The organism is Enterococcus sp. DIV2384 (assembly GCF_050534975.1).
GTDB lineage: Bacteria > Bacillota > Bacilli > Lactobacillales > Enterococcaceae > Enterococcus > Enterococcus faecalis.
Genome location: NZ_CP172905.1, coordinates 2,618,356 through 2,676,026, shown reverse-complemented (window position 1 = coordinate 2,676,026; position 57,671 = coordinate 2,618,356). Strand labels below are relative to the sequence as shown.

Sequence of the window (57,671 nt, the reverse complement as noted above, 5' to 3'; positions counted from 1 at the left end):
TCCCGCGACAGGCAAACAATTACAAGACTATGGGATTCACAACATCGTGACATTATCAGAAGAAATTGGCAAAGTGATTCGAGGTACCTATGCAGATGAACAAGAAAAACGCCAAGCATTAGTAGAAGTTACGGATGGCTTTGAATTGTTCCAAGGAAAAATTCTAGATGTGGAACGAGAAGTAAAAGGTGGCTTCAATTTGGGACGTGTCAAATTGAGTGGCTTAAACAGTGACGCTGGTTCAGAAGCAGTCGTCCATTTTCAAAATGAAAATTTAATTGCCGAGAAAGATGGTCAGGTGATTGCGATGACGCCTGATTTGATTTGTATGGTAGATTTAGAAACTTTAACGCCTGTGACAACAGAAAGCTTGAAATACGGCAAACGTGTCCAAGTAATGGGCTTGAAAGCGAATGCCGCTTGGCGAACGAAAAAAGGTATCGAAACAGTGGGTCCTCGGTATTTCGGCTACGAAATGGATTATCAACCACTAGAAAACTTAGTAGCAAAGGAGGACAAATAAATGTATAAAATCGGTATCGATGTCGGCGGCACAAATACAGATGCTGTTATTTTAGATCATCAATTAAACTTGATTCATTCAGTGAAAGTTCCAACAACCGATGATATTCAAACAGGGATTGCCGGTGCCTTAAATAAAGTCTTGGCAGAATCAGCAGTGGACCCAACCAAAGTCACACATGCAATGTTGGGCACGACCCAATGTACGAATGCCATTGTTGAACGAAAAAAATTAGCAAAAGTTGGGGTCCTTCGTTTGGGCTATCCAGCAACCGCTTCGGTCTTGCCTTACACAGCTTGGCCCAAGGATTTAGTGGCCACTCTTTCAGAAACGTATGCTTTAGCACATGGCGGCTACGAATATGATGGACAACCATTGACTGCACTGGACGAAGAAGAATTACGTGGGATTTTGGCCTCTTGGCGAGGAGAAGTAGAGGCAATCGCAGTAATTGGCGTTTTTTCTTCTTTAAAAAATGACCAAGAATTGTTTGTTCAAGCACTTGCGAAGGAAGTGTTAGGGGCAGATGTTCCTGTATCTTGCTCCTCAATGATTGGGTCTGTCGGTTTAATTGAACGGGAAAATGCGACAATTTTGAATGCTGCGTTGCACAAAGTAATTAAAGTGACCAGCGAAGGCTTTGAACAAGCCTTAGAACAAGAAAAAATTCATCACGCCCAAGTGTACTTATGTCAAAATGATGGTACGTTAATGTCGTTAACGTATGCCAAACAGTTTCCTATTTTAACCATTGCTTGTGGACCAACCAATAGTATTCGTGGCGCTTCATACTTAGCTGGCTTGAAAGATGCGGTTGTTTTAGATGTTGGTGGCACAACGTCCGACATTGGCGTGTTAGTGGATGGCTTTCCAAGAGAATCTTCACTGGCCGTTGATGTTGGCGGGGTACGGACCAATTTTAGAATGCCAGATATCGTGTCAATCGGTGTCGGCGGCGGCAGTCTAGTGCGTGAACAACCAGATGGTTCTGTGACAGTTGGCCCCGATAGTGTCGGCTACCGTATTACACAAGAGGCCCTTGTTTTTGGCGGCACACAATTAACGACCACTGATATCGCGGTTCGCTTAGGCCATGCCCAAGTCGGTGATCCTAGCAAAGTGGCTCATTTAGACCAAGCGTTTGCGGAAAAAGTGTACCAAAAAATTGGCGAATTGGTCAGTGAAGCGATTGATCGCATGAAGACCAGTTCCGCAGACGTGACGGTCGTTTTAGTTGGTGGTGGGAGTATTATCATCCCCGAAGAATTGACAGGCGTTAAAGCGCTAATTCGCAACAAAAACGGAGCAGTGGCGAATGCCATCGGTGCCTCTATCGCTCAGATTAGCGGACAATACGAACAAATTTATGTTTATTCAAAAATCCAACGAGACGCGGCGTTGACTGATGCCCAAGAAAAAGCCGTCCAACAAGCTGAACTTGCGGGTGCAGTCCCTGGCACAATCGAGTTAGTCGAGGTGGAAGAAACACCACTCGCCTATCATCCAGAAAATGCAACCCGCTTACGAGTAAAAGTGGTTGGGAATATGTATTAAAAGAAAGGAAATCCTCTGGCATATGAGGGTTTCCTTTTTGTGCTATAGTAAAAGAAAAAGAAGGAGGAATAACTATGGCTAAATTATTCGCCTACCAAATTGGTCAAAACCCTCGTATTCAAACGGACCTTTTGGTAGATCCTCAGCTGTTTGAAGATGAGCATGGCTGTATGGGTGCAGTGGGCTTCGGGTTAGCAGATTGTGTTCAAACCGGAATGTTTACAGATATTGAAGTGATAAAACGGTATCTTCACGAAGCAACCTACGTTTTTATTAATGGTGACTTTGACCGACTAAGTTATTTAGAAATTGGGATTGCACTTTCCTTAGGCAAAACACTTTACGTCATTACAATGAATCCAAACGTAACGAAAGAAGATTTAGGAATTCCCTTCGACAATGCTACGGTTGAATTCCTTTCCCCCAGTGCTTTTACGGAACGAATCCATGAAACAGAAGCAGCAGAAAACTAAACAAAAGTAAGTAATACGACTGTCTTTTTTTGCTATTTTTTGCGATAATAAGAGAGAAAGTTCAAATTGAAAGGGAGCCAGAATAAATGAAAACCTATGATTATATTGTTATTGGTGGCGGTAGTGGCGGGATTGCTTCTGCTAACCGCGCAGGAATGCACGGAGCCAACGTCCTTTTAATTGAGGGCAACGAAATTGGTGGGACCTGTGTCAACGTTGGTTGTGTGCCTAAAAAAGTCATGTGGCAAGCCAGCAGCATGATGGAAATGATGGAAAGAGACACAGCAGGCTACGGGTTTGATGTTGAAATCAAAAATTTTAGCTTTAAACAATTAGTTGAAAATCGTGAAAAATATATCAACTTCTTACATGGTGCGTATAATCGTGGTTTAGACAGTAACAACATTGAACGTATCCATGGTTACGCTACGTTTACTGGGGAGCAAACAATTGAAGTCAATGGGACAGAATATACGGCGCCGCACATTTTAATCGCGACAGGTGGTCGTCCGAAAAAACTAGGTATTCCAGGAGAAGAATATGCCTTAGATTCAAACGGCTTCTTTGCGTTAGAAGAAATGCCAAAACGTGTGGTCTTTGTCGGTGCAGGTTACATCGCAGCCGAATTAGCAGGAACCTTACATGGCTTAGGCGCAGAAACACATTGGGCCTTCCGTCATGAACGACCATTACGAAGCTTTGATGACATGCTTTCTGAAAAAGTCGTAGAACGCTATCAAGAAATGGGCATGCAAATTCATCCGAATGCAACACCAGCTAAAATTGAAAAAACGGCGCAGAATGAGTATGTTATTACATTTGAAAATGGTGAATCAATCACGACAGATGCCGTGATTTTCGGGACAGGCCGTCAGCCGAACACGGATCAATTAGGCTTAGAAAATACGAAAGTAGCCCTTGATGAAAAAGGCTACGTCAAAGTAGATAAATTCCAAAATACCACGCAAAATGGTATCTACGCAGTCGGCGATGTTATTGGGAAAATCGACTTAACGCCAGTCGCGATTGCCGCTGGTCGGCGCCTGTCTGAACGCTTATTTAACGGACAAACCGATTTATATTTGGATTATAACTTGGTACCAACGGTGGTCTTTACCCATCCACCAGTTGCGACAATTGGTTTGACGGAAAAAGCAGCGCTTGAAGAATATGGCGAAGACCAAGTGAAAATCTATCGCTCTAGCTTTACGCCAATGTACTTCGCTTTAGGAGAATACCGTCAAAAATGCGACATGAAATTAATCTGTGTTGGCAAAGAAGAAAAAATTGTCGGTTTGCATGGCATCGGCATCGGTGTTGACGAAATGCTACAAGGCTTTGCAGTCGCTATTAAAATGGGCGCAACCAAAGCAGATTTTGATAATACTGTTGCGATTCATCCAACAGGCTCAGAAGAATTTGTAACAATGCGATAAAAGGCGAATAGACCCCAAAAAAGAGCGTTGCTGATGCAACGCCCTTTTTTGAATACACGAGTTATACTATTGGATTCGTAAAAAGTAATTTTTTATATCATACCAATAACCACTTTTCCATCTTTTAACTACTGACTTTTCCAAGAAATATGCTATGATTAAAAAAATCAGCAAAACAGAGGGTAGGGAGTTAGAGGATGGATAAAATTAGAATCAACAACTTGAAATTTTTCACAAAAAATGGTGTTTTGGCAGAAGAAAAACGTCTAGGACAGCAAGTAGAAATCGACCTTGAAATGCAGTTGTCGCTAGCCGAGGCAGGGCGAACAGATGATGTCACCCAAACAGTCAATTATGCCGAAGTGAATGAATTGATTGCCCAACGAGTAAACAATCACTCGTACGATTTAATCGAAGGTTTAGCGAGTGCTATTTTAGATGATATTTCCGCAGATTATCAAGAACAATTGAACAAAATTATCATTAAAATTAGAAAATATAGTGTGCCGATGCCCGGCCTTTTTGACAATATTGAAATTGAAATGGAGCGAGAAGTATAGATGATTGGCTATGTAGCATTAGGTAGTAACGTCGGCGATCCATACGCAAATTTAGTGAAAGCCCGCAATTATTTAAACGAAGACCCGCAGATTCAGGTCGTGGCTTCTTCAAAACTTTATGAAACGGATCCTTACGGCTATACAGACCAAGATGATTTTTTGAACGCCGTATTGAAAATTGATACTAGCTATACCGCTGAAGAGTTATTGGCTGTTACCCAAGGGATTGAGCAAGCAATGAAACGTAAAAAATTAATTCACTGGGGTCCGCGGATTATTGATATTGATATTTTATTATTAGGGGAACAGTCAGTCGCGTTGCCCCACTTACAAGTTCCTCATCAAGAATTAACAAAACGGTCATTTGTTTTGATTCCCTTAAGTGATGTTTACGCAGAGGAACAACTATTGGGCGCGCCAATAGCTACGTGGATTCAGCGCAGTGGCAATCAAGAAGAAGTGCGAGTAAGCGAAAAGGAATGGTAGAGATGGAGCAGGAAAAACAAGCGCAAATTGAGCAGGCAGTTACCACAATCTTAGAAGCAGTGGGGGAAGATACTCAACGGGCAGGACTCATTGATACACCCAAACGCGTAGCTAAAATGTATGCAGAAGTTTTTAGTGGATTAACCGAACCTGAATTTGATGATTATAAATTATTTGATAGCTTAAATGAAGGCGAAATGGTTTTAGTAAAAGATATTGCCTTTTATTCAATGTGTGAACACCATTTATTGCCATTTTATGGAAAAGTACATGTCGCTTATCTGCCAGAAGGTGGCAAAGTATTGGGACTAAGCAAGTTACCAAGATTAGTAGAACATTGTGCCAAACGTCCCACAGTTCAAGAAGATTTAACAGTGACAATTGCCCGCAAACTCCAAGAAAATATTCCCGTCAAAGGCATTGCAGTAGCCATTGAAGCGGAACATATGTGTATGACGATGCGCGGCGTGAAAACACCACAAAGTAGCACCAAAACATTTCAATTTACCGGACTATTTAAAGAACAAGAGTGGAAAAATCAATTTTTAATGGAGATACGTTAGAAAATGGAAATCATTGTTGGCACGAATAACCAAGGTAAGTTAAAAGAAATGCAATCAGGACTTAAGGACCCCGCTATTCAACTTGTCTCTTATCGAAAGTATACCACCAGTCAAGAACAACCTGCAGAAACTGGTACTACGTATGCTGAAAATGCTTATCTAAAAGCTCGCTTTTTCCAACAATTAATTGGCCGCCCAGTGTTAGGTGATGATGGCGGCTTAACGTTAACTGCTTTTCCTGATTTATTAGGTATTCATACAAGCCGCTTTTTCCATTCAGCCAATCCGGAAGAACAGAACCGCGAACTGTTGCACTTATTTGAAGGGCAACAGTCGATTCGCGAGTTAACCTTATCAGCCACGTTGGTCTATGTACTCGATGACGACAAACTGTTGCAAACGGAAGCCACTTTGACTGGTGAATTAGTTGAACCGCGCGGTACAGGCGGTTATGGTTTTGATCCGATTATTTATTTACCAGACCGAGGCAAAACCTTAGCGGAGTTGTCCACGAGTGAACGAATGAAGATAAGTCCTAGAATGCGGGCTTTACGAAAGATGATTCAGCAGATAAAGGAGCAATGTGACAATGATTGATTTAAAAAAGAATTACCAAATTATGGGGATTGTCAACACGACCCCCGACTCTTTTTCTGATGGCGGTAGCTACACAACGGTCGACGTGGCCTATCAACATGCGCTTCATTTACTAGAAGCGGGGGCCGATATTTTAGACATTGGCGGCCAATCCACACGTCCTGGCTACGAAGAAGTTTCTCCACAAGTTGAGGCAGACCGAGTATTACCGTTAATAAAAAAAATACGTGAGACTTCTCTAGCGCCGATTTCTGTGGACACCTACTATCCCGAAGTAGCGGAAGCCGCGATCCAAGCTGGCGCCACAATGATTAATGACATCAAAGGATTAGACACTCCGGGGATGGCAGAAGTCCTCGCGCAATATCCTGAAATCCAAGTTGTGATTATGCATTCTAGAAAACGCCAATCTCTTTCTTTAAAAGAAGAGTTACACCAATTTTATACAGAAAAAATTGAACAATGCCAAAAATATGGGCTTTCCTTAGAAAAAATTTGTTTCGATCCAGGGATCGGCTTTCATAAAACTGTCGCAGAAAACCTTCAATTGTTAAAAGATCCTAACGCCTTTCGCTACCAAGATTATCCGTTACTATACGGCGTTTCTCGCAAACGAACCATTGGCGCTTTAACGAACGAACCAGAACCAGCCAACCGTGATTTTGGTTCAGCCGCTGCTTCCTTGTATGCAGCACAACAAGGCGTAGAAATTTTACGTGTTCATAATGTCCAAGGCTTAAAACAAACATTTGATGTCTGGCGAGCATTGTCGGAGAAGGAGTAAAGGCGGAGCAATAGACTAAATAGACCGACCATCTTTTTTGATGGTCGGTCTGTTTAGTCTAAAAAATTTTAGTTGGCTGAATCGTTTTATCCCAGTAAACGGTGCGCGATTTTTATTACAAAAGAAAGCGGCTGTTGAATAATCAGGAAAGTAAGCGTATTCTAGGAAGGTACAAATGTGTTATACTACACAAGTAGGAAGTTTATGACGGTGGCAATTTCTCAAAAAAAGGGGGACTGCCAATGTTTTTGCTTGTTTGCTCTTTCCCTAGAAAGGAATAGTAGTGACTGTCTTTGAAGCATTGATGCTTGCGATTGCTTTCGCAACGTTAATTGTCAAAATCAGTAATAAAAACGACAAAAAATAAACCCGTCATAACCTTTAGCGAAGATTGACGGGTTTATTTCCGTATTAAAATCAAGCTACCGTCTTAAACGGTCTACCCGAGAGCGTATGTCTAGTACGCTCTCTTCGTGTTTATTATACCAAGGTATCACCTAAAAAGCTAGCCGCTAAATCCTCAATAGGATCCAGCGGCTTTTTTAATTTTCTCTTGTCAAAATCGTTTGTGTAATTTCATACAATTGTTCTTTCGCTTGGGCCTTTGTTTCAGGAAGTTTGCTGATTTCTTTCAGCGCTTTTTCTGTGTAATGAGTGGCTAATTGTTGGGCCTTTTCTACGCCACCTAGTTCATGGACAAGACGATAAATTTCCTGTGTTTCTTCATCGGTCAAGGCTTCTTTTTTCATTAAAAGTGGCAACAAGACTTCACGATTGGCTTCAAGTGCATAAATCAAGGGCAAAGAATACACGCCTTGACGTACGTCTTCTAAGACGGGTTTGCCGATAGCATCGGCAGTTTGTGTATAGTCCAAAATATCATCAATAATTTGAAAAGCCAGTCCGATATTTTCGCCGATTTCACCACAACGTTTGGCAAAACGTTGGGAGGTGCCACTTTCATAGGCACCGACAAAACAACTTAGCGCAAACAATTCCGCTGTTTTCCCGGAAATATTTTTTAAATATTGGTCAATCGTTACCTCGAAATTATAGCGATTGTCCATTTGACCAAGCTCACCAGTCAGGACTTTTTCCATACTGCGCGAATTTAATTGAATGCTTTTTAATGAAGAAGAATAATCAGATAAGAGCTTGAAGCAGCAAACAAAAAGATAATCGCCTGTATACACGGCTGTGCTATTTCCAAAGCGCGAACGCAATGTTGGCAAGCCACGACGCGTATCGGCTTCGTCGACAATATCGTCGTGAACTAACGTGGCGGTATGCAGTAATTCAATGGAAGCCGCTAACGCTGTCGCCTTTTTAGGGTCCCGCTGTTCACCAAAATAAGAGAACAACAGTTGGTAGGCTGGACGTAGCAATTTGCCGCCAGAATGAATCATGTCATGGACAGCAGCTTGAATCTCTTGATTATCGATTTGAACCGCTTGTTCCATCAAGCGAAGAGTAGTTGTTAATTCTTTTGATAACGTAGGATAGGTATTCCACATAGGATGTATATTCATAAGATGACTCCTTTAATTGTGGCGGACAGGTTTTCAATTAGAAAAATTGACTCCACTTATGTTTCGTTGTTTGTTCATAATTCAGTTGGAATTTTCGTAACGTCTGGACATGTTGTAGTAAATAATTAGCGGCAATCCCAATGGCAATCCCCGAGAGTAACCCAAACAGAGATAAAAATGGTAAGTACAGCATCGGCGCCCACGAATGAGCAAAGAAAGAGGTCGTTAGCAACTGACCAACGTTGTGTAAGAAACCACCAACGGCACTAATCCCAATAATGCTGACCCGTTTTGGCCCCAGCTGCTTGACAAGCAACATGCCGAAATAACTTAATAAGGCACCACTGGCACTATAGAAAAAGGTCGAAAGTGTGCCGCCCAGTAATGTCGTTAAAATCAAACGTAAACAGACCAGGAAAAAACTATCACGCTTACGCATGGTGAAAATCGCAATAATGGTAATTAAATTTGCTAGACCGAGCTTTGCCCCAGGAGCAAATGCGAAAGGGTAAGGAATCATATTTTCGATTAAACCAATAATGACCCCTTGGGCAACGAGCATAGCAATATAAATATTCTTGTGTAATTTGCTCATAGTTGTCGTGCTTAATAAATTAAGCTACCGTCTTCACTCCCATCAGAAGCTTCCACGGTGATAAACAAATTGTGGGGCAGACAGGCAATCGGGGTTTCACCAGGTTTGGAAATCCAGCCTCGTCGAACATCCACTAAGTCAGCACAGTTGGCTTCCTTCACGCGGATACGATCACCATCTACTTCAATCAGGTTGTAATCACCGTCTTTTGCTTCGTATTTATATGTATAATGCGGGCCGTCCTTTTTTAAGTCAAAGACTTTGATTACTTTGTTGTCTACTTTCAAGACTGCTTGATACGTAGCCGCTTCTTGACCACGGTTTTGCATGGCAAAAACAACAAGGGGCAGAAAAGAACCAAGAACTAAAATAGCAATAATAATAACGTCCCATGTTTTCAAGCGACTTTTCTTAATGAATTCTTTGATCGTCATTTTCTTCTCTCTCCTTTGGTGTTTTTTTCTTGTCTATCATAACACAGTGAACGGAAAAGAAGTATTCTTTTCCAGTTGAGCCACCATATTATATAAAAGAAAATATGTGGGACAAAAGTCATGCTTGACTGCTGTCCCACATACTAAATCCTATGATAGTCAGCTGGAGACATGTGTCTCAGCTTTTGCTCGTAGTTGTCAATCGATTATCGATTGCTTACTTACCGCCGTATCTAGCTTTCGGGGTACCATACCACGCTTTACCAAGTTTGCGTTGAATCCATGGAATTACCCAGCGGTCTAAACCGACAGCACGGCCTGAACCGTTCATCAAAGCAAAAGCGACAAAGATAAACCAGATATTTACCCAATAGAACATGCCAGATAAACAGAAGGCAATTGTTAAACCAATTGTAGCAGCACTTGATAACCAAGTGAATAAACCAGCAATCAATGCTAAAGCAATACATACTTCAACGATTGTCATGAATTTTTGCATGAACAAAGCAACTTCTTGGTTTGGCATCATAAATTTCATTACGCTTTCGAACCATTTAGGCATGTGATCAAACACTTGCATTGGTGTTTCGCCGTAAGCGTAGCTTAAACCAAAGTGCGCTGCTTGTGTTGCCGCATCGGCACCACCGCTTGCCGCCGCATCCGCCGCACCACTTGCAGCAGTTGTTGCTGTTTCAGTTGCTTGAGAAGCACCTGTTGTTACTTGTTCTTGTAACCAAGGGAATGGGAAAACGACTTTATCTGTGAACCAAGAACCATCACCAAACCAAGTGCTTGGTTTCAAGTAATCGCCGTTGCCGACAATTTTCTTCATTGATTCGACTAACCAAACCATACCATAGAAGACACGTAGCGGAACACTCCACAAGACATTGCCGTAACGAGACGTATGTCCGCGAGCAACAGAACGATCATCTTTAATATGGAAGATTTCGTGCATAATGTATTGGAACATATAGTAACCAGAACGAATATCAAAGAAGTATTTCAAGTTAACGATATGTTTCATAATGATGGCTAAGAAACCACTCAAATGAATTTTATCGAATAAGTTGGCAACGCCCCATTTCGCGCCGATGGAAACCATGAATCCTTGGTAGTTTCCTTTAAAGGCGTGTTTTTCGCCGCCTTTAATATCTGCAACGATGTTGGCAGCCGCAGTATGACCTGTTTGTTCAGCTGCTTGAACGATTTGAGGAGTTGGTGTATTTGGTGTTTCTTCATAATAAACCAAGTCACCAATGATATAAATGTTTTTGTCTTCGTAGCCTTTTGCTTGCATGTATTCATTCGCAACTAAACGACTACCACGTGCTGCTTCTAAACCAAAGTCAGCGGCATCAGAAGTTGCTTTCACACCAGCTGTCCAGATTAATGTATGCGTTGGTACTTCAGAACCATCTTTTAATTTAATGTGATCTGCTGCAACTTCAACGATTGGTGAGTTCAATAATAATTGAACATTTTTCTTTTCTAGATAACGTTCTGCTTTGGCAGCATCGTTACGAGATAACATGTTTAAGATGGTTGGCATTGCTTCAACAACCATTAATGTAATTTCGTCTGGATCAATTTTGGCATCTTTCGCTAAACGATCTTTCCAGTCGATTAATTCGCCGACCATTTCGATCCCAGTAAAACCAGAACCACAGACAACGAATGTTAACATTGCTTTGCGTACTTCAGCATCTGGTTCGATGGCTGCTTTAGCAACGGTTGCTTCAATGTGATGACGAATTTTCACTGCATCATCAAATGACCATAAGGTGAAACCATTTTCTTTCACGCCTGGTGTTCCAAAGTCGTTTGGTTCGCCACCCATACCCAGAATTAACTGGTCAAATGGATAAGAACCTGCTAAAGTTTTCACAACTTTGTTTTCTTTGTCGATCCCAGTAACAGTATCTGTTACCAATTTTACGTTTTTCTTGCGTGAGAACAAACGTTGTAAGTCGTATTGAATTGCTTCTGGTTCAACACGTCCGCCTGCTACTTCATGCAATTCGGTCATCATAGTGTGGTAAGAATGGCGATCAATCAATGTGATTGTTACGTCCGTATCTTTTTTAAATTTCTTTGCTAGAAATTTAGTAGCTGAAACGCCAGCATACCCAGCACCTACAACGACAATATTTTGCTTTGTCATTGACAATCCGCTCCTTAATATTGTAAGTAGTAAAATAGTGATAATGATTAATAAGTACACAATCGACTAACATTATATAAGTATTTCACGAATTTGTCTAATATAAATTTTAATTGTCAACAAATTTACTCCAACGATGAGTTTTTGATGAAAAAAAGACCGAAATGTAAATATTTTTAGGGGATGGTCTTGACAACGTTTTTAAAACCATTATAATGTGTAATGTATCACAAACTTTTAATGTTTGTGAAAATCATGAAAGAAAAGGTGACTATCAATGAAAGTGAATAAATTTGTTAAAGGTTTTGCGGCAATTGCATTATTTAGTTTAGTATTAGCAGGCTGTGGCGCAGACAAGAAAGACAACACAACGAACTCTTCTAGCGCAGCATCTTCAGAAACGAAAAAATCAACTGAATCATCAGCACCAGCGAAAAAAGTTGCCGGTGGCGATTTAAAAGATGGTACGTATAAATTAGAAGAAAAAAATGAAAAAAATGGTTACCGTGCAGTCTTTGAAATGACTGTAAAAGACGGCAAAATCACTGAATCTAAATATGACAACATCAATGCTGACGGCAAATCTAAAACAGAAGACACTAAGTATGAAGAAAGCATGAAAGCAAAATCTGGTGTTGGACCAAAAGAATACATCAAACAATTAAACGATTCTTTTGTTAAAGCACAAAGCGCAAGCGGTGTGGAAGTAGTAACTGGTGCGACTCATTCATCTGAATCATTCCAAAACTACGCACAACAATTAATCCAAGCAGCACAAGCTGGTAACACAGACACAATCGAAATCGACAATGGGGCAACATTGAAAGATGGTACGTACTCATTGAAAGAAAAAAATGACTCAAACGGCTACCACACAACATTCTCAATGACTGTGAAAGATGGTAAAGTGACTGAATCTAACTACGATAACGTGAACGCTGACGGCAAATCTAAAAAAGATGACACTGAATACGAAAGCAAAATGAAAGACGTTGCTGGCGTTGGACCAAAAGAATATATCGAAACATTAAACAAAGAATTTGTTAAAGCAATGGGCGAAGAAGACGGCTCACCTGCAGGTGTTGAAGTGGTAACTGGTGCAACACACAGCACACATTCATTCATCAACTACGCACAACAATTAGTGAACGCTGCTGAAAAAGGCGACACAACTGAAATCGTTGTTGACAACATCGTAACAAAATAATTAGAAATAAATGAATCGTGAAGTAGTTCCTGAAATGCTTTTCAGCAATTACTTGACACCATTGAGGGGTTGGGAAAAAGTCGGTTGGCTGACTTTCCCGCCCCTTTTTCTTCGCTAGTTCTGTCCATCATTTCACAAATTTTTTCACAGAAATTTGTGAATTTCCAAGAGAAAGACTTTTCATTTTTTCCAAAAAAGGCTACTATGCAAGAGAACTTATTTTTTAATTAAAGAAGGAAAGAAGAGGGAATCCTATGAAAAAGAAACTTCTGCTCATGGTGAGTGTTCTAGCAGTGCTGTTTGTGGCAGCTGCTTGTTCCTCAAAACCAGAAGCGAAAATTAATACAGAACCATACTCTGACCGTCAAACAATGCTTGGTACCTACGTTCAAATTCGCATCTACGATGATGGCAAAGAAGACGTCTTACCGAAAGCCTTTGCCCGCGTCAAAGAACTAGGCGATAAAATCACGGTCAACCAACCAGGTTCAGAAATTGATGAAATCAACCAAGAAGCAGGCGTGAAACCGGTCAAAGTCTCAGATGACCTGTATCCTTTGTTGAAAAAAGCCTATGAATACAGCAAAGACTCCCGCGGTGGTTTCGACATGGCAATTGGCCCAATCACCTCTATGTGGCACATTGGCTTCGATGATGCCCGCAAACCAAGCCAAGCCGAAATTGATCAAGCCTTGAAACTTGTCGATTACACGAAAGTCAAATTCAACGACAAAAAGCAAACCGTTTACCTTGAAGAAAAAGGCATGCAATTGGATTTAGGCGCAATTGCCAAAGGCTTCATCACCGACGAAGTTGTGAAAGTCCTCAAAGACAACGGCGTCACCACCGCTATTGTCGATTTAGGCGGAAATGTTTACGTCTTAGGACACAGCCCACGTGGCAAAGACATGGACTGGACAGTCGGCATTCAAGACCCGAATAAAGCCCGCAACACTGTTTTAGGTCAAGTCAAAGAAAGCAACAAAACCTTAGTCACATCAGGAATTTATGAACGCTACTTAAAAGTCGATGGCAAAACCTACCACCATCTCTTTGATCGTGAAACTGGCTATCCGTTTGATAACGACATCGCGGGTGTCACCATTATCACCGACAAATCCATCGATGGTGATGGTCTCTCAACAGCCGTCTTCTCAATGGGCGTCAAAAAAGGACTAGAATATGTCGAAAGTCTGAAAGGAACCGATGCCATTTTCGTCACAAAAGACGACAAAGTCTACATCAGCAAAGATATCGAAGGCAACTTTGAAATCGGCAAAGACTCTGGCTATACGATGGGGAATCGGGCCGATTTGAAATAAGGAGCGACTAAAAATGTCTTTAAATGTGTTTTTAAAAGTAGTGGAAATTCAGACGAAGCTAGCCAGTCTCTTTCCCTTTATTATCGGGGTCTTGTTTTCAATGACCTATTTTGGGGAAGTCCAGTGGGGCAACACGCTGGTTTTCTTCATTGGCATGGTGGTCTTTGATATGGCCACCACCGCCATTAATAATTACATGGACTTCAAAAAAGCCAAATCAGACGTCTATAAATATGAAGAAAACATTATCGGACAATCAGGGGTTTCACCACAACTAGTTCGCAACATGATTTTCGCCATGATTGCCTTCACTGCCGTTGTGGGTGCGTACTTAACGGTTCAAACCGGCTGGCTCTTCCTCGTATTAGGCGGGATTTGCTGCTTCATCGGGATTTTCTACACGTATGGACCGATTCCGTTATCCCGCATGCCCTTGGGGGAAATTTTCAGTGGCTTCACGATGGGCTTAGGCATCTTCGTCTTAACCGTTTACTTGAATGTCGTCACCAATCCGCCGTTTTACTTAACGGTCGATTTTGCTAGCGGCGCCTTTCGCTTAGACGGCAATCTCTGGGCGGTGCTTGCGATTGTCGTGGCGTCCTTGCCCTTGGTCTGTTCGATTGCTAACATCATGCTCGCCAACAATTTACGGGACTTAGACACGGATATTGAGAACCACCGTTATACATTAGTCTATTATATCGGGCGCCCAGCAGGGATTGTGCTGTTTCAAGTGTTAGCGCTAGCTGGTTATCTGGTGATTTTATTCGGCTTCATTAGTGGCATTTATCAATGGCCAGTGTTAATTACATTTGCTACTTTGCCTGTCATTTGGAAAAATATTCAAACGTTTAAACAAGAATTGCCGCAGCCGAAAAGTTTCCGTCATTCCATTAAAAACTTAATGGTTTTCAATGGCACCTATGCCTTAGGGCTATTCATTAGCGCCTTACTTGGTTAGTCTTGCGGAAAAATAGCGGGCTGGGCGAAAAAAATACTGTTTTTTTTCAGGTGCCTACTTCAAAACAATCAAACAAAGCTCAAAATGTTAGTATTCGTTGCTAACATTTTGAGCTTTTCTTGTTAAAAAGAGCGGAATCTTAAAATTTTGTCAGGGGATTTTGGTAAAAATTTGCCGAAATCGCCCTTTTTTTGAGCCGATTATTAAATAACAGCTGTTGTAACCCTTGTCAGAATAGGAACCTTCAAAATTTTCGCATGGGGTGCGAAAAAATCGTCAATTTCTGCTGGGGGTTTCTTTGTTATTATAGAGGAGTAACAAAAGGTTGTTTCGTCTTTCTTGTGTAAAAGGGCAAGAAAGGCTAGCGAGTTAAAAGGAGGTTTTTCAATGAAAAAAAAGCGTTATTTAATGATTGTGTGTCTACTATCTTCTCCTAGTTTTTTTATAAATGTTGAAGCGTCTGATGGTGGTTCTAGTTCGGTGGGGATTGAATTTTACCAAAATCCGACAACACCCGCTCCAAAAGATCCCCCACCGAAAACAGATGCGCCAGCTGCTGATCCCAAGGAACCAGCTGGTCCTCCGCAAGGAGATCAACGAAGTGGTGGTTCGACACAGACCACCACAACTGGCTCGCAGCTCCCTCGTACAGGGAGCAAGAGTCAGGCAAATTTGAACATTCTCGGCTTCGCCTTAATTGGCTTGGCGGGAATCGTACATAGAAAGAAGGGACGACATGAAGCGAAATAAATGGCAACGTCTTGCAGCTATTGGCTTATGTAGTTCTTTGCTAGTGAATGCCTTTTCTGGCGTGACGGCAGTTGCGGAAACTGTGACGATTGAAAGTAGTCCGACCGCCGAAAGTAGTGCCAAGGAAGAGACGCCAGCCAGTAGCGTGAAGGAAGAAACAACGAAAGCCAGTACGGAAAATAGTCAAGAGACGACTGATACGAGTCAGGAAGAAGCAACGAAAGAAGCGGAAGAACAAGAAGAAGCAGACAGCAAGATTGTGAATGATGTCAATAGCATAGTGTCGAAGGATGTACTGAAAGAATCTAATAAAAAGCTAGCTAAGGCAGTTGTTTATTCACCAGTATTCCCAGGTTTTAATGCTGAGTTTTTTGATGAAGAGAATAAAGCATTTACAGAACCTCTAAATATTACTGGAGAGTACGTCCATTGGCTTGCTTCTACTACACAAGTAGTACGTTATACAGATACAATGTATCCGATGGTATCTAGTAAATCTACAGTAAATAATAGGTATAAGGTAGTAACACAGAATGTAATGCAAGTACCCAGCAACCTGTTTGAATTCTTTCCAACTGGGTATACACAACGAGGATTAGGAATTAATAAGCTACAAATTACAACACCTTTACGTTACGTAGATAAAATTGAGCTTACAACAACCAGTGTACCAGGATATTATTATAATATTGATGGAATAGCTGGACCTCCTTCGACAACAGTAGGAGTAAGTCCTAATGCTGTTGAGAAGAGTTTTATAAAAAACAATACAGATAATACGTTCTCTATTCAGTCAAAATGGGGAGCAGGAACAGTTTACACCGTTCTTCCTGTAACAGCTATGGTAACAGGAAAGCCTGACTCGTCAGTTGCAGCGTTATTGATAGGATTTAACGCCGATACAGAACCACATCCATATGTGGCGAAATACAAAGTCACACGTAAACAAGTCACCGAAAAGTTCGTAGATGCGAACGGCGTAGCCATTACACCACCAACAGGGTTTACCCAAAATAAGAAAACACCAATGACCAGCAATGACTTCACCTTCAAACAAGCAGGTACCTTACCCGACACCTACACAACAGGCGGTAAGACCTACAAGTTCAAAGGCTGGTACAAAGGGAAAACCAAAACCGAGCCCTTGAAAACGACGAAAGCGCCAAGTTATGGGGTAACCTATGATGGCAATGATGACTTGAATGTGGTGTATGAGGAATCGAATTTCCCAGCAGTCACGTATCAATTTGGCTTTGTGAACGAAGCAGGACAATTAGTGAATCCTGCTGATATTAAGATTACGTATGATTATAAGAGCATTGCTTTTAGAGGAACAGGAGGTACAGGCTCTACTGTTTCTTTTGGAACACTTGCCACCAATCAGAGTGGTTCAACTGTTGGTAAGTTAAAAGAGGTAACACTCCCTGCGGCTAATATTGCTCGACCTACCGCAACGGGATGGAATGGTGATGCCTTTTCTAACTTCTCTATTAAGCTTCCTAGATACTATCAGTCGTTAAATCTTTATGATAAAGCAGGAAAGATTAATCCCAACTATCCACTACCTGCTATGACAATGATCAATTCTACTGGAGAAAATACAGACCAAACGGAGGCTGCTGTTATTGCTAATTTGATATTAACACAGCGAGCAGATAAGAGTTATACACCAAAAGAACTATATTCAGTAGCTGATCCCAGTGTTAAATATCCATATTTTTTGCGTAGAGTTATCAATAGCGCTAATTTAAGCTCTGGAAACTTAACCTATTGGACTGTCGGTAGTCCAATCTACTATCACTTAACCAACCGCAAAGTCACCGAAAACTTTGTAAACACAAGCGGTGCCAAAATCACAGCACCAAGTGGTTTCACCCAAGGCAAACAAACGGCGATTACCAGTGACTCGTACACCTTCAAACAAGCAGGCACCTTACCCGACACCTACACAACAGGTGGTAAGACCTACAAGTTCAAAGGCTGGTACAAAGGTAAAACCAAACCAAGTACCTTGACCACCACCAAAGCACCAAGTTATGGGGTAACCTATGATGATAATGATGATTTAAATGTGGTGTATGAGGAAGTAAGAGCCTTTGATTTTCCTGCAGAGACATTCCAATTTGGTTTTGTTGGTGAAGATGGTAAGTTAGCGAATCCTGCAGATATTAATATTACGTACAATCATACGGGGATTTCTTTTAGACGACCTGCAGGAGTAGATCCAAGCGTTTCTTACAAAACAATTGCTGCCAATCAGAGTGGTACAACGGTAGGTAATTTTAAACAGGTAATATTTCCTGCGACAACTATCGAGCGACCTACTACAACCGGCTGGAATGGAGATGTCTTTTCTGACTTCTCAATCAAGCTTCCTAAATATTATGAATCGTTAAATCTTTACGATAAAACAGGGAAAATTGGGACGAATTATCCATTGCCTAAACTAGCAATAATTAGCACGATTGCACCAGATAATGTTTTCACTGAAGCAGGGCTTATTTCTAATTTAACTTTAACACAGAGGGAAGATAGGAGTTATACACCGTGGGAGATAAATGTGACGATAGATTCTAGTGTTAAATATCCGAATATTATGAGTAGAAGTATTAATAGTTTAGATGAAAGCGATGGAAATATTAGATATAAAACAATCGAAGGGCCAATCTACTATCATTTAACCAATCGCAAAGTCACCGAAAACTTCGTTGATGCCAACGGTACCAAAATTACCGCACCAACAGGCTTCACCCAAGGTAACCAAGTACCGATGACTAGTAACACCTTCAAGTATACAGCGGCGAAAGCTTTACCAGCGACGTATACTGCAGGTGGCAAGACTTATACGTTCCAAGGGTGGTATAAAGGGAAAACTAAGCCAAGTACGTTGAACAAAACCACAACACCAACGTTCAATGCGACCTTTGATGGCAATGACGATATGACCGCCATGTATAAGGAAGAAATACCAACGGCTAGTGTCACATTAACTCGACCAAAAGAAGTGATCGATACGAATACCAATGTAATCTGGACAACAACGATCACGAATACCAGCAAAGCACCCTTACAGAATCTTACCTTGAAAAAAGGGCCCAATTGGTCAGCTGGTCTGACGATCCCGACCTTTATGGAAGTGACACCAGAAGGAGAAACGACAAAATCAATCCCAGTAAATAGTACACTTTGGACAGATGGGGTTTCTTTACCAAATGCCGTTCCTATCGGCAAAAAAGTTTCAGTTGCTTTCACAACGCGCGCAACAGGGAAACCAAACACTGTTTTGAAAGCAGAAGTTGTAGTATTTGGTGGTATTAAAGATCGTGCAGTGGATAACTTCGTGAGAATTCGTCCAAATGATCAAGAAGTAGTCACACCAACGACCGAAGGCTTCATCAGTGTGCCAACCTTCGACTTCGGCCAAGTGGGCGTTGCAGGAACTAAGCAACAACACAGCTTGAAACAAGCCGCGGATTACTACGGTAACGGTACCCGCAATCCGTATGTCCGAATTAAGAAAACGCAACCGAATTGGAGCTTAACAGCGCAACTGTCACAACCAAAATCAGCGACAGACAGCTTGCCTACAGCGACCCGCTTATTATTAGGGGCGGCACCTGTCTCTAGCTTCACCAATTACAATCAACCAACCGAGTTGAAAAATACGGTCGGTACCACGAGTGCCATTAGCTTAACAGCCAACAACACGGCGACGAGTATTATTGCCAACAAGCAATTCACAGGTAGTAATGTTTACCAGTTGGACTTCACCTTCAATAATGTCAAACTTGAAGTGCCAGCCAATCAAGGTGTTAAAGGGCAGCAATACAAGGCCGCAGTTACATGGAACCTAGTTACAGGTCCTTAAAATAGTTAAGTTATCATGAGAAAAGCTCAAAATGTTAGTTGTTATTACTAACATTTTGAGCTTTTTGGTTTAAAAGTTAAGAAAAAAATAGTTGGAGTTCGTTAAAAGAGCGTTTAAATCCTTGATTTTCGCTAAAATAACACTTGTTTTCAAAGGGGACAGAGGCGCTCAGCCTTGAAAGGATAGGAATCACTAAAAAACGGCACTCAATATGTCAAAATTTGAAATTTCAAGCGGTGTGTTCTTTGGTAAAATAAATAAAAAAATGCTAGTTATCAGTATCGATAATAACAGGATACTGATTAAGAAAGGACTTTATAGAGACTATAGATTGAATTTTTACATAGAAAGAAGGAGCAAGATGAAGCGAGTAAATTGGAAAAGATGGCTAGTTGTTGGGTTAAGTTGTTCTTTGTTCATGGATTCAGTGGTCGGTGTGACTGTGTTAGCGGAAACGATTACTGGGGCGACGGAGCAAGGAGTAGCATCATCTCAGTCTAGTGACGAAGCGAACCAGACGACACAGCCAACCGAAGAGTCACAGGCAACGGTCGCTAGTGAAGCGAAAACAGTGCCGCCACAGGAAACGGCAAGAATTGCTTCTCGAGCGATTGGTTATTCTTCTGTGGAAGGGCGCGAGATTCCCTTTTTCTTTGTGGAGGAAGACGGGACGTTGTTTGATCCCGACCGGATTACGATGACGGTCAATCTTTCTTCGTTTTCGTTTTATGAAGAGAAATTACAACGAACCCCCCTTGAGCCCACCACTGTGAATGGCGGAAAGTTACTGTCTATTCCAACGTCACCAGCTTTTAAATATGATACCAACAATCGGGATCCAAGTAACATTTATGGCGTTTCTGAAGTGTCGTTTACTATTCCTAAGGAGTATCAAAGCCTGGACATTCGACCAAGTACGTTTTATACAGGAGACACTACGCAATATCCAGTGCCAACGGTTTTTGCGAACGTTGGGGGCAAAGTGACGAACTATGTGGGCGCCAATGCGGAGACGGAATTAGAGTTAACCAATGAAAAAATGCCCAATAAGCTGACGTTTGGTCCTAAAAAGACGTTTAAATATACGGTAGCTACGGCACCAGGAGGCGTTACGTATGCACTGACCTATTTTTATGGAGATGTCGGCGGTCCAACTAGTTCGCACCAAAGACGAGGAACAGCGGGTCCTGTGTATTATTATTTAACCAAGCGGCGTGTCACGGAAAAATTTGAGAATCCCGCAGGCGGGGCGATTCCTGCGCCAGAAGGTTTTACGCAGGATAAGAAAACCATTGTGACAGGGGAGGATTTTACTTTTACCCAAGAAGGCACCTTGCCTGAACGTTACACAGGCAGTGATGGGAAGACGTATTTATTTAAAGGTTGGTACAAAGGGAATGCGAAACCTAGCACATTGGAAACCACCAAAACGCCTAGTTATGCGGTGACCTATGATGACAATGACGATTTGCATGTGGTCTATGAAGAAGCAGTGATGAAAACCTATACGTTGCCAGCGAGAGAAGCTTTGTTCGGCTATGTTGATGAGCAAGGAAACTTGATTAATCCCGCCAAGTTTAAGCTAAGTGCGACCATGGGTGAAAGTGACGGAACCACAGGGGAAATGACGACTTTTCCCACAATTGATGGAATCGATATGCCAGCAAGTCAATTAAAGAAATTAGCCATCCCGCAAAAAGTCTACACACGCCCAGACGATGGGACAATCGTAACTTATGGCCCGCAAGAAGTGAGTGTTGAAATTCCTAAGTATTACCAGACGATTTCGATTAAACCAACTACTGCGTATACAGGGGATAAAACCAAGTATCCAGTGCCAAATGAAGTGCGCCGTGGCATCGAAAACCCCGACAATATTGTTAGTAGTTTAGTGGGAACCACTGCGTATAACTTGACCCAAAAAAGTGCTACGCGCTATACTGCCCGCCGTTCTTATTGGACGTGGGACACCACGAAGACACTTTACTCAATGAGTATCTATTCAGGAACTGCTGGGGGCAACTATAATTTATCGACCCCCGATGGCACCATTTATTATTACTTAGAAAATCGGCGGGTCACAGAACATTTTGTAGATGATAGTGGTGCAAAAATCACGCCACCAACTGGCTTTACACAAGGAAACCAGCTAGTGATGGACAGTGAAAACTATGTCTACACCGCCACGAAAGCTTTACCGAAGATCTACCAAGCTGGTGAAAAAACCTATATCTTCCAAGGCTGGTTTAAAGGCAAAACCAAGCCAGCAACATTAAAGACGACAACGACCCCAAGTTTTACACCAACTTTTAATGATGAGGACGACATGACCGCTGTGTACCAAGAAGCGATTCCCACCGCGGAACTAACGTTAACAGGTGCCGTTGACATAATCGAAAATGGCGCCACAATGGACTACTGGGAAGCACTACTGAAGAACACAGGCGAAGCGCCGTTAACCACCATTAAAATCAAGCCAACGGCAACTTGGGCGGCTGGCATCGGCGCACCCAACACGATATTTGTACAAGGAACGGGTCAAAACACCAAAGCCTTTCCTGTCACCAAAGAACAATGGACGACCGGTGCAGGAGTGTCCATCACGTTGGATCAGCCTTTACCAGCTGGCGGTCAATTAAAAATGAACATATTAGGAACCACCGTGACCGGTCAACCTGGTCAAGTTTTAACCGCTGATGTTGAGGTAACGGGCAACTTTGGCAGCTTAACCGCCAAAGATACGGTCCGTATTAAAGATTTAGATCAAGAAATTACGAGCCCTGACGGCGACGGCTTTATTAGTACCCCGACATTTGATTTTGGTAAACTAGCAATTTCAGGAAGTAAGCAACAATATGGTTTGAAGAAGGCCGCAGATTACTACGGCAATGGCACTCGCAACCCTTATTTACGCCTGAATACTAGCCAAGCCAATTGGAGTTTAACGGCGCAGCTGTCACAACCGAAATCAGCCACAGACAGCCTGCCAACAACGACTCGCTTATTGCTAGGAACGGCCACTGCTGCCAGCTTTACCGATTACAACCAACCAACAGAAACCAGGACACCACTTGGCAAGACCAGCACCGTGACTTTAACCGCCGACAATACCGCAACAGCGGTGGTCGCAAACCAACAGTTCACAGGCAGTGACGTCTATCAGTTGGACTTCACGTTTGCTAACATCAAACTAGAAGTGCCAGCCAACCAAGGTATGGCTGGCCAACAATACCAAGCCGCCGTCACGTGGAATTTAGTGACTGGCCCCTAAAATAAAAATGCCCGAGCCTCTTATTTTTCTAAGGCTCGGGCATTTTTATTGATGGTCTTTTGATGGTCGTTGTGCTATAATAGCATTGAAAAGAGAGATATGCGCTAACATACTTCTCTGATGTAGAGCCGTTTAAGACGGTGACCAATTGTATTATTTAAAAATAACCGTACTGGTCAAAGTAAACGGTTATTTTTTATTGTCATTTTTAAGCAATTTCACAATCAGTGCAATCAAAGCAATGGTAAACATACCAAACCCAAGGATTGTCTGAATTGTTTCATATGCTGACAACAGGCCTCTCCTTTCTGTAAATTTTGGAAGTACGCTCATACGCACCACCTCACTTTCAGATTAGATAGCCACCGTGTTAACTTCTCTACTCTTAGATTATACCATGCAAAACTAAAAAATAATTAGTTTCCAATATATTTTTTCAGGAAATTGTGCTATAATGATAATGAAAAGAGAGCTATGCGCAAACATACCTCTCTGGTGTAGAGCCGTTTAAGACGGTGACCATGTTAATTATTTAAAAATAACCGTACTTGGTCAAAGTAGACGGTTATTTTTTCTTGTCTTCTTTAACAACCTTTAGGATTCCGAAGATTAACGATAAATTTATTCGTACTTTTCGGGAAAATGTGCTATAATGAAAAGGAAAAGAGAGATATGCTTCAACATACCTCTCTGATGTAGAGCCGTTTAAGACGGTGACCTTTTTAGTTACAAAAAATAACCGTACTTGGTCAAAGTAGACGGTTATTTTTTCTTGTCATTTTTAAGCAATTTCACAATCAGCGCAATCAAAGCAATGGTAAACATACCAAACCCTAGGATCGTCTGAATTGTTTCATATGCTGACAAAAGGCCTCTCCTTTCTCTAAATTTCGGAAATACGTGCATACGCATCACCTCTCTTTCAGATTGGATAGCCACCGCCATAACTTCTCTACACATAGATTATACCATGCGAAACAAAAAAATAATTAGTTTCCAATATATTTTTTTAGGTAATTGTGCTATAATAAAAAAAGAAAGCGATGCGGAAACATCTTTTTCTATTGTCAAACCGTTTAAGAACGGTGACAAAAATTAATATTTTTGAAATGACCGTCTAACTAGGCAAAGTTAAGCAGCGCCCCTTTCATTAAGGGGCGCTGCTTTTTAGTCGTTATTGTGATTGTTCAGTGTCTTTCGTAGAGAGGTTCATTTGTTCTTTGATGGCATTTTCGACACGTTGACGTTCACTCTCTTCCACAAGTTGATAAGAAATACCTTCAATACCTGTCACGCCATCGCCAGTGTAATCGTAGCCTTTTAATTGATCGGTTTCAATCGTTTTTAGTGCGGGGGTGTATTTTTTTAGCATTGCCATCATTTGGTCAAAGGACAAGTCGGTTTCGCCATGTTCGCCGATTACGTCCAGAATTTCTTGATATTTTAGCAAGCTGTTAAAAGAAAGTAGCTTGTTGGTTAATTCGATTAAAACTTCTCGTTGGCGGCGTTGACGACCATAGTCACCTTCGGGGTCTTCGTAACGCATGCGCGCGTATTGTAAAGCTTCCCAGCCACCTAAATGCTGTTTGCCTTTCGGATAATGAATCCCTTCAGCGTCAAAAGCAAAGGCGTTGTCGACAGTGACGCCGCCCACCGCATCGCCAAGGTCCTTCATAGCATCCATATCAATTGAAAAGTAATGATTGATTGGGATGTGCAAGACATTTTCAACCGTTTTAATTTGCATATCGGCACCACCGAAAACGTGGGCCGCATTGATTTTATTGTATTCGCCATTGGTGCCAGCCATTTCCACATAGTAGTCGCGCGGGATGCTGGTGATGGTAGTTTTTTGTAATTGATTATTCACTGTAACCACCATTAAGGCGTTGGAGCGGTAATCGGTTTTGCGTTTTGAGTCATTCGCAATTCCCATAATTAAGAAACTAACCGGCTCCCCTTTGGCTAAATCGGGACTCTTCGTGGAAGATTTTCTTGGTTTATACATGGTGTTCGCCGTTTTTTGCAAATTGCGATACATGCTGACGCCGTAAGCCGAAACAGAAAGTGTGCCTAAAAATAAAAGGGTTAAACTGAAGACCACGAATAAACTTTTTCTTTTACGAGAATGGCGGTGCCGGCGTTGTGTCGGTACTTCTGCTTCCTCTGGTTCTGATGCCGGCAAATAACGTTGAACAATTTGAAATGAAAAGTTGATCCAGCTATAACTTAGGAGCATCCCAGCGATGACATCACTAGGATAATGAACGCGTAAGATTAAGCGACCTAACACAATCAAAACTAAATAAGTGAGTAAGAAAATTTTGATGCCTTTGGTTTTTTCGACATGAAGATAGGCCAAAATGATCAAAATCGTACAGACTAGCGCCATTGCTAATAATGAATGTCCGCTGGGAAAGCTAGCAGAGCTTCGATCAGCTAAAGCGCCTAGGTTTGGTCGAGCCCGACCCACCACATGTTTAAAAACGCTCCCTAAGAAGCCGACAGCTAATAGGTTACTGACAGCCCAAAAGGCTAGAATTTTTTCTTTTTTGCGTAAAAGGTAAACCATCAATAATAAGAAGAATAGCAGCATTGGTCCAATTGTGGCTGTTTTTGCTAACAGATTGACCGCTGTTAAAAGTGGGGCATTTAATTGCCATTTGATGTGATAGATAGCTTCGTCCATTTGTTGAAACCAATTTGGACTAGCCGCCACTAACAAAGTGAGGAAAGTAAAACCAAGCGTTGTTAGGGCATAAAGTGGAAATTTTTTATTCGATGTTTGCATGAGAATCCCTTTCTTTTTCCCTTGAAAGAGTAGACTAAGCCAGCATCGATCGTAAATAAGCGCTTGCGACTAAACAGGACACAGCAAGCCAATCGGTTCTCATCGTCTGAGCTTTAGCACTATCCAACGTAAAGATTTCTCTTAGCTATTTTTAGAAGAGCCTTAATTCGACCATTCCTGTTTTACACATTGGTGTCTTTCGACATTTCTGCGCAATAGCCTATGTTTGGATAGGAGCCTCACCTAACAAGGTTATTTTATCTAACGCTAGAAGTATAGAATTTATGCAGCGGTTCTCACAATGAAGTTTAAGAAAATTTATTGTTTTTTAAATAAATTTAAAGGTGTGGGGAAGTGAAGCAGTTAAAAAAACAGTACTTGAGCATTCTTAAAAAAGTGTACAAGGCTGTTCTCGGTTAACCGCTATAAATAGTTGGTGTTCAATAATGATAAATTAAAAAACAAACATTTTTTATAAGAGTGCTATAAGTTTTTTTCAGTAAAAAAGGCGGACAGTTGCTATTGAATTGCTAGTTCATTTAAAATAAATATGTCGACAATAATTGTGCACAAAGTTGATGGTCGCTATCGAAAAAGTAAAAATGATGTTGTGGAGATTTTATGTTTCAGTTGATTAAGATTACATGTTTTTTGAAGGGTTTTGCTTATAAGGGAGCGATATACATGAAAAAAATGATGTTATTTATAATTGCAGTAGGCGCAACGATGATCAGTGTTTTTGCTTTAGGAGATGCACAGCAGAGTTATGCACACGGCTATGTTGATAGCCCAGTCAGTCGAGTCAAAAATGCGGAAGCAAACGGATTTGGATGGGGACCTGGTCAAGACAGCTCACAGCCAGAAATTATCACGACACCCCAAGGAATTGAAGCGCCAACTAAATTATTAGACACGGGTCAATTAAATGGAAGGTTGCCTTCAGCTGGCTTAGCAAGCTATTCCAAACTAGATGAACAAACAGCCACTCGTTGGGTAAAAAGTAATATAACAACAGGAGAGAATAATTTTAAATGGGTGATGACGGCAAAACATAAGACCAATCGTTTTAGATACTATATGACGAAACCTGGATGGAATCCTAATGCACCATTAACGATGGACGAAATGGAACTGATTGGCATAGTAGGGCAACCAATCGGTCAAGATTTACCTCCTGGTCAAGGATTTATGGTCAATGATACAGAAACACACAGAATAAATATTCCCGCTGATAGGAAAGGATACCATGTTATTTATGCCGTTTGGGATATCAATGACACGATTAATTCATTTTATCAAGCGATAGATGTTAATGTTCAATAATCAGGTATCAAGATAATGTGGCTGAGACAAAAGTGCTTAGCGCCAAGAACCAAGTAGGTTCTGTTCATCATCGAATCACTACGTTCTTCGTGATTCTCAACACTTGGAAGGATTAAGATATGCCGAACACTTGTGTGAGAAAGTCAATTTCGGCTTATTTCCGAAGGGGCTGCTTTTGTTCAGCTGATTATCTTCAGAAGAAGCAAGTGGGACATCAGTCAAAACGACTGATGTCCCACTTGCTTTTTTCTAAATTTCCCCACTTAACCTCGACGCCATTCACCAATCTGGTCCAAACTAATTTCCCCAGAAGACAACGTTTTGGCCGTGCCATCAGGCAACTGGACAATCAATTCGCCATTTCCATTAATGGTTGTCGCAACGCCGCGGAAGTCTTGCCCGTTTTGGGTAAAAGCGACGTCTTTGCCAATCACAAAGGAGCGTTGACGGTATTCTTCTAAAAAGTCTTTCGTTGAACGTTTGTCTAAAATTTGATAAAAATGATTCCAAATGTTGGCGACTAATTCATTTCGCGTCGCCGTTGGTTCACCCTCTGGGAAAAGAGAAGTCACTTTCTGCCGAATGTCCTCAGGAAATTCGGTTTCTGTAATTGAAAAATTAATCCCCATGCCGATGATAACATTAGAAATCTGCCCTGTTTCCACATTGCTCATGGCTTCCGACAAAATCCCGCAAACTTTTTTGCCGTTTAAATAAAGGTCGTTGACCCATTTAATTTCTGTGTGAACGCCTGCCAGAGCATCCATTGCTCGAGCGACCGCTACGGCCATAATCACAGTATATTGAGCGATTTCTTCAAAATTTTGGTTCGGTTGAAGCACCATGCTCATGTAAATCCCTTTACCTGGCGTAGCGAAAAACGGCCGGCCGAACCTGCCCCGCGGCATTTCTTGCATGTCAGCAACAATCAAAGTATTGTCGGGCGTCTGGTCTAAAATCGCCCGCTTAGCATCGGTCATGGTAGATTCAGATGTTTCTAGGACGGTAATTGTCAAAGGCGGTGTTTGTGACCATAACGCCAACTGAATGCCTTCTGCAGAAAGGACATCTGATTTTTCAAGGCGATACCCCTTATTTTGCACGCTAGTAATTTGATAGCCATCTTTTTTCAATTCATTAATCGCTTTCCAAATAGCTGTGCGAGATAAGGACAGACGTTGTGCCATCTCTTCGCCGGAAAGGAATGCGGGCGTTTGTTTCATCAATAAAGTTAGGACTTGGCTTTTTGTCGACATATTTTTTCCTCCGATTCGTTATGCTTATTGTAGCGGAAAGGAAAAGGCTTGGTCAACTAGTGAAAAAATCCATCTTAGGATGGAGGAAAATGAAGCAGGCGTTTGCTATACTTGTTTTATTGAGAAGGAGTGAGGGGAATGGAAAAGCAACAATATGTTTGTGAGAAATGTGGCAATATGCACTATGTGTCGGACCAATTTCAAGCAACAGGTGGGAACTTTGCGAAAATTTTTGATGTTCAAAATAAAAAATTTATTACAATTAGCTGTACCCAATGCGGCTACACCGAACTTTACCGCAGCCAAACAAGCGGCGGCATGAATGTCCTAGACTTTTTATTAGGTGGCGGTTAGTCAAAAACGAATGCATCTTTGCATTCGTTTTTTTGTGTGAATAGAAGATAGGGGAAAATGCGTAATTATTTATTACGCATTTTTTCATTTAAACCCTTTACAAAAAAACTCCTTTTTATGAAAAAGAAAAACTTAAAGAAACCCTTGACTTTTCTAGACAAAGGTAGTAGAATCTATAGAGCAAAAACTATCTGAAAGTGACGAAGCAGGAGCGAAATATTGTCCGTTCCGGTTTTTTATAGGAAAACAAAAGTAGAAACGCCAGAAAATTTTTCGGAAGCATGTTCTATTTTTGGTTTTTTTTTGCTTAAAAACTGCAAAAAATGCTTTTTGTTACATATATTTAATATATGTAACGTAAATGTAATTTTTCGGATTGGTGTTTTGATAGACTTATAACTAGAGGGGTGAAGAGCTTGGCTGGACACGTAGTAAAATACGGAAAGCATCGCGAACGTAGAAGTTTCGCACGTATCAGTGAAGTATTGGAATTACCAAATTTAATTGAAATCCAAACAGACTCTTATCAATGGTTTTTAGATGAGGGACTTCGTGAAATGTTTGAAGACATTTTACCAATTGATGATTTCCAAGGAAACTTATCCTTAGAATTTGTTGACTATGAATTAAAAGAACCAAAGTACACAGTAGAAGAAGCCCGCGCACATGATGCCAACTATTCTGCGCCATTACATGTAACATTACGTTTAACCAACCGTGAAACAGGTGAAATTAAATCCCAAGAAGTCTTCTTCGGCGATTTCCCATTAATGACAGAAATGGGTACCTTCATCATCAACGGGGCAGAACGTGTTATCGTTTCCCAATTAGTTCGTTCTCCAGGTGTTTACTTCCATGGAAAAGTGGACAAAAACGGCAAAGAAGGTTTTGGCTCAACAGTCATTCCTAACCGTGGTGCATGGTTAGAAATGGAAACAGATGCGAAAGACATTTCTTATGTTCGGATTGACCGCACACGTAAAATTCCTTTAACTGTGTTAGTTCGTGCTTTAGGTTTCGGTTCAGATGATACCATCTTCGAAATTTTCGGCGACAGCGAAAGCTTACGCAACACAATCGAAAAAGATTTACACAAAAATGCAAGTGATTCTCGTACAGAAGAAGGCTTGAAAGACATTTATGAACGTCTTCGCCCAGGCGAACCAAAAACAGCAGATAGCTCACGTAGCTTGTTAACTGCACGTTTCTTTGATCCAAAACGTTATGATTTGGCAAACGTTGGTCGCTACAAAGTTAACAAAAAATTAGACTTAAAAACACGTCTATTAAACTTAACCTTAGCTGAAACGCTAGTTGATCCAGAAACTGGTGAAATCATTGTCGAAAAAGGCACGGTTTTAACACACCAAATCATGGAAACATTAGGCGAATACATTGACAACGGCTTAAACAGTGTAACTTACTATCCAAGTGAAGATGCGGTAGTAACTGAACCAATGACAATCCAAGTGATTCAAGTTCTTTCACCAAAAGATCCTGAACGTATCGTAAATGTGATTGGTAACGGCTATCCAGACGACAGCGTAAAAACAGTTCGTCCAGCAGATATCGTTGCTTCAATGAGCTACTTCTTCAACTTAATGGAAGATATCGGTAATGTCGATGACATCGACCACTTAGGTAATCGTCGTATCCGTTCAGTAGGCGAATTATTACAAAACCAATTCCGTATTGGTTTAGCCCGTATGGAACGTGTGGTTCGTGAAAGAATGTCTATTCAAGACACAGAAACATTGACACCACAACAATTAATTAACATCCGTCCAGTGGTAGCAAGTATCAAAGAATTCTTTGGTTCTTCACAGTTATCACAGTTCATGGACCAAACAAACCCATTAGGTGAGTTAACCCATAAACGTCGTCTATCAGCCTTAGGGCCTGGTGGTTTGACTCGTGACCGTGCCGGTTATGAAGTTCGTGACGTTCACTACTCTCACTATGGTCGTATGTGTCCAATTGAAACGCCTGAGGGACCAAATATCGGGTTGATCAATAGCTTATCTAGTTATGCGAAAGTGAATAAATTTGGTTTCATCGAAACGCCTTATCGCCGTGTTGATCGTGCGACAGGCCGTGTTACTGATCAAGTAGATTACTTAACAGCAGACATCGAAGACCATTATATCGTAGCGCAAGCGAACTCAGTTTTAAATGAAGATGGCACATTTGCCAATGATGTTGTTATGGCGCGTCTACAAAGTGAAAACTTAGAAGTTGCCGTAGACAAAGTTGACTACATGGACGTTTCACCAAAACAAGTAGTCGCAGTCGCAACAGCATGTATTCCTTTCTTAGAAAACGATGACTCCAACCGTGCCTTGATGGGTGCCAACATGCAGCGTCAAGCGGTGCCGTTAATTCAACCACGCTCTCCGTGGGTAGGTACAGGTATGGAATATAAATCAGCCCATGACTCAGGTGCTGCTTTACTATGTAAACATGACGGTGTCGTAGAATTCGTCGATGCAAAAGAAATTCGCGTTCGTCGCGACAATGGCGCATTAGACAAATATATGGTTACAAAATTCCGTCGTTCTAACTCAGGAACAAGCTACAACCAACGCCCAATTGTTCACTTAGGTGAAAAAGTTGAAAAAGGTGATACTTTAGCGGATGGACCTTCTATGGAAGAAGGCGAAATGGCTTTAGGGCAAAACGTCTTAGTTGCCTTCATGACATGGGAAGGTTACAACTACGAGGATGCCATTATCATGAGCCGTCGTTTAGTTAAAGACGATGTTTACACTTCTGTGCATATTGAAGAATATGAATCAGAAGCACGTGATACAAAATTAGGACCTGAAGAAATTACCCGTGAAATTCCAAACGTTGGGGAAGACGCGTTGAAAGACTTAGACGAAATGGGGATTATCCGCATTGGTGCTGAAGTTCAAGATGGCGACTTACTAGTTGGTAAAGTCACACCTAAAGGGGTTACAGAATTATCTGCAGAAGAACGTTTATTACACGCAATCTTCGGGGAAAAAGCCCGCGAAGTTCGTGATACGTCTCTCCGTGTACCTCACGGTGGCGGCGGTATCGTTCATGATGTGAAAATCTTTACTCGTGAAGCTGGCGATGAATTATCACCAGGTGTCAACATGTTAGTTCGTGTCTATATCGTTCAAAAACGTAAAATTCACGAAGGAGATAAAATGGCGGGACGTCACGGAAATAAAGGGGTTGTTTCCCGTATTATGCCGGAAGAAGATATGCCATTCTTACCTGACGGAACACCTGTTGATATCATGTTGAACCCATTAGGGGTACCTTCTCGTATGAATATCGGACAAGTACTTGAATTACACTTAGGTATGGCTGCTCGCCAATTAGGTATTCACGTCGCAACACCTGTTTTCGATGGGGCAACCGATGAAGACGTTTGGGAAACTGTTCGTGAAGCTGGTATGGCTAGCGATGCTAAAACAGTTCTTTACGATGGACGTACAGGTGAACCATTTGATAACCGTATTTCCGTTGGTGTCATGTATATGATTAAATTAGCCCACATGGTTGATGACAAATTGCATGCTCGTTCAATCGGACCTTACTCTCTTGTTACGCAACAACCGTTGGGTGGTAAAGCTCAATTCGGTGGACAACGTTTCGGGGAAATGGAAGTTTGGGCACTGGAAGCTTACGGTGCTGCTTACACATTACAAGAAATCTTAACTTACAAATCTGATGACGTTGTCGGACGTGTGAAAACATACGAAGCCATCGTTAAAGGTGAACCAATTCCAAAACCAGGTGTGCCTGAATCATTCCGAGTATTAGTGAAAGAATTACAATCACTTGGTTTAGACATGCGTGTCTTGGACATTGAGGAAGCTGAGATTGAGTTACGCGATATGGACGATGACGATGATGATTTAATCACCGTTGACGCACTAACCAAATTTGCGGAACAACAATCAGCGAAACAGCTGGAAAAAGAAGCAGAATCAGTCGTGAAAGAAGAAGCACAAGACGTTGTTCAAGAAATTGAAACAGCCGAAGACAGAGACTAATTTGTCGCTACCACTCTGATGAGTTGATTCAACTGCGACTTTGTTGCAACTGCGCAAGTCATTACTTGTTCCAAGTGTCGTCAGACCTTCTTTCAAGTGATGCTTGCCATTTGCTAACAAGTTGCTGACTCAGCTTCTCTAAATAAGGAAATGGAGGGAATTCCTTTTGATCGATGTAAATAAATTCGAAAGTATGCAAATAGGGCTTGCTTCACCAGAAAAGATCAGAAGCTGGTCTTATGGGGAAGTTAAAAAACCCGAAACAATTAACTACCGTACATTAAAACCCGAACGTGAAGGGTTATTCTGTGAACGCATTTTTGGTCCAACCAAAGACTGGGAATGTGCTTGTGGTAAATATAAACGTATCCGTTATAAAGGTATTGTCTGTGACCGTTGTGGCGTTGAAGTCACTCGTTCAAAAGTACGTCGTGAACGTATGGGACATATTGAATTAGCCGCACCAGTTTCACATATCTGGTACTTTAAAGGAATTCCATCTCGGATGGGTCTTGTTTTAGACATGAGCCCTCGTGCATTGGAAGAAGTCATTTATTTTGCTTCATACGTTGTCATCGAACCAGGTGACACAACATTAGAGAAAAAACAATTGTTAACGGAACGCGAATATCGTGAAAAACGTGAACAATATGGCCAAGCCTTCAAAGCTGCTATGGGTGCCGAAGCCGTGAAACAATTATTAGATAACGTCGATTTAGATGGCGAAGTTGCGCAATTAAAAGAAGAATTAAAAACAGCTTCTGGTCAAAAACGGACACGTGCCATCCGTCGTTTAGACATCTTAGAAGCCTTCCGTGCTTCTGGTAACCAACCAAGCTGGATGGTAATGGATGTTATCCCAGTTATTCCACCAGATTTACGTCCGATGGTTCAATTGGAAGGTGGTCGTTTTGCAACAAGTGACTTAAACGACTTATACCGCCGTGTTATCAACCGTAACAACCGTCTAAAACGTTTATTAGACTTAAATGCGCCAAGCATCATCGTTCAAAACGAAAAACGGATGTTACAAGAAGCGGTCGATGCTTTAATCGATAATGGTCGTCGTGGCCGTCCAGTTACTGGACCAGGTAACCGTCCATTGAAATCTCTTTCTCACATGTTGAAAGGGAAACAAGGTCGTTTCCGTCAAAACTTGCTAGGTAAACGTGTTGACTATTCTGGTCGTTCCGTAATCGTCGTTGGTCCGTTCTTAAAAATGTACCAATGTGGTTTACCAAAAGAAATGGCGATTGAATTATTCAAACCATTTGTAATGCGTGAATTAGTACAACGTGAAATTGCGACAAACATTAAAAATGCGAAACGTAAAATCGAACGTGGCGAAGATGAAGTTTGGGATATTTTAGAAGAAGTTATCCAAGAACACCCAGTTTTACTTAACCGGGCACCTACGTTGCATAGATTAGGGATCCAAGCTTTCGAACCTGTTCTTGTTGAAGGTCGTGCGATCCGTCTTCACCCATTAGTTTGTGAAGCCTACAATGCCGATTTCGATGGAGACCAAATGGCGGTTCACGTGCCTCTAAATGAAGAAGCACAAGCAGAAGCTCGTATGTTAATGCTTGCTGCCCAAAATATCTTGAACCCGAAAGATGGTAAACCAGTTGTTACACCATCTCAAGATATGGTCTTAGGTAACTACTACCTAACAATGGAAGAAGAAGGCCGTGAAGGGGAAGGCATGATCTTCCGCGACATGAACGAAGCTGTTTTAGCATGGCAAAATGGCTACGTACATTTACACTCACGGATTGGGGTTCAAACAACACTTTTAGGTGACAAACCATTTACTGATTGGCAAAAAGAACGAATCTTAATCACCACAGTTGGTAAGATCATCTTTAACGAAATCATGCCTGTTGAGTTCCCTTACTTGAACGAACCAACAGACTATAACTTAACTGTTCAAACACCAGATAAATACTTCGTAGAAGCTGGTACAGACATTCCTGCACACATTAAAGAGCAAGAATTAGTTTTACCATTCAAGAAGAAAAATCTTGGAAATATCATTGCTGAAGTCTTCAAGAGATTCCACATTACGGAAACCTCTAAAATGCTTGACCGCATGAAAGACTTAGGTTACAAACACTCAACTTATGCTGGGATGACGGTAGGGATTGCCGATATCATGGTTCTTCATGAAAAACAAGCAATCATTGACGCTGCCCACAAACAAGTTGAAACAATTACTAAACAATTCCGTCGTGGTTTAATTACTGATGACGAACGTTATGAACGTGTAATCGGCGTTTGGAACGGTGCCAAAGATGAAATCCAACAAAAACTGATCGAAAGTATGGAAGCTCGTAACCCAATCTTCATGATGTCTGACTCTGGAGCCCGTGGTAACATCTCCAACTTTACACAGTTAGCTGGTATGCGTGGTTTGATGGCCGCTCCGAATGGACGAATCATGGAATTACCAATCATCTCAAACTTCCGTGAAGGACTTTCTGTCTTAGAAATGTTTATCTCAACTCACGGGGCTCGTAAAGGGATGACCGATACGGCCTTGAAGACAGCCGATTCAGGTTACTTAACACGTCGTTTAGTTGACGTTGCCCAAGACGTAATCATTCGTGAAGACGACTGTGGCACTGACCGTGGTCTTGAAATCGAAGCCATTCGTGAAGGTAACGAAATTATCGAACCATTAGACGAACGTCTATTAGGTCGTTATACACGTAAATCAGTTGTTCATCCAGAAACTGGTGCAATCATCATTGGTGCGGATCAATTAATCACTGAAGATCTTGCAAGAGAAATCGTGGACGCTGGTATTGAAAAAGTAACCATCCGTTCTGTCTTTACATGTAACACAAAACATGGTGTATGTAAGCACTGTTACGGACGTAACTTGGCAACTGGTTCTGACGTTGAAGTCGGAGAAGCAGTTGGTACAATCGCCGCTCAATCTATCGGGGAACCTGGTACACAGTTAACAATGCGTACGTTCCATACCGGTGGGGTTGCCGGTGACGATATCACTCAAGGTTTACCTCGTATCCAAGAAATCTTTGAAGCACGTAATCCGAAAGGGCAAGCAGTGATTACAGAAGTAACCGGTGAAGTTATCGATATTTCTGAAGATCCTGCCACACGTCAAAAAGAAGTAACCATCAAAGGAAAAACAGATACACGTACCTATACTGTCCCTTACACTGCACGTATGAAAGTTGCTGAAGGCGACATCATCCACCGTGGTGCACCGTTGACAGAAGGTTCAATTGATCCAAAACAATTATTACAAGTTCGTGATGTTTTATCTGTTGAAAACTACCTATTACGTGAAGTACAACGTGTTTACCGTATGCAAGGGGTAGAAATCGGCGACAAACATATCGAAGTAATGGTTCGTCAAATGTTACGTAAAATCCGCGTAATGGATCCAGGTGACACTGAAATCCTTCCAGGAACATTAATGGACATCGCAGAATTTAAAGACCGTAACTACGACACATTAGTTGCTGGTGGCGTCCCTGCTACTAGTCGTCCAGTCTTACTTGGTATTACCAAAGCGTCATTGGAAACAAACAGCTTCTTATCTGCTGCATCCTTCCAAGAAACAACACGCGTGTTAACAGATGCTGCTATCCGTGGCAAAAAAGATCCATTACTTGGATTGAAAGAAAATGTTATCATTGGTAAAATCATCCCAGCTGGTACTGGTATGGCTCGTTACCGTAACATGGAACCAAAAGAAGTTGGCGTAGCTAGCGAAAACGTTTATAGTATTTCAGACATTGAAGCACAAATGGCTGCTGAAGATGCGATGAAAAACATCAATAAATAAACCCTAAAAAGCCGCAAGGAGCATGCTCCTTACGGCTTTTTTTATTTGCTATAACCAACTGATTGTGAGTAAGCCCAAACTTAAAAAGGGGACAAAAGGAAGTGTCTGTTCAACTGGATACACCAAAAATTTACAGCTGTAGCCATAGATTAGGCCATAACTACTGGCAAAAAATAGTAGCATCAGCAACTGAGGTACCTGTAAAAAACAGCCCCACAAACCCAGTAACAAAAGATCCCCTCGCCCCATGGCTTCCGGAAAATAATGTAAGACGGCTCGGAAAAAACAAAAACAAAAAAGACCAGTCAGTAAGTAAAACGAATGCTGACCCGCCATTTTCAGCAAGCAAAGCACAAAAAAACTCGGATAAAGAATCTTCGGTTCAACCACTAAATACCAGTAATCAATCAAGGATAATGTGAAAGCGCTCGTCAGCCACCACCAGAGAATCACAGCGTCAATCGTCAGGCCAGCTGAAAAACAGCTTGCGGTTAAGCTGCCCATGACAAGTTCTGCTAAAAGATAACTCTTAGCTACTGGCTGTTGACACTTTCGACAACGAAAGCGCTGCAGCAAAATCGAAACAACTGGAATTAATTCATAGAGTTGTAGAGGCTGGTGGCAACCTTGACAGTGGGAAGGGGGCCACCACAAAGAACGCCCTACTGGTAAGCGCTCCGCCACTAAGCATAAAAAAGAACCGAAACAGGCACCAATCAAAAAGAGACTTAAGAAAAACATAGGTTACCTCCTTAAAAATAAACTACGCTTTTTTTAAACTTTTTCGTTTGACTAGACAAATCTTTTTTTGTTAGGAATAATAAAAGAAACAAGAAATGAGGGAATCAAATGGAAAAATTAGCGATTGGTGTCGACGTTGGCACCACGCAAGCCAAAGCAGTGGCTTTTCAAGCAAATGGCACAGTCGTAGCTTCTAGCTATGTGCGTTATCCATTAATTCAAGAGACTGAAGGAATGGCGGAGCAAGACCCAGAAACGCTGTTCCAAGCTGTGGTGAACTGTATTCGAACCGTCACACAACAAGTGAAGAATCAACCAATTGGGCTCATTTCTTTTGCTTCAGCGATGCATGGCTTAATTGCCATGGATGCGCAAGGACGCCCATTGACCCAAGTGATTACTTGGGCTGACACACGAGCATCTGATTATGCGGAAGAGTTAAAAGAAACGCCAGCGGCCCAATTGTTTTATCAATTGACAGGCATGCCAGTTCATCCAATGGCGCCTTTGTACAAGATTCGCTGGCTGCAGGAAAATCAGCCAGCCGTTGCGCAGAGCGCGGCCAAGTTTATTGGGATTAAAGACTACATTTTTTACCGTTTCTTTGGCGAATACTGGACAGATTATAGTAGTGCTTCAGGAATGGGTTTATTTAATATTCACACACGGCAATGGGAATCGTCGATTTTAGCGTATTTATCTATTGAGGAGGAACAGTTGCCAAAAGTTGCCCCGTCAACGTTCATTTTTCCAGCGTTAGCGCCTTCTTGGCAAGAGATGCTTGGTGTTGAGGAGGAAACGGTTTTAGTTCTTGGTGGCGCGGATGGTCCATTGTCTAATTTAGGTTTGGGAGCGCTAGGAATGGGTGTAGCGACTTTGACCGTTGGTACGAGCGGCGCACTTCGGTATATTGTCGAAGAACCTTTTTTGCATCCGCAAGGTGAAACGTTTTGTTTTGCTCTAGATGAACAGCACTGGGTAATTGGTGGCGCAAGTAGTAATGGTGCAGTTGCGTTAGATTGGGTGAGCCAAACGATTTTTGCAGAAGAACGTCAGCAAGCTATCCAAAACGGGACCAATCTCTATGACCCAATTATGGCCAAAATTGCAACCGTGCCAGCCGGGGCAAATGGCTTACTGTTTCATCCTTATTTGCTTGGTGAACGAGCACCGCTGTGGAATGCAGAGGCGAGCGCAAGTTTTATTGGCTTGCGCAAAAATCACCATGCCGGACATTTAGCTCGAGCGGTGGTGGAAGGAATCTGTTTCAATTTAAAAACCATTTTAGAGGATTTGAAACAACTCGGTGGACCCGTTCAGGAGATTCGAGCGACAGGCGGCTTTGCTGATTCCCCTGTGTTCCGTCAAATCATGGCTGATGTGCTGGGAGAAACGTTATCGTTCACTGATAGCACCGAAGCTTCGGCATTAGGCGCTGTTTTGCTAGGTTGGCAAGGCTTAGGGCAGTTACCAAATTTGCAAGCAGCGGCGCAACAGGTGCTGATTCATGAAACGGTCACGCCACGAGCGGATCAATTGCTAGTTTATCAAGAACTGTATCCTGTTTTTCAAGAAACCCAACAAGTTTTAGCACAAAGTTATCAAAAATTAGCAGAATTCCGCAAATAATTGATAGTAAATAGCTTTGACAAATGGCTGAGAAGTTGCTTAACTAGAAGAGAGACAAAGACTTGAGGAAATGAGGATGAGGAATGAAGAAGCAGCTACTACCACTATTTCTGTTATTCATTGGGGCGTTAGCAAGCTGCAGTGCACCGTCTCGTTCCGGCGAAAAAGCAGCGCAACAGTTGGTAGATTACTTTATTTATCAAGAAAAGCCAGCGACATTCTCTCAAACTTTTCGTGAACCGAAAGTCTTGGCGGAGCATTTGCAGACGAGCCGTCAACAGTTCCAGAAGCAATTTTTCAATAGCTTAAAAGAAATGAACGCTGAAGTCACCGAGACTGAAGCCCAGAAGCTTAGCGCAGAATTATTGGCTCAAGTGAAGAAAAAAGCGTCATATCAACTAGTAGCCACGAAAGAAATGAATGGGCAAGCGACAATCACTTTTCAGATTAAGGGCTTAGATTTTGTGACGGCGATTGAAGATACAACCACTGCTCTTCTTCAGCAAACGCAACAGGCGACACAAGCGCTAGACATGCAGCACACGTTAGCCGTTTTAAAAAAAGAAATCCAACAAATCAATGTCAGCCATGAGCCAGTTGAACTGCCATTAACGGTTAAGCAAGTAGAAGGACAATGGTACTTGCCGGCAGCGGAGCAACTGAGACTGAATCAGTTTTTTTTAGCTTTCATCACAGGAAAAGAAGATACTGACCAGTTGACAGAGGCACTCGACACGATCCTCACTCAAGCGGAACAAAAAGTCGTCACTGCGGATGAAAGAACAGCGATTGCAGGAAATTAATTAGATTCTTAATTGTAATTATTATAATTTGATAATAATTTTAAAAAAGAAAGGTTTTCAGTGTACTTTTTTCACAATTCATATTACACTAAGAGTGTAGAAATAATATTTAGGAGGATGACAAAGAATGAAATTTGAAAAAACAAAAGAAATTTTGAACCAACTCGTTGCAGATTTAAGCCAATTTTCCGTGGTAATTCATCAAACACATTGGTATATGCGTGGACCTGAATTTTTAACACTTCACCCACAAATGGATGAATACATGGATCAAATCAATGAGCAATTAGATGTTGTTTCAGAACGTTTAATCACATTGGACGGCTCTCCATTCTCAACATTGCGTGAATTCGCAGAAAATACAAAAATTGAAGATGAAATTGGTAACTGGGACCGCACTATTCCAGAACGTATGGAAAAATTAGTAGCAGGCTACCGTTACTTAGCAGACCTTTACGCAAAAGGAATCGAAGTTTCTGGTGAAGAAGGCGACGACTGCACACAAGACATTTTCATCGCAAACAAAACAGACATCGAAAAAAATATTTGGATGTTACAATCCAAACTTGGCAAAGCGCCTGGTATTGACGCATAATTTAAAACAACTCCCAAAGCCGCTGACGTTGACGTTGGCGGTTTTTTTCTGTTTAAAAGGCACAAAAAAATAAGTGAAAATCTATTTTCTGAAAGCGCAGAAAAACATTGACTTTATCAGTGATTGAAGGTAAAATATTAAATGGTATTGTTTGCCCCACAATGAGCCCCGGAAACTCAAGTGTATGTCAAACATCGAAAACAAAATTGGAGGAAAGAAACGTGCGTACAACATATATGGCCAAAGCTGGCGAAGTAGAACGTAAATGGTATGTAGTAGATGCAACAGATGTTCCTTTAGGACGTCTATCAGCAGTTGTTGCTTCTGTACTACGTGGTAAAAATAAACCAACATTCACACCACATGTGGATACTGGAGATTTCGTAATTGTAATTAACGCTGATAAAGTAAAATTAACAGGTAAAAAAGCTACAGACAAAATTTACTACCGTCACTCAATGTATCCTGGAGGATTAAAATCAGTGACAGCTGGTGAATTACGCGACAAAAACTCTCGCCGTCTTATCGAAACTTCTGTAAAAGGTATGCTACCTAAAAACACTTTAGGACGTAAACAATTTACTAAATTGAACGTATACGGTGGAGCTGAGCATCCACATGCTGCACAACAACCAGAAGTATTAGATATCACGAACTTAATTTAAGGAGGGAAATTCATTGGCACAAGTACAATATAGCGGCACAGGCCGTCGTAAAAATGCAGTTGCCCGCGTACGCTTAGTACCAGGTACTGGTAAAATTACTGTAAACAAAAAAGACGTAGAAGAATATATTCCACATGCTGACTTGCGTGAAGTTATCAACCAACCATTTGGCGTAACTGAAACAAAAGGCGCTTACGATGTAATCGTAAACGTAAACGGTGGTGGCTATGCTGGACAATCAGGAGCTATCCGTCACGGAATCGCTCGTGCATTGTTACAAGTAGATCCTGACTTCCGTTCTGCTTTAAAACGCGCTGGGTTACTTACTCGTGACGCACGTATGGTTGAACGTAAAAAACCAGGTCTTAAGAAAGCCCGTAAAGCTTCACAGTTCTCAAAACGTTAATCCTTTGCTACAAGTGGATTTTAAAAGACTCTCAGATTTTTCTGGGAGTCTTTTTTATAATCCCCACCAAAATCCTCATTTATTCCCTACCAGCATTTTGCATCAAGTGATTAAGTGCATCGTCTGCGGGAGTTAATGGAGCGACTTTATCATTATTTAAATAAGTACCAGTTGCTTCGAGGTTTGAATGGATTAATCCATTTGAGATATCTTCTACAGTCACTCCATATTTTTTTTGCAAGGGTAGTATGGCATAATTTATGTGGTGATGCAAGCTTCAATTCAGGATGACGCTTTCTTACTGATTTCATTCGATAGTTTAATAAATCTGTATGGACACATTTATTAATATTCCCATACATGTCACAATAGGTAAACAAAAATTGTTGATCTGTTTGCTCAATTTCCAAAGTTTTTAACTCTTTTTTTGCTCGGATTTACAAATCAATAAAATTCTCTCTAATCTTACAGGAAGGTGGATTATAGTTTTTTTGTTCCCTTTAGTGGATTTTACATTTCCCAATTTATCTAACGCCTGTTCCAAATATATTTGGTTATTGTTGAAATCAATATGTTTTCACTGTAGGGCATAACTTTCACTTTTGCAATCTGAAAGAAGATAGGTGGTCCAGAATAAAGTATAATCTTGAGTGGTTAGCAACCCTTCTTCATAATCTTCTTCTATTGCCTTAATCCATTTTATTAATTCTTCTTCCGATAAATACTTATCCTCTTTCTGCTTATTATTAGCTAATTGAATCTTTTTTAATGCTTTTATCTTTTTTAAAGTTTTAGATAATCTATTGTAGCTGATGTAATCGTATTCTTCTGCTAAATCAAATACTTGATTTACATAACTCCTCAATGTCTTAAAGTTAGTATACTCCCTTGCTTTAGCCGTCATTTTTCCAGCTACAAATTGCTTATTTTGATTTAAATAATTCAAAGAGTACCTACAAAATATCGGAAGAATATGCAGCTTAAAAACGTCTTTTGTATTATTTATAGTTACTTTTGTGGGAGGAGTGGAGTATGAACTTGTTGATCCATTGGAGTAGGCATCTAGCCAGATACTCTCATAAAAATCTCTAAATAGCATTTCTCCACCCAACTCAAAAACATTCTTATCTTTAGTTTTTCGTAATTCTTGGATTTTATTTTCAAAATCCAATTCTGTTTCTTTAGCTTCCTTCATGGTTTTAAATATTTTATCAAAATATAGATTTTTTAATTCAAGCAGAATTGCCACATCGTGGGGGTATTTTTTTCTGACTCTATATGTTCCATTTTTTGTTTTTGTGATTGCCATAGTATTTTCCTCCAGTTTTTTTGCGAGCCGAAATCAAATACTATGGCTTGATTATAGTGCCATTATGATGTTTTTTCTAGCCAATTCATCCAACGATCAATTGCAAAACGATCATAACGGACAGAATTATTAATCAGTATTTGTGGTAACCCACATAAAATCCACGAATCTAAAGTGTTGTTACTTACTTTAAGGTACTTACAAGTCTGCTTCTTATTCATATAGCTTTCTCCAGAACTTATGAGTTCGATAATTTCTTTTATATCTAATGATGCAGCGGCTTGCTCTCCAATTTTTTTAGTTGTTCATCATCAAGTAATACTTGTAATTCATTCATCGTGTATTCCTTCTTTCTTTGGTCTAATTAAATTTTTATTTATATATGCTTTTATTGTTTCTGCTAATGCTGTTGCTACAGGAATGGTTACTGCATTGCCAAATTGTTTATAAACCTGAAAGTCCGATGTGACTTGTTTCCAAGAATCTGGGAACCCTTGTATTTTTCGGCCTTCATTAGGTGTTAACCGCCTCAAGGTACTCTTTTCTGAGTCTGTTGCATTTTTAGTATCTGTGACATAAGTATTTTGAGTTACTTTATTATTTGTACTGATTTTTGTTGTTAAAGTTTTTGCAACCGTTGGATTAATTAACCGACCGCCATTTCCGCTAGGTATGTCCAACACATTTTGTGCTGTCTTTTTACTTAAAAGTATTTTGTATCAACATCCTCATCCAACAAATCTTGTAAAGCTGTTTCTAAAGGAAATCCGCTTGGAAACTTAAAAGGCTCATCTTTAAAATACTCTTTTCTAAAGCATGCGATGAATACACGTCGGTGATTTGCCGGAATACCAAAATTTTTAGTATCTAAAATCTGGTGGTATACATAGTATCCAAAATAATCTAGACACTCTTTCATATACCTGAAAGTCTCTCCGTTTTGGTATCTCAAAAGATTTGCTATATTCTCCAATACCAGGATCTTCGTGTGGTGCTTTCTCGTAATTTCTAACACGTCATAAAAGGCTTTCGCTTGTTCATCATAAGCCTCTCATAAGGCCTAAAGTGTTGTTATGGCTGACATGATGGCCCACCAATGAGGAGATCATGGGGGAGAAGCTCCTCTATATGATCTTTCACTAATTCACAAATGATACTATCTGAGATATTAGCTTTATAAGCATGGACGCAATATTCATCTATATCAATAGCTTGATTAATATGGAACCCAGCGGCTTGGAACCCTAAATCCAAGCCGCCAATACCGCTATAAACACTACATACATTCATTTCTAAGTTCCTCCAACTTTTCTAGAAACTATTGAAGATCTCCAACAACTGCGTACTTATTTTTATATTTAGTTAAAGTGGAAAGATAGGTAGTAGTTACTCTTTAAACTTCTTGCTTTACTTCATTTAAACGTATATCATCTACCTGAAGGAAATCCTCTTGTTGATTTCTGCTACTCCTAAATTCAGAAGCAGTCTTTGTACTAATTTTTAGCTCTCTCGCTAAGGTCTTTAATGATACATTCTTCTTCTTCACATATTTATGTTGCAATAATTTCAATAATTACCCCATCAATGAATAAAGTGGTCTAATTTTTATAAAGGCTATTGTTTTTCTCGTTTCGTAAACATCTTCATCCACTAAATACCTGAATAATTTCTGCTCTTCTGCAGTTATTTGTAACATTGTCACAGAATTTGCTCTGTTAGGAAATGAGAGAGGTTGACTAGTATTTGAGTCATATTCTTTAATATAAGTAATTTCCGTATCCGAAAGAGGTTCTGAGAATATTTCGTTATTTACATGGTCTAAAGTCTGATCTGTTGTTCTTAACTGTTTTAAAAGAAAGAGAGTGTTATTTCCATTTCTGATATCCAGTCCATGGATGGCCTACAATTTTGTAAGCTCTATGATTTTGTTCTTGAAATCTTGGATATAGCCATTTGCTTGGTATTGTATCTTTTTCTTTATTTTTTTCTGCTTGTTTTTGAAATAGCTGGGTTTCGTCTTATAAATTTTAAATACTCCTAAACTGTCTGCTACTTTTATTAGATCGAATGATCGCTCAGAGTGAAAACTAACAAAATCACACATCGCATTTGCTTTAGTGTTCCAAGTGTATGGAAGTCTCATTAGTCGAGCGGCTTCAATGACTTTTGGATCACCATCTAATATGTGCCTTAGTGCTTCAAATGTGTGTTCCCATAATTTGACATATTTTGATACTTTGGGTTTAAAACCTAAAACATAAGACACATGGACATCAGCTCCGGAACAGGATTATGAATGTGGGAGCCTGTAGCTCCTCAGGTAAGCTTTTAATTCGTTCTCGTGCCCGCATACTGACCAGTGATCAATATCTATAAATAAAGCTGTTAGATAAAGAGCACATTCTTTTTTCGTTTGTAAACTCGATAAATGGATGGACTAAAAAATACATTATGATACTTTCTCTCAATCATATCCAATAGGTCGCTAGTGAATAGCTCTTCTTTCTGCAAAGAGCAGAAGTGAGATTTTGGTTCAGAACTCATCTTTGTAACCATTTTTCCAAAGTTTAGGACATCTATTGATCATATTATTTACCTAAGGAAGAAAAAAGGGATTATACAAGAAAAGCTTGTAGAACGATCATCAGTTAGCAGAAGTACAATTGGTCAAATAGAAAATAATGCTGTGGGAATATCTTTAATTACTTTTACATCAATATTAAAAGATTTGGATATTTCCTATTCAGATTTTTTTGTAGAGTTTGAACAAGAAAAAAGAGTAGCTAAAGAGACTACTCCTGAGTTAATGGATTTAATTAAAGAAATTGACGTACACCCTCATAGAAAAGAATATACAGACATAATAAAGTCCCTTCTTAAAATTAGTTGGGGCGAAGGTAGGTATCTTTGACTAGCTGTTCTAGTATGTTAGTAGGTCTATTTCCGCTAATATATGATTCTAGAATAACTTGGAGATCTAAAGAGTATGCTAATACCAAGCCAAGCTCATTTTCCTTGTCTTCTACAGAGCTGTAACCTAGATATTCATATGTCTTTGGCTGAAGTGAAGATGGCATAATAAAAATATTCTTGATTTTTTGAAAACCAATATTATTTAACGAGAGGTTATAATATAGTTGTTTCACTATAGATTCCCATCCAGGGAATTTTTTTACATTTTTGGGCTTTATAGAATAATATTTTGCATCAATAATTAATAAGGTGTTGTCCTTAGAAATTAGTATATCTGGAATTTGTTTAGTGTATAATTTGAATGGATTCCCAGTCAAATACCAGTAAGGTTTTGGAACTTTTCCCATTAAGGTAGAGTCGTGTTTAAATGCTAATTTAAGCATTTGTTCCCAAATACTATAAAAGTAGGGTGTAAGTAACATAATAGAAAAATAATTATTCTCAGTATCCTTCAAATATATTAATAGGTTTTGTATCAATTTGATATCTCGTGTTTTGTATGTTGTTCGTAACTCTTTTTCAAGTAGAAGTATTTGCTGTTCTATGGTTAAATTAATAAAAGTTTTTTCTTTAGGGTGATTTAAATCAAAAAGCCAACCAAACTTATGGATAATTTCCAATACTATATTTTCATGGATTATAGAAATAATTGAGTTCTTGTTTTCATTTTTATGAGTTATTAGATTTAAGTAAATCAAGTTATTATTTGTGATAAAAGGAAGATCGTTTTTTATTGTTTTGTTCCAATCTATTCTGCCAGGGCCTTGAAGTTCATATTTTCGATCGCTAATTGAAAAAATACCATGAGATAAGTAATCAGTTATAAGCCATTTGATAGTATCTAAATATAATATATTCTTATTGGTTGAGCCTAACCAGCTAGCTTCTTCTTCAGTTAGCATGCTAGAGTTTTTATATTTAGTTATGGTTTTAAATAATAGTTTTCCCAAGTAAAGATTATTTTTATCATCATTACTGAGGACATACCCTTTTGGAAAAAAAATATATACAATGTTTTTTGAAAATACAATACCACTTACTCTTGCGATACATTCTTTTTTAGGATCTAAAGAAAAACATCCTGATTCAATTAATTGTTTTGCAACCTTTTGTTTCGGATAGTATTGACCTTCTATAAAATACTCCATTTTAATCATTTGCTAATCACCATTTTCAGTATTTGGCAGTAATTTATCATGTAATTCATCAATAAAAATTTGACCGCCAGCTTCAAAGGTTTTTATTACTTTTGAAAATCTATTTTTTTCAAGAAAAAGAGTTTCTCTTTGATACCTTACTACATCGTCCCACAAATAGATAAGTAACTTAGAACCTATTTTTTCTTTAGAAGATAGATCATCTTCCTTTAAAAAATATGGGCCTATTAGTTTGTCTTCAGTTACTCCAGTGATGTTGGATAGAATATTATTTAGTTCTGTGGCAAATTTTCCCCAGGATATATTAAATCCGTCTAGAATAATATCTTTATTAGTTGAGCTATAAAAGTCAATTGGAGTATAAATAAATTCCCATCGTCGTTTAAAAGCAGAATCCATGGCAAAAACCCCTTGGTCTGAACTATTCATTGTTGCATATAACCAAACATTACTTGGCAAAAATAGTTGCTGTCCAATATTTTCGGAAATGCCCCCGCTTAATTCTAATAACTGTTGATAGTAGTATTGCTTTGCTGACTCGTTTAATTTAGAAATGATGTACTCTACAACTTCTTTATTTTTTATTACATATTCACTAATTCCGTTACTTTTTCTATCCAGTAATTGAAATACATCACCGAACACAGCTGCAGTGTTAGATCTGTTTATTTCTTCTATTATTAGTGCACATTTATGAGAAGGGTTATTTAGAGCAGAAATAACTACTTCTGTAAAGGGGCCGGCAACAAATTCATATTCTATATTTCCGTTACTTTGTACAGGTTTTAATCCTCCGACAAAGTCAAAATAAGTGTATTCAGGATGAAAAGTTATTCTTCTTTTATAGTCGTAATCAGTCGTTAATTCATCTACTGCAAAACTTTTACCTGTACCTGGTGCACCATAATATATTCTGTTTTGTCCATTCATTTCTAATCTAGCAACATAATCTGATGTTCCTTCAGGGTTATTTGTGTTAATTTTAAGTATTTCTCTTTTCAAATCCATGTAGCTTATATATGATTTTTTTGCTGTAGAGAAGTCAGATGTATTAGGGGACTCCCAGTACTCATTGTAAAGCAATATATCAAGCATATCTCCTTTTTCTTGTAAGCTGAGATTACTTGTGCTTAAATAATATTTGCCATCAGATTCTAAAACACAATCAGTCCAAACTAATACTTTCAGAAGCTCACGTAATTGTCTGTCATGTTGTTTCCACATAGCATTGATTTCTTCATTATTATAAAAACTCGTTGTGCTTGCAATACGAGTTTGTTTGATTTCCTCATACAATTTTATTAGATCTGGATTTTTTTTTTTAGCAATATTGTCATTGAAGAAAACAAAATCTGTAATTTCTTTTTTTGAGATAAACCCATTTTCTCCATCTGATAGGAAGGCTATGTATAATAATCGGAAGCATAGTCTAAGTGGTGCTATAATAATGCCATCGTTGATTTGATCTAAAAAATCTTTAGCGTTTCGTACATTTGGAAATTGAAATTTTTTGATAAAGTTAATAATAACTTCTCTGGTGTTATTATTAAGTATAGATTTTGTAACGTTGTTATCTTTATAAATATTAAAATAGAATTTCAATGTGTTAATATTATTATTTTTGCTTTTATTTTGTTCGGCAGTTGGAACATTATCTGATTGTATTAACTCTGCAGCTTCGTATAAACTTTCCTCTAAACTGGAAATTCTTAAATCATTTGTAAAGTTATAGTGATACATATTAACTTTCCTCCTATCTTTATTATACATTTTCATTATCGCAGAGTAGGCTTACCAAATCAATTAAAAATAGTTTTTTAAAAGACAAAAAAATAGAACCTTTAGAAGTTCAGGGTTCTATTTTCTATAAATCAAAATTCTTTTAATAAATCATTAACGGCGTAACCAATCTTTTCAGCTAGAACAGGCGGAACAGCATTACCAATCATTTGGTAAGTTGCACCTTGGCCGCCTATAAAAGAAAAATCATCATCGAAAGATTGTATTCTGGCAGCTTCTCTTGGAGTAAGAGTTCGTGCTTGTTTAGAATCGTAGTGAATAAATCTATTTCCATCTTTGTAGAGATGCGCAATAATTGTAGTACTGGGTTTATCTGGACGTAGTACATGATATCTGTGTATAGGAGATTTTGAACCAACTTTTTCTTCGTAAATTTTACTGATAGATTTACTATCTGTATATAGATTTGTTCCATCCTCTAAGTCTTTTGCTAGCATTTTAAATATTTGAATATCTCTTATGCTGTGATAACGAGGGGTATGCCATGTTAAATTGATTTCTTTTTCATCACTGGCTGGGATATAAGCTACTTTTTTCTTTCGCAAATTTTCATCAAAAGTAGGTTTAAATTGAGGAAGATCACCAATAGCGTCATACACTGATCTTTCCTTTACTGACTTGTATTTGGGAAGAATGGTAGTGTAAAAATTCTTCAGTAAGGTATCCAATTCTTTTTGATTTTTATTTTCTTTCTTTATTCCTAAAATAATAACTCTCTTTCTCGATTGAGGAACACCGAAATCTTTGGAATTAATTAATGCATATTTTTTAAGATCTGATACAATTTCATACCCGATACTGTTAAAACCTTTTCGGACTAGATCTGTAACGTATTCATCACCAGGTTTAGCACTAAGCATCCCAGGAACATTCTCAAAAATAAAAGCCTTTGGGCTATACCTTTTAACGACGCTTAGATAATGCTCAAACAAGTAATTTCTGTAATCATCTTTCATTCCTGACTCGTCTCTTACACGACCTGCGATAGAATATGCTTGACAAGGTGGTCCGCCCACTATTATATCAATTCCCTTTTCCTTGTTTACAATGGAATCAAGACCATTACTGGAACCATATTCTTTATCATCCCAACCATGGAAAAGTTCTTCTTCTCTTTGAATGTCAAAATGAAGGACTCTTTCATTAGCGTCAGGATAATTCCATTTTGTTTGTAATCTATTTCTTAATGTATCTACTTGTGGTTTCAGCCATTCAACAGCAGCAACTTCAGAAAATTTGTTTGTTTTCAAAAGGCCTTCAGATAATCCTCCACAGCCAGCAAACAAATCGATATATTTAATTTTAGACACTATTTTTTGCTCCCTTCTTTCGACAGAACATTTTGAATTTGTTGAGCAATTGCTTTTCCAAGTAATGGTGGAACGGCGTTTCCAACTTGTTTATATTGTTGAGATTTATTACCATAAAAAATGAAATCATCAGGAAAGCTCTGTAGTCGAGCACTTTCTCTCACTGTAGGAATTCTATTCCACTTATAATGAAAATGAGACCTATGTCCTGTATTTATTGTTAAAGATGGTTTCTTACTATGATATCGTGTTAGAGCTTCATTATACTTAAACATTGTATTGTATGGGGCTGGTAATGCTCTAAAATTTTTTCCTTCTGGAACCATTGCGATGAGCTCAATCGTTTTTTGCTCATGTTGTGTACCCACATGATTAAACAATATATCTGAATTTTTTCTCATTACTTCCTGATATACACTTAGTGGATTAGATGAATAATCTGAAATTTCTTGGCCTATATCATTTTCTAAAGAAGGTAGATCGTTTATTGCATCTTCACAAGTTATAAAATTTTCTTTATCTAAGATAGGTGTTGGATAAGTGAAATTGCCGTATTCTGGTAATACTCCAACAAAGAAAACTCTTTTTCTAATTTGTGGAACACCAAATTCAGGTGCAAATAGTATTTGTTTTTGCATCTTATATCCTAAATCTGAAAAATCATCCATGATGCGTTGGGCAGCTTTTCCTTCGAACAGTTTAAGTAAGCCGGGTACATTTTCTAAAACAATTGCTTTTGGTTTTGTTAATTGTGCCAATTTTACCATAGCTTCGTATAAAGAATTTCTCTTATCGGTTTCATTTCTGGGACCTGCTAATGAATATCCTTGACATGGTGGTCCACCTACTAAAACATCTATCGAAAAATTTTTTTCATGTAGGTAATCAGTAATAAAATGAAGATTATCATGATTAAATAAGTCTAATTTCATGATTTCTGCTTCACCATGGTTTTCCTTAAAAGTTTTTAATGCTGCGTCATCAAAATCAATTCCAAGGGCGACATTAAATCCAGCGTCCATGAATCCACGAGATAGACCACCTGCTCCAGAGAATAAATCAACTACATTCAATTTTTCTTTAAGTTGAGAGTGCTGCTCATCTTCCTTTTTTTTAATACCATATTCTAAACATTCTCGAATACGATCCTGACTTGTTTTTCCAGGGAAAAATAAATCAAGCTGTTCTATAATATCATTAGATACTTTTATCTTTAATTCTTTCCCATCAATTGGGTTTCGACCGGAACCTGGGCGTGCGCCACCTCTAACCATAAGTCAACACCTCTAATAATTAGTTATATTGAAAAAAGTCCTTTTTTTCAATATATAGATTTTACCGAATGTACGTTCCTTTGTAAAGATATTTATTCTCTAATTAAAAAAATGTAATTTTAGAAGATTATAGAACTTTTTTCTGAAACTATAATTATTGCTTAATAGTTTAGAGGAGAGAAAATAATGGTAGATAAAATTTCCAAAGAAGCACGAAGTAAGAATATGTCTCAGATTAAGTCAAAGAATACAAAACCTGAACTTCTTGTTAGAAAGTTTCTGTATAATAGAGGATTGAGATACAGAATTAATAATAAGAGATATCCTGGAAAACCTGATATAGTTCTTTTAAAATATAAAACTGTAGTATTTGTTAATGGTTGTTCTTGGCATCATCATGGATGTAAAAATTCTAATATACTAAAAACTAACACAGAATTTTGGCTTAAAAAATTACTAACACAGTATTAAGAGATCAAAAATCCCATAAAGAGCTAGAAAAGTTTGGACGGAATGTTTTGGTTGTTTAGGAGTGCGAACTAAAGTTAAAAGAAATAAGACCCTGGAAAAATTATACATAGATATTACGGAAGGAAAATAAACCAAAACTTTTATTATATATATAATAGATGTTCTGAATAATTTTTCAAAAAATATCCACCCCATCATTTTTTGAATCAAGATGAAAGAGATGGACAATTATAAATTTTTATGAATTACATTTTAAAAACATATTATCCCGTCTCATCTTATAGATATGGTTTCATCTATTGAGATATAAAAACGTTCAAATTTAGAGACTCTTTTATAGTATTTTTTGTATAAACCTGAAAAAGATGTATTATCATATTTTTTGCTGTGTATAGAGTTGGTTTTTGACTGGTATTCCAGGAAAATATCATAAAGTTCTTTATCTAAACCAAAACTATAGCCTTCTGATCTGTATACCAAAAATTTTATGTTTCCAAATGAGTATCCCCCATTAGTATTATTGAGAAGCCACATAATATGTCTATAGCAACTTAATATTGAACGATTTAAATCTAACCTGATTTTTTCTTGACCGTTGTGCTCTGGATCAATATCATTATATAAAAGTGTATTGTTTACAAAGTTAGAAGAAATAATATGTCTTTTTATATCTTTTGTTTTATACATTAGAGTGGGCCCATCAGTTTCAATTTCAATTTGTGAGATTGCTGCTAGTTGTTTTTTTGCTTTCTTAGCGGTATGTTTACTTATTTTCTCTCCCGCAGTACCTTTAGTTTCAAATAAAAAAGGCATTGTTCCATTAGATAACCAAAAAAAGTCAGGAGTTTTTCCACTCGTGTCAATTTCTAGTTGGGGATCTTTTAAGTGAAATAAGTACGGAATATTATAGAATTTTTCGGCAACTAGCTTGGCAGAGACCATTCCTAGAAAAAAGATAGACTTGTTTTTATTGATTGTTCGGAATTGTTGTAATCCTCACGTATAATAAAATTCCTACCATCATCAAGGGTTATTTCAATTAAGCTGGAATAGAAATTCTCACCTGTAGGTGTTAGAGTAGTATGAGAGAATCCTCCTGAAAAAATAGCACAACTGATTAGGTCTTTTTTTGTAACATTTAAGGATATCGTATTTTTTACTGTATTTGTAATAAAAGTAGATATGTTGTCAAACTGTTTTAAGTATATTGTAGATATAGTTTCTCTCCTTATAAGTTTTCGAGTATTTTTTAGTAATATAATAGAGGTTAAGGAAGATTTGTGCATTGTTATTTTGGGATAACTATTTCGGCTCGCAATAGTTTAATTTTTTCATCAAGAATTCACGCCATTGAACTAAAACAAATGTAAAAAGTTTGAATTATTTCTCACTACAGGATTGCTGAACACCGCGTTTTATAAGGATTTTAATATTTACTATAATTTGGTGCTAAAAAACCAGGTCTTAAAAAAGCCCATAAACCTTCTCAATTCTCAAAACGTTAATTACTTGGAGTCGTTGCGAACATGTTCGCTTACCAATCAATTACAATGTTTCAAGACACTTTCTCGCAATGAGAAAGTGTCTTTTTTATCAATCTCTCTAACCCAACCCAACCCAACCCAACCCAACCCAACCCAACCCAACCCAACCCAACCCTCTCCAAAAAATGGTATCATTAAGTAATGAAACATAACCATAAAAAATAACAAATATCGGAGGCAAAAAATGAGTAGTGTGGTTTGTCAAAGTTGTGGGGCGAATGCGTTTAGATGGTACGATACCGCTGATCAAGTGGTGGAATGTAAGTATTGTCATTCCAAGCAAGCTTTTATAAAAGGTATGGGCGTCGAGTCAGCCATAAAAGTTGTTGGGGGAAAAGAAGAAGCGGAGACGGATTCTGAATACCAAGAACGGATTATTCATCAATTTGGTTTGGAAGATCAAGTGATTGAAGTGAAGAATTATTCATTAATCGATATTCCGTTAACATTTATTGTTTGGTTGTATTTGGATATTTTATTAGGAGCTTTGTTCATCTGTGGTGGTTTTCTATCTAAAAACTATCGAGCTTGGTACGCCAATTTACTTCGTTGGCACTTTTATGGTTGGCGTTATACAAAGTCAGCGACTGAAAAAGAGAAGGCAAGTCAACGGATTAGAGGCAGTCTGTTGATTAAATGGCTACTTCAAGAGGACCCCAACAAAACGAAAAAATTAATAATGGTTGGCGTATCCATCCTGTTCACTGTCCTGTTCGTTTACACTACAGGAAATGGCGCTGCCTAAACGAAATATTTATTGAAACACTTTCTGTTGATAGAAAGTGTTTTAATACAAACTAAAAAAAGTGGGCCATAAGTCGAAATGAATTATGGCCCACTAGCTATATTTTAAGGTAATCATCTGAACAAAAGAGACTCTTCCTATAGCACTCACCGAGAAGACAAAATTTCATAAATCACATAGAGTTCCCAGTTGGAAATCTCTATTCGATAAAACTGTTCTAGAGTATAGAAAATGTTTTTAGCATTTTGGAAAAATGGTTTTTGGTTAATGGTTAGTTCCTCGAGGTTAGCAGGGATTTCATAGTCTTCAACGCCGAGCATGGTTCGCTCTACCATGAGCGCGTTGTGCATCATTAAGTTAAATTTCATTTTGCCGCTGAGTGTGAGGTCGAAGCGTTTTTCAATGTTTTTTGTAACGTTTTCGACTTGTTTAATAATGACGTCAGGATTTAGAAATTCTAGTTTTTCTGACAAGCCTTCTTTCGAGAAGAAGTGAACAAATTCGTTAATCATGCTATCAATGTTATTGGGATGCATCAAGTTTTGGAAAGGTTCCATCAACTGGGTTCCTGCATCTTCGTCTAACATGTCTAAGAGATTCACGCTAGCAACATTCGTATGGTTGTCTAAGTAAGACGTCGTCAAAATGAGCGAGGTTTCTTTTAAATAATTTTCTTCGGCGTTGGCAATGTCTAACGTGTTTACCAAATCTTTGTATTTTAGAGTAATGACTTTAATGTCAGTATACAGGTATTTTTGACAGATTTGTTTGATTTGCTTGGCAATATCCAGACCTGAAATACTAGAGACAATGATATTTTTTTCTACTGAAAAGCCTTCAAAGTACTGTACATCGGTTTTAAATTTTTTTTCAGCGGTTTTAGCAATACCATAGAAAAGTTGTTCGTTCATTAATTGATGACCAATTTCCAACGCATAGGCAGTGGTCAGGTTATTGATCACCAAAAGTTCTCCAAGAATTTGCGGTTTCAAACTTTTATAAAGTTGTGTCAGAGAACCCATATCGACGAGCATAATGACGCCTTGTGATGTGTCCCGCTGAGAAAGCCACTCTTTAACTTCGGCGACGATATCTCGGACGGAGGAGGTTAAGGGCATGTTAATCGCATCGAAAATATAGGTACCACATAATTTGTTGGCAACGGCTTGAATACTTGTGGCAGTCGATTCACCATGCGCCACGAGGAGCGCTTGGTAAGGAATCGTTTCAGAAATTTCTCCGCTGAGTAATACAGATAAGAGTACCTCTGTCAAGAAACGGTATTCTTCTGGCAGCGGACTGACTAAGTTTTTCACGAGGGAAACCGTTCGCGGATAGTGTTCTTTTAACTGTGTTTGGACTGGAAGGAGCACTGTTTCGTTAAATGTTGGCGGTAAAATTTTCAGCAATTTAGCAACATCTTTCATTGGTTTTTCAGTTTGCTCAGGTTGGTTAATAATTAGTTTGTTTTTGGTTTGGACTTCCGTGACTAGGTTTTGTAAAAAATAATCATTTTCCAAGGTTATTTCATCGTCTAAACAATATTTAATGAATTGTGTCAGTTCAGTTTTTAAGTGGGCCAGTGTTTTTTCTTTTGTAAATAAGGCTTCAAATGTTGCGAAAATATCGGAAGAAAGTGTGTCTTCTTCTAACACTTCTTTGTCTAAAGGAATCGCAATCATTGGTTGAGTTGCATCGCCAATGACGACAGGTTGATTGGGCAAAGTTTTTCGTAATTGCGACGCGCAAAGGAGCTGCACTTTGTTGGATAAACTCCCCACGTTGCCAGGTTCGTCATTTTCTAATAATGCCGTAAAGATTTCTTCGTCCACGTTGATGTCTTTGGTCATTCGTTTCGCTTCTCGGTGGAATAAGTTTTTCAAAATCGCAATCCGTTCTCGAATGGGGCGCTCTTTGAAGTTCGGAAGTGAGACGATTACGGAAATTCGGCGATAAAAGGTTGGTAATAAGACTTTTTTCGGGTTTTCGGTGGTCGCAAATAGTAGCCGGACCTTGGAATGCACCATTTTTCCTTCTTCACCAATAGGGCGGAAGGTCCCTGTATCCATAAACTGAAAGAGTTTTTCTTGGTTTTCGTTGGATAATCGATGTACTTCATCTAAAAAGAGTACGGAATTATTAGCTTGGGCCAAGAGTCCTTGTTTTTCTGATTCAGCCCCAGTGAATGCGCCTTTGGTATGGCCGAAGAGAATAGATGATAGCAATTCGGGATTATTGGCATAATCGGCACAGTTAAAGGTATAGAATTTTTCCAGGCCGATGATTTGTTCGTTTTTTAGATACTCATAAATCAGTTTTGCCAAAAAGCTTTTGCCGACGCCACTGGCTCCATGGATTAATAAAGGCATACCCAATGGGGGATACAACATAGCGGCTTTGCATTGTTCGATGGCTTTTTTGGCGCTACCTTGGCTACCGATGTATTGTCGAAACACATCGGTCGTGGGGGTTGTTGCACGGGTTAATTGCCAATAAACGGGTTTTTTTCCCGTTTGTTGGACTTCACCTTTTTCCAATAATTTATTTAAGTATAAGCTGGTTACCGAGCGGCTTAATTGAATTTTTGTGGCAATTTCTTGTGTGCTCATCGGGGTGTTGCTGGTTTCTAAAATATCAACTAAGTGTTGGTAGGTCTCCAAGCGCATGATTCATCGTCCTTCCAAAAGAGAGGTCGGGACAGGGGTTGCTTCTGTTCCCGCCGTTTATCAGCTTTTAAGCCTGAGATAAAAATCACTTTGGATTTTTGTCTCAGGCTCTAAGTGTTTAATAATTAAATGTTTATTGTTTCAATTTTAACAGATGCCTAGTAATCCTAGCAAGATGCCTAAGAACATGATACCAAACATCACCACGTTAACATTGACTTTTTTGCGTAATAGCCAGAAAGCAAGTAATGTCACGGCTAATGGTACGATACCGACGAATAGTTGATCCAAATAGTCTTGGATTTTAACTACGTCTTTGCTTCCTTTAACGGAAACTTCAAGAATCGTTTTGAATTTTACATTTGAAGCAGTCATACTGCCCATCATCATTAAGCCTAGCATACTTGATACTTTTGTGAGTATCTTCATTCCGCCTGATTCGTACATTTTTTGGATAAAACTTTCACCGATTGAATAGCCGCTATACAACGCATAATAGTGAATTAAGAACGCAGGAACGTTGTATAAAAGTAAGAAGACAATCGCCCCTAATGGCGAACCAGTGCTGGCTAATGAAATCCCAATCCCAGCAGCAATAACACGTAAGATGCCCCAGAAGAAGGAATCACCGATGCCTGAAAGTGGCCCCATTAATGAGGCTTTAACTGCTGTAATAGAGCTAGCATCAAAATTTTCGTCTTCACTGTTTTGTTTTTCCATCGAAGCAACGAGCCCCATGATGAAGTTATTGATATGCATGGTTGCATTGAACCAAGTGGTGTGACGCACCAATGCCTCTGCCCGTTCTTCCTTGGTTTTATAAAAACGATTGATAACTGGGAGTAAAGTGTACATGACACCCACTGCGTGGTATTGTGTAGCTCCTGTCCGGCTAGCGTTCATCGTCCAAGAACGCCAGAAAACAGAGCGC

At 39.4% G+C, this 57,671-nt stretch carries 48 protein-coding genes, 1 pseudogene and 1 riboswitch (2 of these 50 only partly in view); of the genes and pseudogenes, 27 read left to right on the top strand and 22 right to left on the bottom strand.

Features of this window, described 5'->3' with window-relative positions; translation table 11 throughout:
- The 9 genes from IGK54_RS12785 to folP form a co-directional block, all read left to right on the top strand.
- A protein-coding gene (locus IGK54_RS12785; protein WP_002354727.1) for a DUF917 domain-containing protein crosses the window boundary here: on the top strand, nt 1–523 show its final stretch. 572 nt of this gene lie to the left of the window's left edge; only the last 523 of its 1,095 coding nucleotides appear in the window; its start codon lies beyond the left edge, outside the window; it ends in the stop codon at nt 521–523.
- Entirely contained in the window at nt 524–2,077 is a 1,554-nt protein-coding gene (locus IGK54_RS12780; RefSeq protein ID WP_002387598.1) for a hydantoinase/oxoprolinase N-terminal domain-containing protein, read from the top strand.
- Nucleotides 2,078–2,151: 74 nt separating this feature from the next.
- Nucleotides 2,152–2,550 carry a hypothetical protein gene (locus IGK54_RS12775; RefSeq protein ID WP_430603079.1) on the top strand — a complete coding sequence of 133 codons (399 nt, stop codon included), beginning with the start codon at nt 2,152–2,154 and terminating at the stop codon, nt 2,548–2,550.
- A gap of 86 nt (nt 2,551–2,636) precedes the next feature.
- Nucleotides 2,637–3,986, top strand: coding sequence for a glutathione-disulfide reductase (gor, locus tag IGK54_RS12770; protein WP_033594852.1), 1,350 nt, complete (start codon nt 2,637–2,639; stop codon nt 3,984–3,986).
- Between the two features lie 197 nt (nt 3,987–4,183).
- Complete coding sequence (folB, locus tag IGK54_RS12765) at nt 4,184–4,546, top strand: dihydroneopterin aldolase (protein WP_002354733.1); 363 nt, start codon at nt 4,184–4,186, stop codon at nt 4,544–4,546.
- Complete coding sequence (gene folK / locus IGK54_RS12760) at nt 4,547–5,032, top strand: 2-amino-4-hydroxy-6-hydroxymethyldihydropteridine diphosphokinase (RefSeq protein ID WP_002378871.1); 486 nt, start codon at nt 4,547–4,549, stop codon at nt 5,030–5,032. It begins immediately after the preceding gene.
- Complete coding sequence (gene folE / locus IGK54_RS12755; RefSeq protein ID WP_002383148.1) at nt 5,026–5,595, top strand: GTP cyclohydrolase I FolE; 570 nt, start codon at nt 5,026–5,028, stop codon at nt 5,593–5,595. The genes folK and folE overlap by 7 nt, the downstream gene beginning before the upstream one ends.
- Before the next feature lie 3 nt (nt 5,596–5,598).
- Nucleotides 5,599–6,192, top strand: coding sequence for a non-canonical purine NTP pyrophosphatase (locus IGK54_RS12750; RefSeq protein WP_002386218.1), 594 nt, complete (start codon nt 5,599–5,601; stop codon nt 6,190–6,192).
- Nucleotides 6,185–6,976 (top strand): dihydropteroate synthase, encoded by a 792-nt coding sequence (gene folP / locus IGK54_RS12745; RefSeq protein WP_002386219.1) that lies wholly within the window; start codon nt 6,185–6,187, stop codon nt 6,974–6,976. Before IGK54_RS12750 ends, folP begins: the two co-directional genes overlap by 8 nt.
- Before the next feature lie 542 nt (nt 6,977–7,518).
- Here the strand turns inward: folP and IGK54_RS12740 are convergent.
- From IGK54_RS12740 to IGK54_RS12725, 4 genes are all read right to left on the bottom strand, one after another.
- On the bottom strand, nt 7,519–8,505 hold the full coding sequence (locus tag IGK54_RS12740) for a polyprenyl synthetase family protein (RefSeq protein ID WP_002358954.1): 987 nt from the start codon (nt 8,503–8,505) through the stop codon (nt 7,519–7,521).
- A gap of 37 nt (nt 8,506–8,542) precedes the next feature.
- Entirely contained in the window at nt 8,543–9,100 is a 558-nt protein-coding gene (locus tag IGK54_RS12735; RefSeq protein ID WP_002354743.1) for a Gx transporter family protein, read from the bottom strand.
- Nucleotides 9,101–9,111: 11 nt separating this feature from the next.
- Complete coding sequence (locus IGK54_RS12730; protein ID WP_002354745.1) at nt 9,112–9,534, bottom strand: NusG domain II-containing protein; 423 nt, start codon at nt 9,532–9,534, stop codon at nt 9,112–9,114.
- A 217-nt stretch (nt 9,535–9,751) separates the two neighbouring features.
- Nucleotides 9,752–11,698, bottom strand: a complete 1,947-nt coding sequence (locus IGK54_RS12725) for an NAD(P)/FAD-dependent oxidoreductase (protein WP_002354747.1) — start codon at nt 11,696–11,698, stop codon at nt 9,752–9,754.
- A 277-nt stretch (nt 11,699–11,975) separates the two neighbouring features.
- Between IGK54_RS12725 and pplA the strand changes: the two genes are divergently transcribed.
- The 6 genes from pplA (at nt 11,976) to IGK54_RS12695 (ending at nt 23,077) form a co-directional block, all read left to right on the top strand.
- Nucleotides 11,976–12,905 (top strand): extracellular electron transfer flavoprotein PplA, encoded by a 930-nt coding sequence (pplA, locus tag IGK54_RS12720; RefSeq protein ID WP_002368513.1) that lies wholly within the window; start codon nt 11,976–11,978, stop codon nt 12,903–12,905.
- Nucleotides 12,906–13,159: 254 nt separating this feature from the next.
- A complete protein-coding gene (locus tag IGK54_RS12715) occupies nt 13,160–14,227 on the top strand; it encodes an FAD:protein FMN transferase (RefSeq protein ID WP_033594840.1) in 1,068 nt (355 codons plus the stop codon).
- Between the two features lie 13 nt (nt 14,228–14,240).
- Entirely contained in the window at nt 14,241–15,188 is a 948-nt protein-coding gene (gene menA / locus IGK54_RS12710; RefSeq protein ID WP_010821964.1) for a 1,4-dihydroxy-2-naphthoate polyprenyltransferase, read from the top strand.
- Between the two features lie 387 nt (nt 15,189–15,575).
- Nucleotides 15,576–15,938 (top strand): LPXTG cell wall anchor domain-containing protein, encoded by a 363-nt coding sequence (locus tag IGK54_RS12705; RefSeq protein WP_104869734.1) that lies wholly within the window; start codon nt 15,576–15,578, stop codon nt 15,936–15,938.
- Nucleotides 15,925–19,806, top strand: a complete 3,882-nt coding sequence (locus tag IGK54_RS12700; RefSeq protein ID WP_430603075.1) for a WxL domain-containing protein — start codon at nt 15,925–15,927, stop codon at nt 19,804–19,806. The genes IGK54_RS12705 and IGK54_RS12700 overlap by 14 nt, the downstream gene beginning before the upstream one ends.
- Before the next feature lie 211 nt (nt 19,807–20,017).
- Nucleotides 20,018–23,077, top strand: a complete 3,060-nt coding sequence (locus tag IGK54_RS12695) for a WxL domain-containing protein (protein WP_430603073.1) — start codon at nt 20,018–20,020, stop codon at nt 23,075–23,077.
- Between the two features lie 189 nt (nt 23,078–23,266).
- Here the strand turns inward: IGK54_RS12695 and pepG1 (IGK54_RS12690) are convergent, their stop codons facing one another.
- The 3 genes from pepG1 (IGK54_RS12690) to IGK54_RS12680 all read right to left on the bottom strand — a co-directional run bounded on the left by pepG1 (IGK54_RS12690) (nt 23,267) and on the right by IGK54_RS12680 (nt 25,868).
- Entirely contained in the window at nt 23,267–23,410 is a 144-nt protein-coding gene (gene pepG1 / locus IGK54_RS12690) for a type I toxin-antitoxin system toxin PepG1 (RefSeq protein WP_002392696.1), read from the bottom strand.
- A 429-nt stretch (nt 23,411–23,839) separates the two neighbouring features.
- A complete protein-coding gene (gene pepG1, locus IGK54_RS12685) occupies nt 23,840–23,983 on the bottom strand; it encodes a type I toxin-antitoxin system toxin PepG1 (RefSeq protein ID WP_002389461.1) in 144 nt (47 codons plus the stop codon).
- 268 nt (nt 23,984–24,251) lie between these two features.
- On the bottom strand, nt 24,252–25,868 hold the full coding sequence (locus tag IGK54_RS12680; RefSeq protein WP_085444189.1) for a phosphatase PAP2/LCP family protein: 1,617 nt from the start codon (nt 25,866–25,868) through the stop codon (nt 24,252–24,254).
- 91 nt (nt 25,869–25,959) lie between these two features.
- Nucleotides 25,960–26,126, bottom strand: a riboswitch (M-box (ykoK) riboswitch).
- A gap of 426 nt (nt 26,127–26,552) precedes the next feature.
- Between IGK54_RS12680 and IGK54_RS12675 the strand changes: the two genes are divergently transcribed.
- Entirely contained in the window at nt 26,553–27,191 is a 639-nt protein-coding gene (locus tag IGK54_RS12675; protein WP_002375448.1) for a lytic polysaccharide monooxygenase, read from the top strand.
- A 263-nt stretch (nt 27,192–27,454) separates the two neighbouring features.
- Here the strand turns inward: IGK54_RS12675 and IGK54_RS12670 are convergent, their stop codons facing one another.
- Complete coding sequence (locus tag IGK54_RS12670; protein WP_010778026.1) at nt 27,455–28,447, bottom strand: biotin--[acetyl-CoA-carboxylase] ligase; 993 nt, start codon at nt 28,445–28,447, stop codon at nt 27,455–27,457.
- Between the two features lie 138 nt (nt 28,448–28,585).
- On the opposite strand from IGK54_RS12670, the gene IGK54_RS12665 reads away from it, so the two are divergent.
- From IGK54_RS12665 to rpoC, 3 genes are all read left to right on the top strand, one after another.
- Nucleotides 28,586–28,801: a zinc ribbon domain-containing protein gene (locus IGK54_RS12665; protein WP_002354768.1), complete on the top strand. Its 216-nt coding sequence runs from the start codon at nt 28,586–28,588 to the stop codon at nt 28,799–28,801.
- Between the two features lie 416 nt (nt 28,802–29,217).
- Complete coding sequence (rpoB, locus tag IGK54_RS12660; RefSeq protein ID WP_010712913.1) at nt 29,218–32,832, top strand: DNA-directed RNA polymerase subunit beta; 3,615 nt, start codon at nt 29,218–29,220, stop codon at nt 32,830–32,832.
- A 166-nt stretch (nt 32,833–32,998) separates the two neighbouring features.
- A complete protein-coding gene (rpoC, locus tag IGK54_RS12655) occupies nt 32,999–36,652 on the top strand; it encodes a DNA-directed RNA polymerase subunit beta' (protein ID WP_002354777.1) in 3,654 nt (1,217 codons plus the stop codon).
- A gap of 48 nt (nt 36,653–36,700) precedes the next feature.
- Here the strand turns inward: rpoC and IGK54_RS12650 are convergent, their stop codons facing one another.
- Nucleotides 36,701–37,393, bottom strand: a complete 693-nt coding sequence (locus tag IGK54_RS12650) for a prepilin peptidase (protein ID WP_002368500.1) — start codon at nt 37,391–37,393, stop codon at nt 36,701–36,703.
- A gap of 108 nt (nt 37,394–37,501) precedes the next feature.
- On the opposite strand from IGK54_RS12650, the gene IGK54_RS12645 reads away from it, so the two are divergent.
- The 5 genes from IGK54_RS12645 to rpsI all read left to right on the top strand — a co-directional run bounded on the left by IGK54_RS12645 (nt 37,502) and on the right by rpsI (nt 41,491).
- The gene (locus IGK54_RS12645; protein WP_033594235.1) at nt 37,502–39,022 is read left to right on the top strand and encodes a gluconokinase; all 1,521 of its coding nucleotides are present in this window, start codon (nt 37,502–37,504) and stop codon (nt 39,020–39,022) included.
- A gap of 83 nt (nt 39,023–39,105) precedes the next feature.
- Nucleotides 39,106–39,825 (top strand): DUF5105 domain-containing protein, encoded by a 720-nt coding sequence (locus IGK54_RS12640; RefSeq protein WP_430603070.1) that lies wholly within the window; start codon nt 39,106–39,108, stop codon nt 39,823–39,825.
- A gap of 127 nt (nt 39,826–39,952) precedes the next feature.
- Nucleotides 39,953–40,420 carry a Dps family protein gene (locus IGK54_RS12635; protein ID WP_142957091.1) on the top strand — a complete coding sequence of 156 codons (468 nt, stop codon included), beginning with the start codon at nt 39,953–39,955 and terminating at the stop codon, nt 40,418–40,420.
- A 236-nt stretch (nt 40,421–40,656) separates the two neighbouring features.
- Nucleotides 40,657–41,085, top strand: a complete 429-nt coding sequence (rplM, locus tag IGK54_RS12630) for a 50S ribosomal protein L13 (protein WP_048670019.1) — start codon at nt 40,657–40,659, stop codon at nt 41,083–41,085.
- A gap of 13 nt (nt 41,086–41,098) precedes the next feature.
- A complete protein-coding gene (rpsI, locus tag IGK54_RS12625; protein WP_002354786.1) occupies nt 41,099–41,491 on the top strand; it encodes a 30S ribosomal protein S9 in 393 nt (130 codons plus the stop codon).
- Between the two features lie 79 nt (nt 41,492–41,570).
- Here rpsI and IGK54_RS12620 read toward each other — a convergent pair.
- From IGK54_RS12620 to IGK54_RS12595, 6 genes and pseudogenes are all read right to left on the bottom strand, one after another.
- Nucleotides 41,571–42,800 (bottom strand): annotated as a pseudogene (locus IGK54_RS12620) (site-specific integrase).
- Nucleotides 42,801–42,862: 62 nt separating this feature from the next.
- Nucleotides 42,863–43,021: a hypothetical protein gene (locus IGK54_RS12615; protein ID WP_010824293.1), complete on the bottom strand. Its 159-nt coding sequence runs from the start codon at nt 43,019–43,021 to the stop codon at nt 42,863–42,865.
- A gap of 108 nt (nt 43,022–43,129) precedes the next feature.
- On the bottom strand, nt 43,130–43,480 hold the full coding sequence (locus tag IGK54_RS12610) for a DNA cytosine methyltransferase (protein ID WP_241408257.1): 351 nt from the start codon (nt 43,478–43,480) through the stop codon (nt 43,130–43,132).
- A 23-nt stretch (nt 43,481–43,503) separates the two neighbouring features.
- Nucleotides 43,504–43,815 carry a DNA cytosine methyltransferase gene (locus IGK54_RS12605; protein ID WP_080113372.1) on the bottom strand — a complete coding sequence of 104 codons (312 nt, stop codon included), beginning with the start codon at nt 43,813–43,815 and terminating at the stop codon, nt 43,504–43,506.
- 56 nt (nt 43,816–43,871) lie between these two features.
- On the bottom strand, nt 43,872–44,090 hold the full coding sequence (locus IGK54_RS12600; RefSeq protein ID WP_010824290.1) for a DNA cytosine methyltransferase: 219 nt from the start codon (nt 44,088–44,090) through the stop codon (nt 43,872–43,874).
- 610 nt (nt 44,091–44,700) lie between these two features.
- Nucleotides 44,701–45,066: a hypothetical protein gene (locus tag IGK54_RS12595; protein ID WP_142957089.1), complete on the bottom strand. Its 366-nt coding sequence runs from the start codon at nt 45,064–45,066 to the stop codon at nt 44,701–44,703.
- Nucleotides 45,067–45,342: 276 nt separating this feature from the next.
- On the opposite strand from IGK54_RS12595, the gene IGK54_RS12590 reads away from it, so the two are divergent.
- Nucleotides 45,343–45,711, top strand: coding sequence for a helix-turn-helix domain-containing protein (locus tag IGK54_RS12590; RefSeq protein WP_080113371.1), 369 nt, complete (start codon nt 45,343–45,345; stop codon nt 45,709–45,711).
- Here the strand turns inward: IGK54_RS12590 and IGK54_RS12585 are convergent.
- The 4 genes from IGK54_RS12585 to IGK54_RS12570 all read right to left on the bottom strand — a co-directional run bounded on the left by IGK54_RS12585 (nt 45,683) and on the right by IGK54_RS12570 (nt 51,314).
- The gene (locus IGK54_RS12585; protein WP_241408255.1) at nt 45,683–46,930 is read right to left on the bottom strand and encodes an LlaJI family restriction endonuclease; all 1,248 of its coding nucleotides are present in this window, start codon (nt 46,928–46,930) and stop codon (nt 45,683–45,685) included. The two genes, IGK54_RS12590 and IGK54_RS12585, sit on opposite strands and share 29 nt — an antisense overlap.
- A 3-nt stretch (nt 46,931–46,933) precedes the next feature.
- A complete protein-coding gene (locus IGK54_RS12580) occupies nt 46,934–48,670 on the bottom strand; it encodes an AAA family ATPase (protein ID WP_185938063.1) in 1,737 nt (578 codons plus the stop codon).
- Nucleotides 48,671–48,801: 131 nt separating this feature from the next.
- The gene (locus IGK54_RS12575) at nt 48,802–50,040 is read right to left on the bottom strand and encodes a DNA cytosine methyltransferase (RefSeq protein ID WP_010824287.1); all 1,239 of its coding nucleotides are present in this window, start codon (nt 50,038–50,040) and stop codon (nt 48,802–48,804) included.
- The gene (locus IGK54_RS12570; RefSeq protein WP_010824286.1) at nt 50,040–51,314 is read right to left on the bottom strand and encodes a DNA cytosine methyltransferase; all 1,275 of its coding nucleotides are present in this window, start codon (nt 51,312–51,314) and stop codon (nt 50,040–50,042) included. The genes IGK54_RS12575 and IGK54_RS12570 overlap by 1 nt, the downstream gene beginning before the upstream one ends.
- 186 nt (nt 51,315–51,500) lie before the next feature.
- On the opposite strand from IGK54_RS12570, the gene IGK54_RS12565 reads away from it, so the two are divergent.
- Nucleotides 51,501–51,785, top strand: coding sequence for a very short patch repair endonuclease (locus IGK54_RS12565; RefSeq protein ID WP_142957085.1), 285 nt, complete (start codon nt 51,501–51,503; stop codon nt 51,783–51,785).
- 273 nt (nt 51,786–52,058) lie between these two features.
- Here the strand turns inward: IGK54_RS12565 and IGK54_RS12560 are convergent, their stop codons facing one another.
- On the bottom strand, nt 52,059–52,727 hold the full coding sequence (locus tag IGK54_RS12560) for a hypothetical protein (RefSeq protein ID WP_010824284.1): 669 nt from the start codon (nt 52,725–52,727) through the stop codon (nt 52,059–52,061).
- 786 nt (nt 52,728–53,513) lie between these two features.
- Between IGK54_RS12560 and IGK54_RS12555 the strand changes: the two genes are divergently transcribed.
- Nucleotides 53,514–54,074, top strand: a complete 561-nt coding sequence (locus IGK54_RS12555) for a hypothetical protein (protein ID WP_142957084.1) — start codon at nt 53,514–53,516, stop codon at nt 54,072–54,074.
- A 146-nt stretch (nt 54,075–54,220) separates the two neighbouring features.
- On the opposite strand, the gene IGK54_RS12550 is transcribed toward IGK54_RS12555, so the two are convergent.
- Together IGK54_RS12550 and IGK54_RS12545 are read right to left on the bottom strand one after the other, a co-directional pair.
- Entirely contained in the window at nt 54,221–56,740 is a 2,520-nt protein-coding gene (locus tag IGK54_RS12550) for a sigma 54-interacting transcriptional regulator (protein ID WP_002381047.1), read from the bottom strand.
- Between the two features lie 147 nt (nt 56,741–56,887).
- Nucleotides 56,888–57,671 carry the 3' portion of a PTS system mannose/fructose/sorbose family transporter subunit IID gene (locus tag IGK54_RS12545; RefSeq protein WP_002354796.1) on the bottom strand. It continues 44 nt past the right edge of the window, so 784 of the gene's 828 nt are visible here — the last part of the coding sequence; the start codon falls outside the window, past its right edge — the gene reads right to left on this strand; it ends in the stop codon at nt 56,888–56,890.

Coding starts and splice junctions, on each gene's coding strand:
- IGK54_RS12780 (WP_002387598.1), top strand. CDS start 524: ATGTATAAAATCGGTATCGATGTCGGCGGCACAAATACAGATGCTGTT.
- IGK54_RS12775 (WP_430603079.1), top strand. CDS start 2,152: ATGGCTAAATTATTCGCCTACCAAATTGGTCAAAACCCTCGTATTCAA.
- gor (WP_033594852.1), top strand. CDS start 2,637: ATGAAAACCTATGATTATATTGTTATTGGTGGCGGTAGTGGCGGGATT.
- folB (WP_002354733.1), top strand. CDS start 4,184: ATGGATAAAATTAGAATCAACAACTTGAAATTTTTCACAAAAAATGGT.
- folK (WP_002378871.1), top strand. CDS start 4,547: ATGATTGGCTATGTAGCATTAGGTAGTAACGTCGGCGATCCATACGCA.
- folE (WP_002383148.1), top strand. CDS start 5,026: ATGGTAGAGATGGAGCAGGAAAAACAAGCGCAAATTGAGCAGGCAGTT.
- IGK54_RS12750 (WP_002386218.1), top strand. CDS start 5,599: ATGGAAATCATTGTTGGCACGAATAACCAAGGTAAGTTAAAAGAAATG.
- folP (WP_002386219.1), top strand. CDS start 6,185: ATGATTGATTTAAAAAAGAATTACCAAATTATGGGGATTGTCAACACG.
- IGK54_RS12740 (WP_002358954.1), bottom strand. CDS start 8,505: ATGAATATACATCCTATGTGGAATACCTATCCTACGTTATCAAAAGAA.
- IGK54_RS12735 (WP_002354743.1), bottom strand. CDS start 9,100: ATGAGCAAATTACACAAGAATATTTATATTGCTATGCTCGTTGCCCAA.
- IGK54_RS12730 (WP_002354745.1), bottom strand. CDS start 9,534: ATGACGATCAAAGAATTCATTAAGAAAAGTCGCTTGAAAACATGGGAC.
- IGK54_RS12725 (WP_002354747.1), bottom strand. CDS start 11,698: ATGACAAAGCAAAATATTGTCGTTGTAGGTGCTGGGTATGCTGGCGTT.
- pplA (WP_002368513.1), top strand. CDS start 11,976: ATGAAAGTGAATAAATTTGTTAAAGGTTTTGCGGCAATTGCATTATTT.
- IGK54_RS12715 (WP_033594840.1), top strand. CDS start 13,160: ATGAAAAAGAAACTTCTGCTCATGGTGAGTGTTCTAGCAGTGCTGTTT.
- menA (WP_010821964.1), top strand. CDS start 14,241: ATGTCTTTAAATGTGTTTTTAAAAGTAGTGGAAATTCAGACGAAGCTA.
- IGK54_RS12705 (WP_104869734.1), top strand. CDS start 15,576: ATGAAAAAAAAGCGTTATTTAATGATTGTGTGTCTACTATCTTCTCCT.
- IGK54_RS12700 (WP_430603075.1), top strand. CDS start 15,925: ATGAAGCGAAATAAATGGCAACGTCTTGCAGCTATTGGCTTATGTAGT.
- IGK54_RS12695 (WP_430603073.1), top strand. CDS start 20,018: ATGTCAAAATTTGAAATTTCAAGCGGTGTGTTCTTTGGTAAAATAAAT.
- pepG1 (WP_002392696.1), bottom strand. CDS start 23,410: ATGAGCGTACTTCCAAAATTTACAGAAAGGAGAGGCCTGTTGTCAGCA.
- pepG1 (WP_002389461.1), bottom strand. CDS start 23,983: ATGCACGTATTTCCGAAATTTAGAGAAAGGAGAGGCCTTTTGTCAGCA.
- IGK54_RS12680 (WP_085444189.1), bottom strand. CDS start 25,868: ATGCAAACATCGAATAAAAAATTTCCACTTTATGCCCTAACAACGCTT.
- IGK54_RS12675 (WP_002375448.1), top strand. CDS start 26,553: ATGAAAAAAATGATGTTATTTATAATTGCAGTAGGCGCAACGATGATC.
- IGK54_RS12670 (WP_010778026.1), bottom strand. CDS start 28,447: ATGTCGACAAAAAGCCAAGTCCTAACTTTATTGATGAAACAAACGCCC.
- IGK54_RS12665 (WP_002354768.1), top strand. CDS start 28,586: ATGGAAAAGCAACAATATGTTTGTGAGAAATGTGGCAATATGCACTAT.
- IGK54_RS12650 (WP_002368500.1), bottom strand. CDS start 37,393: ATGTTTTTCTTAAGTCTCTTTTTGATTGGTGCCTGTTTCGGTTCTTTT.
- IGK54_RS12645 (WP_033594235.1), top strand. CDS start 37,502: ATGGAAAAATTAGCGATTGGTGTCGACGTTGGCACCACGCAAGCCAAA.
- IGK54_RS12640 (WP_430603070.1), top strand. CDS start 39,106: ATGAAGAAGCAGCTACTACCACTATTTCTGTTATTCATTGGGGCGTTA.
- IGK54_RS12635 (WP_142957091.1), top strand. CDS start 39,953: ATGAAATTTGAAAAAACAAAAGAAATTTTGAACCAACTCGTTGCAGAT.
- rplM (WP_048670019.1), top strand. CDS start 40,657: ATGGCCAAAGCTGGCGAAGTAGAACGTAAATGGTATGTAGTAGATGCA.
- IGK54_RS12615 (WP_010824293.1), bottom strand. CDS start 43,021: ATGAATAAGAAGCAGACTTGTAAGTACCTTAAAGTAAGTAACAACACT.
- IGK54_RS12600 (WP_010824290.1), bottom strand. CDS start 44,090: ATGAATGTATGTAGTGTTTATAGCGGTATTGGCGGCTTGGATTTAGGG.
- IGK54_RS12585 (WP_241408255.1), bottom strand. CDS start 46,930: ATGATTAAAATGGAGTATTTTATAGAAGGTCAATACTATCCGAAACAA.
- IGK54_RS12580 (WP_185938063.1), bottom strand. CDS start 48,670: ATGTATCACTATAACTTTACAAATGATTTAAGAATTTCCAGTTTAGAG.
- IGK54_RS12570 (WP_010824286.1), bottom strand. CDS start 51,314: ATGGTTAGAGGTGGCGCACGCCCAGGTTCCGGTCGAAACCCAATTGAT.
- IGK54_RS12565 (WP_142957085.1), top strand. CDS start 51,501: ATGGTAGATAAAATTTCCAAAGAAGCACGAAGTAAGAATATGTCTCAG.
- IGK54_RS12560 (WP_010824284.1), bottom strand. CDS start 52,727: ATGGTCTCTGCCAAGCTAGTTGCCGAAAAATTCTATAATATTCCGTAC.
- IGK54_RS12555 (WP_142957084.1), top strand. CDS start 53,514: ATGAGTAGTGTGGTTTGTCAAAGTTGTGGGGCGAATGCGTTTAGATGG.
- IGK54_RS12550 (WP_002381047.1), bottom strand. CDS start 56,740: ATGCGCTTGGAGACCTACCAACACTTAGTTGATATTTTAGAAACCAGC.